The following is a 54,199-nucleotide window of genomic DNA, read 5'->3' as shown; positions in this document are numbered from 1 at the left end:
CACTTCATCTGAAAAATTTAGATTTTTATCTTTAATTTTTAATGTATTTAATATAGACTTACACATAGGCGCATTACCTTTCTTTTTTATTTTGTTTGGTAGCTAATAATTATAGAGGTAATTGCGCCATTTTTGTATTCAAACATAAAAATTGGACTGATGATTTTTAGTCATCAGTCCAATTTATTATAGAGCCACTATTCTTTTCTTATGCATCTCTTAAGCGAATATCTTCTAAAAGTGTTTCAAATTCTTTAGGTAATTCTGCTTGACGTTCAATGTATTCATGAGTAACAGGGTGTTCAAATCCTATAACACCTGCATGTAATGCTTGTCCACCAATATCAAGTGTTTTTCGTGGACCATACTTTGGATCTCCAACAAGAGGGTAACCAATATATTTCATATGTACACGAATTTGGTGTGTACGCCCCGTCTCTAATTGACATTCAATTAATGTGTAATCATTAAAATGTTCTAAAACATTAAAGTGTGTAACCGCTTCTTTACCGTTATCAACGACATCCATTGATTGTCGATCTTTCTCGTTACGTCCGATAGGCGCATCAATCGTGCCATAATCATGTGGAATATTTCCATGTACTAAAGCGGTATATTTTCTTTTAACGGATTTATCCATTAATTGTTCCACTAACCCTCTATGAGCAATATCATTTTTGGCAACCATTAATAACCCTGAAGTATCTTTATCAATACGATGAACTATACCTGGGCGAATTTTACCATTAATTCCAGATAAATCTTTAATTTGGTACATTAAGCCATTAACTAATGTACCAGAATAATGACCTGGGGATGGATGTACTACCATACCTTTGGGTTTATAAACTATCGCTACATCTTCATCTTCATAATAAATATCTAAATTTAGGTTCTCTGGCTGAATATCGGCTTCGACAACTTCCTTCTCTGTAACAATAATAAGATCATTTAATTTAACTTTATAATTAGACTTAATCACTTTTTCGTTAACTGTAACTAAATCTTCTTTAATCAAATCTTGAATTTGACTTCTAGACCATTCATTATTGAATTCAGGTAATAATTTATCAATACGCTGTCCAACAAGCTCTTGGTTTTCAATTTTAAATTCATGTGTTTTCAAATTATAGTCTCCTATTCTTTTGAATTCGAATCTTTAAGTAAGGCAATGATTATGAACAATACACCTATTGTTAAACTTGAATCCGCAACATTAAATATTGGGAAATCATATCCAAAAATATTAGTATCAGCAAAATCAACTACTTCACCATTAACTAATCGATCAATAAAGTTACCTAATGCACCTGCAAATAGTAAACTTATTGCAACTTGCATAAATAGATTATACTTTGCTTCTTTAATATAAAATAGTACAAGTACGATGAGAATAACTATCGTAATAATATAAAAGAATCCCATTTTACCACTAAGAATTCCCCATGCCGCACCATTGTTTCTATGTGATGTTATGTTTAAAAAATTAGGAATAACTTCATATGAATCACCAATATTCATTGTTGTAGCAATAATCCGTTTTGTGACTTGGTCAATAATTAATATAGCGATTGCTACTATTAAAGATATGGTTATATAATATTTCTTTTTCATTCACGTGCCTCCATTCACACACTACACTTTGACAACACTCTACATTATAGCTTACTCCTCTATATAAAAAAAGCTACAGTTACAAATAGATGATGATATTAGTAACTGTAGTTCATTATGCGTTTTCACTTTGATTTTTCTTAGGATGAATATAATTAAATTCATCTAGTTGGTATTCGTAAACTGTGCGCTTAGTAACTTCATATGGTTTACGATAATTCATATCAAAAACGGTTAACGAGCCATCATGATTAACTTTGTCTACATATGCAACATGACCATGTTGACCTTTTGGATATTGAAGGATTGAACCAACACTTGGATTATCATTAACTTTATATCCTTCTTTGCTTGCTTCATTAGCCCAATATTTGGCATCTCCCCATCTATTACTAATCATATTGCCATCTTGTCTAATTCTATCAAACACATAATACGTACATTGGCCTTTAGCATATAAGTTTAATTTCATTGGGTTCTTTTCCCAAAAATGAATTGTCGGTTGCGTCATATCTTGATTATCAATTCCATCATATATCGCTCCACCAGTGAAAAGTACACTTCCTAAAACCATTATAAGTATAAATTTTTTCATTAAATCACACTACTTCTATAAAATTAAATCTAAAATAAAGCCCGTCTGGACCTTTAACATCAATATGCTTTGTTTCGGGATAATAATAATCAATTAAAGCAAGACCATATGTTACGTTATTCATCACACGTTTAGTACTTGATAACCATTGATTAACAGCTAAATGATGATAGTATTGATTTGAAGACATATAGAGTGAAAACTGATCTAAATACGCAGATGGTTCAAGTCCAAAATATCTTAAATAATAAGATTCAACCTCTGACATACGTATCGTTTTAAGTGATAAATTTCCTATTTTAGTGCCTTTAGGAATCTCTTGCCAAGTTTGTTCTGATACATTTGTTAGTAAACGTGGAACATTGATTGCTTCAATATCTAACTTTACATTTTCATTATCGTAGCCCCAGTAATCCATATCATGGTCGACATAAAACTTGTATGCATTCCCCTCTGGATCTTCAAAAAAGAGGGACGTACAAACACTTTGTTCTCCACCATTTACCGGAATTTCAAAGTCTGTCATTTGTACAAGTAAATCGGCTAAATCTGTAATATTAGGAAGCATTATACCTACATAAAATAATCCTGCTTCAGATAAAAGTGGTTCCCTACCATTCATAACTTCATTTAATGTTAAAAAATGATTTGACTGACCTATCTCGTACTGAACAGAATGATTTGTTTCTGTAATAACTTTAAATCCCAATATAGTTTCATAAAATGGTCTTAAGTCTGCTAAATTTCTAACATTTATAGTTATACCATTTACAAAATGTGAATGTTTTGAATGAAACATTATGGCCTCCTAATATTGCATTACTAAATATAACTTACTTCTTTTAATGGATGAAAAATACAATTCAATGAAAATAATACCTACTATTTTATCTTAAAATATATAAAATTTTATCAGTCTTTGTATGTATATTGCAATTTATTAACTTCTAAAGTAGTGCTTTAAAGCAGTGTCTTAGAAATTGGGTTCATTATTACACTTAAGTCGAGATGCTTGCTTAAAATTTTCACAACTATGTTTTATTATTTATTTTAGAACGCCTTACACAAGTGCAGTTGCACTTAATTTTAATAACGCTATACATCTTAATTCAAACAAAAAAAAGAAAAGACAATTTCTATAATATATTCATAGAAATTGCCTTTCTCTCACTAATTATGAAGTTATTAATCGTGGATTATATTCAGCTTAAAATTAATACTAATTTTTCGTCATTTAGGCTTTAATCAAATGATAAATTTTTGATCCAACATATGCACCTATAACTGCTCCTGCAGTCATCGCGATTGTACTAAACAATTGATCACTTTGTGTTGTCGCTTCTTTATCTTTATCTTTATCTGCAAGATTATTCATATGATTAACAAATAATTCCATTACAGATTTATGGATATTAGCCTGTGTAAACTTATAAACAGACCAAGGTAACGTTGGTTCATACTCTTGTAGTGCAATAATAGCTTCATTTGAATCCAAGATGCGTCTAAATTCAAATCTAGCATTACCACCATTATTAGATAATGCTAAATTACCACCTATGATTTTATAAACAATCATATCTTTTGAAGAATCTTGCATGTCACGTTCCATTTTTAAAATAAATTGATTAGTAAATGGCAAACTAATATTAAATTCATTTTCATTTATAGTTCCATTAATTAAATGTAACGTAATATTATTTATAAACTTCGCATATGTTTTTGAGACATCTTCCATTGAATAATTTTCTGGGATTCTAAAGCGTGATATTGCTCTAAAATCTTTAATTTGTTCTTTACTATTAGAACTAGATGATTTTTTTGATTTGTTTTGATTTTCATTCATTTCATTTTCTTCATCTAGCGCTTGTTGCACACTTTCTTCATACGTCATCTCTCCAATAGAAATATCAGGATGCGTGCGCTCTGGTTGCGGAATCATATCATGAACTAAACTATTCATAAGTGGGTAGACCATTTGTTTAGGTACTTGTGAAATGAGTTGTACCCAATATTTACTTACCCAAATAGGTATAATTGGTAAATCAACGATTGGTAAACGCTTATTTAGCACTACTGCTGTACGTTGTATTAATTCTTTATAATTCATAATTTCAGGTCCTGTAATATCAAAAGCCTCATTATGTTGTGGTGTTCGCTCTACTAGTAATGTCAGTTTATTAATTACATCATTAATTGAAACTGGTGCTATCATATTGTATGCCCAACTAGGTAATACCATACCAGGCAATCGTTCAACTAAACGTTTTAAAATAGGATAAGAACTTCCCTTAGCCCCAATAATTAATCCAGCTCTTAATGTACTTACAGGTATACCATAAGAACCTAGAATTTTTTCACATTCCAAACGACTACGTAAATGAGCAGATAGTTTATCTTCATTTGGAATTAAACCACTCATAAATACAATATGTTTAACGCCTTGTTTCTTTGCAGCTCTCGCAAAATTATCTGCTAATAAAGCATCCATATCTTCAAAGTTTGCTTGCGTTAACTTGGCGTTTGGCATCATAGAATGGACAAGGTAAATTGCAGTATCTACCCCTTCCATTACTTCTGTTATCTCATCTAAATCAAATAAATCAGCAGCTTTCCAAGTAACATTCTCTTCATTTTCTTTGTTACTAGTATTTCTTGAAATTGCTATAATATCATGATGCATTTTTAATTGATCTTTTAATTGTCCACCAATATAACCAGATGCACCTGTTAATAAGATTTTACTAATGATTTCACCCCTAATTATTAAATAGTCGAATAATCTTGATTTAATAAATATATCTATTTAAATATCCTTTTATTAAAAAGTGAAACATTACATATCGTCATTATTTTTACTTATAAATTATAAATGTAAATACAAAAAGGGAATCGGACTGAATTCTTCTCAAATTCGTTGTCCAACTCCCAACTTGCTTTGCTTGTAGAATTTCTTTGTAGGGGCCTGCCCTCAAGGATGACTAGAACTGAGAAAATTTTGATTTAAGCGTCTTGTCTGTTCAGTCAGCTACAATAAATTGCAAAATAGGATTATTATATTATTTATGTCCTATGTGTTTTCAATAATATATTTATTAAACTAAAGTTTTAACTACTTCTTGGCATCGTGGACATAAGTGTTCTAATTCACCTACTGAACCTAATTCTTCAGTATAGTTCCAACATCTTTCACATTTTTCACCCACTGCATGATCAATTCTAATATCACCATGTTGATAAGCCTCTGCATTGTCTACAGAATCTGAAACTTCAACTTGTGAAACAATGAATAATTGTTGTAAATCTTCAAATTGTTGTAAGAACTCTGCAGCTTTAAAGTTGTCGTTATTACCAATTACAACTTTAGCTTCAAGAGACTTACCAATAATTTTATTATTACGTGCAACTTCTAACGCACGGTTTACATCATCACGTAATGCCATGAATTGATTCCATTTGTCAAGCAATGCTTGATCAACTTCAACTACCTTAGGCATGTCAGCTAAATGAACACTTTCTTCTTTTACATGTGGTGTGTGTGTCCAAACTTCTTCAGCTGTGTGAACTAAAATAGGTGCTAATAATTTAGTCATATCAACTAAGATTTGGTATAGAACAGTTTGCATACTACGACGTTTATGCGCATTTTTCTCTTCAATATAAAGAATATCTTTACCGTAATCTAAGTAGAAATTACTCAATTCAACATTAATAAAGTTTTGTACTTCTTGATAAATATTTAAATAATCAAAGTTATCATAATGTTCAATTGTGCTAGCAGTAAACTCACGTAAACGATTTAGTAAATAACGATCGACTTCAAGTAATTCTGCTTCAGGAATTGCATCAGTATCAGGATTATAATCGTTAATATTACCAAGCATAAATCTTAAAGTATTTCTAATTTTACGATATACATCAGAAGTTTGTTTTAAGATTTCATCCGAAATACGAACGTCTGCTAAATAATCAGTACTGCTTACCCATAAACGTGCAATGTCAGCACCTTTTTGTTTTACAACTTGGTCAGGAACAATAACATTACCTAGTGATTTACTCATTTTCTTACCTTCACCGTCCATTACAAAGCCGTGTGATAATAAGAATTTATAAGGCGCTTGACCACTAGTTGCTACAGCAGTTGTAATTGAAGAATTAAACCAACCACGATATTGGTCACTGCCTTCAAAGTATAGATCAGCTGGGAAACTTAATTCTGGACGATTTTCTAATACACCACGATGTGATGAACCAGAGTCAAACCAAACATCCATAATGTCCATTTCTTTTGTAAAGGTACCATTTGGACTACCAGGGTGTGTAAAGCCTTCAGGTAATAAGTCTTTTGCTTCTCTTTCAAACCAAATATTTGAACCATACTCTTCAAACAAATCAGCTACGTGGTTAACTGTTTCTTTCGTCATAATGATATCGCCATTCTCGGCATAGAATACAGGTAATGGAACTCCCCAAACACGTTGACGAGAAATAACCCATTCTCCACGATCACGGATCATATTGTAAATACGTGTTTTACCCCAATCCACTTTGAAATCTGTTTCTTCAATAGCATCTAAAATATCTTGTCTTACTTTATTAATAGAGGCAAACCATTGTGGTGTAGCACGGAAGATAACTGGTTTCTTAGTACGCCAATCATGAGGGTAACTATGTGTAATAAAGTTTAGTTTTAATAAAGCGTCTTTTTCAGTTAATAAATCAGTAACTGCTTTGTTAGCTTTATCATAAAACATACCTTCAAATTGTCCACCTTCTTCAGTAAACACACCTTTATCATCTAAAGGACTAATAACTGGTAAATCATATTTTTGACCAACGATATAATCATCTTCACCATGACCAGGAGCGGTATGAACACAACCTGTACCAGCATCAGTTGTAACATGATTACCATTAATTACAAGTGAGATTCTATCTAAGAAAGGATGTTGTGCTTCAACATACTCTAACTCTTTACCTGTAAATTCTTTTTCTAATTGAATGGCATCTTTATCCCATTTTAAAGATTCTGCTACATCTTCAGATAATGCTTGTGCGATAATATATTTCTTGCCATTCACATTATATTGACCATATTTTAAATCAGGATGAACTGTAATCGCTACGTTAGATGGAATAGTCCATGGAGTAGTTGTCCAAATAATGAATTGAGCATCCTCATCTACTACACCTTTAGTATCTTTCACGTCAAATGCTACATGGATAGATGCTGAACGCTTATCATGATATTCAATTTCAGCTTCAGCTAAAGATGATTCACTTGACGGTGACCAATAAACTGGTTTCTTACCTTTATAAATTAATCCTTTATCCGCCATCTCACCAAACAAACGAATTTGAGCAGCTTCATATTCAGGTTTAAGCGTGATATAAGGATCATTAAAGTCTCCTCGTACACCAAGACGTTTGAAATCTTTCTTTTGTAATTCGATTTGTTCTAACGCAAATTCCTTACATTTTTCTCTAAATTCAGCAATTGACATTTTTTTGCGATCTACGCCCTTTTTAGTCAAAGCTTGTTCAATTGGTAAGCCATGTGTATCCCAACCTGGAACGTATGGTGCGTAAAAACCTTGCATCGTTTTATAACGTACAATAATATCCTTAATAATTTTGTTTAACGCATGCCCCATATGCAAATTACCATTAGCATACGGTGGTCCATCATGTAAGATGTAAGATTGGTTACCTTTATTTTTTTCTAATGCTTTTTGGTATTGATTGTTAGCTTCCCATTGTTCTTGGATTTGCGGTTCTTTATTTGGCAATCCACCACGCATAGGAAAGTCAGTCTTTGGCATTAATAAAGTATCTTTATAGTTCATAATTGATTTCACTCCTTAAATGTAAAAAGAACTCTAAGTTCAATTAAAAAGGGACGGAATTACCGCGGTACCACCCTTGTTAACTCAACTTAGAGTTCTCTCATATATAATATAACTTTGTAAAAATCAGTGATATAAGAGATAGACTTTTATTAGGCTTTCACCAACCCTAATTCGCTGTAAAAAGTTTATTATCTCCTACTTGTCTGACTTATTTTATAACAATTATTTATTTGATGTTGATTCGCTTTGACTCACGCTTGATTGTGAAGTAACGTTCTCACTTGTACTAGTTGCGCCACTTGTACTTAGTGAATCTGTTGTACTGTTATTATTTTCGCTTGCAAGCACACTTTCAGATTGTTGAGATTGAGCGCTAAGTTGCTCTTCAGGTGTAATATCTTCGCTATTTAAATGTTGGAAATTTTCTTGTGTAACTTTTTCTGCATCGATATCATAGTTTAATAAATAATCCCAATCATCATTTTTAAGTAAATCTAATTGAGCTTCGACTAGCATGCGGAAACGTGATCTGAATATTTTAGATTGACGTTTCATATCTTCAGTTTGGAATGATAAATGACGTGCTTTTTCGATAGCGTCATTAACAATTAAATCTGCTTGTGCTTGAGCTTTACTGATAACAGCTTCAGCTTCTTTATTAGCAGCCAATTTAGTCTCTTCTCCAGCTTGTTGAGCTTGAACAAGGGCATCACTTACTGATTGATGAACTTGTTGATAAGATTTAATATTAGTATCTCTCTCTTCAATTACTTTTTCAAGTTGTTTTTTTTCTTCTTTTAAACGTTCAATTTCATTACTTAATTGATTTAAATAATCACTTACTTCAGCTGGTTCTAAACCATTTTTCACTTTTGTAAATTCTTTATTTTTAATTTCACTAGGTGTAAAAGGCATCCTACATCCTCCTTAAATCAACATTAAATTGACTTATATTTATTACTTAAATAGCGTTCGATAATTTATGTGTATTTTGTCTTTTTTAGTCCTACCACCTATATCAATGATTTGAGCTCTTCCAAATCCTTGAATAGATAATAAATCATTAGTTTGAACTTGAAAATCTGGTGAATCAATAATTGTGTGATTAACTTTCACACGCTTCTTTTCAATTAGTTGTTTCGCTATTGTTCGAGATTTATGAATCATTTCCTTTAAAACGACGTCTAATCTCAATGCACTTACAGTACTACCTTGAATTTTCCAATTCTCTACTGATTGTATCATATCTTTAAATGGAATAGAATTAAGTTTAACTGTAGCACCTTTTATCTTTGTTAATTCCAACATAATATATGATTCTAATTGCTTTGTCAAAACAAATTGAATACTGTCACCGACAATAATATCACCAACTTGTTCCCTTTCTATTCCTAATGACATAAGTGTTCCTAGGACATGTTGATGTTGTATATTAACAAACTTCTCTGGATAGTTGATTTGAATTAATACTTCTTCAAAGTCAGCTTCCCCAGGTTCAAAATAATTAGGTGCAATGATACCTCGTTTTCTCTCTGCGTTATCTCCACCAAAAAAAGTCACTTCCATATCTTCATAACTGCCTGTTATGACTTCAAGTATATATTGTCCTCTCGGATCGAGAAAGTTTGTCAGAATTGGCGCATACTGCTGTTCAACTTGATCACACTTATCTATTAATTGATCTATTAACCCTTGCTCTTCGTCTCTAAAATGCTGATAAATATCGATTATCTTACACCTCTCTGATTCTAAATTAAATGATAAAAGAGGTTGAAACAACCTCATGTATTGTCTCAGCCTCTTAAAAGCCATATATTATTACATTAAATGAACTATTACCATATTAAAGATACTTCTTAACCCAGCTTGGAATAATACAAGTACAAACAAAGCTACAAGTGAAGAAATATCAATCATTCCTATTGGTGGAATAATCTTTCTAAATGGTTCTAAAAATGGTTCATATAATTTACCTAGTATTTCACCGAACTTAGATTCTCTAATATTAGGTACCCAAGATGTAAAGAAATAAATAATCATTCCAAAGTAATATATTTGAACTAGAAAAATTATAAAATTAAAAATGGTAGCTAGTAAACCTACATCCATATAACGTTCTCCTTATTCGTAGTGTTGCGATTCCATTTGTTCAATATGATCTGTAATACTTCCCGCAACTTCTACATTATCAGGTGTACAAAGGAATATGTCAGTACCTACACGTTGAATATCTCCACCAATTGCATAAACTGTTCCACTTAAAAAATCAATAATGCGTTTAGCTGAAATTTTATCAATACGTTGTAAATTCACTAAAGTAGCACGGCGGTTTTTTAATTCATCCGCGATATCTTGTGTATCTGAAAATACTCGTGGTTCGAATAAGCACATTTTTGAACTTTCATAACCACTATAACTTTGAGACGTTTGATTCATTGTAACAACATTTTTGCCGTTTGACTTTGATGACGGTTGATTCATACGCACATTCCTTTCTTCTGAGTTATAATTTCTTGTTGATTTCTTTTGTGGTACTGTTTTCAATTTACTTTGATTACTATATAAACGTTCTGATTGTTGCGGTTGATTCTGTTGAACATTGTTTGTTTCATTTTCTTCATTCTGAACTACACGACGTTGTCGCTCTTCAGGGCTTTCAACTTCTTCTTCATCATCCATTAGAAAAAAATTATTAAATAAATCTTTAATAGCCACGGGGCTCACTCCTATTCTCCTACAAGTTTAGTCCCAATTCTTATAAATGAAGCACCTTCTTCTACAGCAATTGCATAATCATTACTCATTCCCATAGATAAATAGTCACACGGTGCATAATCTAAATTAAGTTTTTTGATTTCATCTCGTTTTACTCGTAATTGTTTAAATAACTGTCGAATATATGTGGTGTCTTCTGTATAAGGTGCCATTGTCATTAATCCGACAATTTTTATTTTATCATATTGTTCAATTTGTTCTATAAAGTGATTAACTTCATTCAAAGCAATACCATGTTTAGATTCTTCTCCTGAGACATTGACTTGTATGAAGCAGGCAATCTCATGATCCGCTCTTTTATTAATTTCCTTAGCTAAACTAAGTCTATCTAGTGCATGTAGGTAATCAATTTCGTTTATGACTTCTTTTACTTTTCTAGATTGTAAAGAACCTATAAAGTGCATAGTAACATCGTTAGGCAACGCAGATTTCTTCTCTAAAAAGCCTTCTAATCTATTTTCACCAAAATGTCTAAGTCCAGCATCATAAGCTTCTTTAGCACGGTCTATTGTAACATATTTTGTTACTGCAATCACGTTTGGCAAGGTAGACGCTTCACTATTTTTAAAGTGTGATTGTATTTCACTTTCTATATTTCTTAAATTTTGTTTTACATCCATATTCTACTCAACCTCTTCACCATTTGTTAAGTTTAATTGTCATTAATAAATACATATATATTTAAATATTTATTATTTATATAACTAATCTAATCAGATTATTTTTGGCCTATAAAAGCCAACATTCTACCTGTTTGACCTTTTTCAACTCGATATGAAAAGAAAAGTGATAAATCCTCTGATGTAGCATAATCAGTTATATATATATTGTCGAATGGTACACCATAATGATTAAGTAATAGTGCATTAGCACGTTTTAAATCAATACCATGTCGATTCTCTCCACGAGTTTCAATATAATCTTTTACATTAATCGGTAATGTGTCAAACTTCGCTTTAATATCATCATTAATTTCATATGTAGTTGATGTAGATGGTCCAATTACAATCTTTAGATCATTATAATCAAAATCAATTTGCTTTAACATTTCACTAACAATTTGACCATATGTACCTCGCCAGCCAGCATGTGCTAATCCTACATAGTGATGTTTTTCACTATAGAAATAAACTGGTACACAATCAGCGTAACACATCGTTAATAACGTATCAGGTTCATATGTATAAATCCCATCAATACCATACATATCATCTGTTAATGTATCGATGTTAGTTCCACGATGACTTTGCGAAATTTCCATTACTCGATTTTCATGAGTTTGAATTGGAAATACCCATTGTGCTCTTTCAAACCCAATCGCGTCCGCCAACATTTCTTGGTGTTTAGTAATATTTTCAGGATTATCATCCACATATCTTGCCATATTGAATGATGATTCTGGATATAGACTATAGCCACCTTCTCTTGTAGTGAATCCTAATTTGACATACTTCAAGTCTTGAGATTCATATTTCAAGTGATGGGGATACTTTACAAATTTCTCTGACACGAGATCAAACCACCTTAATTAAAAGTTTTATTTTTGTCGATTTCTAAAAAGCTTACTCTAAAATTGAATATAGATATATTATATAACAATCTTCACTTTGCTTGAAAGTAAATAAAAAGGGAGCGAACATGAATCCACAAGTGAATTCGCCGTTCTACTCCCAATTAGGAATGATTAAGACGATATATACACTTAACCATACAACGAAATATAGACAAAACTTATTTTCAATTAACGTCTAGTTCTTCTAGAACGTCTTTCTTCTCTATTTCTGATAAAGCTAGGAATATCGTCATCTTTAGTAGTATGATTTCTTTCTGATACACTTTCAGAAGAACGAGAGCTTGATGAGCTTTGTGAGAATGATTCTTCTCTTGGCGTACTTGCTTGTGTTGAAGTGCTTGAAGTTGCACTTGTTCCGAAACCAGTACTTGAAGCTTTACGTCCTTGTGAAGTTGGTTTATCTTCAAAACCAGTAGCAATTACAGTTACTACAATTTCATCTTGTAGTTCAGGATTGATAACTGTACCAAAGATCATATTTACATCTTCATCTGCAGCATCTTGCACGATGTCAGCCGCTTCTTGAGCTTCAAATAATGATAGTGATTCCCCACCAGTGATGTTCATTAACACACCTTGAGCACCAACGATTGAAGTTTCAAGTAATGGTGATGAAATTGCTTTTTTAGCTGCTTCAACTGCTCTGTTCTCTCCAGAAGAGACACCAATACCCATTAAAGCAGAACCTTGGTTAGACATAATTGTTTTAACGTCAGCAAAGTCTAAGTTTACTTCACCTGATACAGCGATTAAGTCAGAGATACCTTGAACACCTTGACGTAATACATTATCTGCTTCTTTAAATGCTTCCATCATTGGAGTTGATTTATCAACTATATCTAATAAGCGATCGTTAGGGATAACAATTAGTGTATCAACTGCTGCTTTCATAGATTCAACACCAGCTGCTGCTTGAGTTGAACGTTTACGTCCTTCAAAACCGAATGGACGTGTTACTACACCAACAGTCAATGCTCCCATTTCTTTAGCAATCTTAGCTACTACTGGTGCAGCACCTGTACCAGTACCGCCACCCATACCAGCAGTTACGAATACCATATCTGCACCTTGGATTGCATCTTCAATTTGTTCACGTGACTCTTCAGCTGCTTTTTTACCAATTTCTGGATTTGCACCAGCACCAAGTCCGCGTGTTAATTTCTCACCAATTTGGATCTTAGATTCTGCTTTAGATAAGTTTAAAGCTTGTCCGTCTGTATTAATTGCAATAAATTCTACATTGTTCATGCCATGGTCAATCATACGGTTAACAGCGTTGTTACCACCGCCACCTACACCGATGACTTTTAATGTCGCTAAATGATTAAATCCTTGTTCAAATTCTAACATTTATATATCCTCCTAGTCTTTTTGGCCCATCATTCAAATAAAGATTTCATAAGTTTTTTAAATTTGCCCTCTTCTTTTTGAGGTTGCTCTTGATCATCATAATGTTCTGTCGTATCGCGATGACTTTCATTGCTATCATACTTATCATAGTCGTCTACTTTATCTGTTCTTTCATGTGGTTCGTTGTAGTCTTCTTCATAAGTATCTTCATGTTTATTTGACTTACGTTTAAACCAGTCAAATCCACCTGATTTAGAAGTATGTTCTCTCTCGTTATCTTCAATAACTTCTTCTTCAAACTCATCATTATCTTGATAACTCATTGTAACATAATCGAGCAACTCATCAAAAGTGATGCTACTAGATATAGTAGAAATAGCTGATGTGAATTCTGGCTTTCTGATACCCATTTGTGACGGTGTATGAACTCCAATCTTTTCATTTACCATCGTATTAAGTAATTCTTTAACTCCTAATAAGTTTGAAGAACCGCCAGTTACAATGAAACCACCGTTCACTCTAGTTAACCCTAAGTCAACTAATACATCAAACACCTCATCAAAGATATCTTGCATTGTTCTCTCAATTACAGCACTTAAATCTTTTTGAGTATATTCAACTAATTCATCACTGTCTACTTGATCTACACTAAATACATCTTGATCTGATGCAGAATTAGCATAAGCATGACCATATTGATGTTTAATCTTTTCAGCCGTTTCATATGTAGTATTTAGTTCTTCAGCAATATCATCTGTAATATCGCGACCCGCTAATTCAATTGAATCAGCGTCTACTAATTCTCCACGCTCATAAAAGGCAATTTGAGTTAAATCTTCACCAATATCTATTACACATGCGCCTAATTCTTTTTCAGTAGCTGTAAGAATTGATCCGTAATTATAAGCATCTGAATAAACATCTAAAACATCTACGCCACATGATTCTACACATTTAATCATGTTGATTAAGATAGATTTATGAATTGCAATAACTCCTGCTTCAACTCTTAATGAGTGTCTAGCAATCAATTCTTTAGGGTCTGATACTTCATTATCCCCATCCACAATAAAACGAATAGGGAATACATCAATTACATCAGTATCCGCTACATCATTTTTTTGACGAATACCTTCTAGCACTTCTTCAATGTGTGTGCCGTTTATTTCAGTATCTTCATAAAAATCAATTTCATTTGCTTCATCATATACTTCAGTACCTATGATAGGTAATTTTAAGAAAACTTCTTTAATGTCTACACCTGATGCGATAGAAGCTTTTTTAATTGTATCTTTAACTGCTTGTTTAGCAACGTCGAAATCATCAATTAATCCGTTCTTGATACCGCTAGTGTAGGTTTGTCCTGTACCTATCACATTTATTCCATTGTGAAATTTTTCGCCTACTATTGTTTTTACACTTGATGAACCAATATCTATGCTTACATAGTAATGTTCCTCCATAGATAGGCACCTCCTGACAAATTACTATTAAAATACACTATGTTTAGTTTACAATACGTCGTAAGGCTTGTGAACTATAAACACATATTAATATCGAAATTTTTTAATTATTTGAATCTGATTGTTCGTTAATTTTATTTAAAGCGCTTTGTAACTCATCTTTTGCATCAGTTTCTTGTTGTGATTTTTGACGAACATTTTGATCGGATTTTGAATCTCCGCTACTATTTTCATTATACGGTATAAATGATGCACCTACAGATAAATCTATATAACCTTGGGTTTTCAAGTTACCAGAGTCGTCTTTTGATAAAGATTGTGACATTTGAGGATAATATTTAATTTTATTAGCAATCGTTTTTATGTTGCCAACTACTTGCATATCATCTTGCATATATAAAAGAATTCGATTTTGGCTATTTTGCTTAGGTGCGTACTTAATTTCTGAAATCATATCTCTAATTTCTGGAGACATCTTAGATAAAGATTTAATCATGTTGCTTTTTTCTTCACCTTTAAATCCTTCTAAAATAGGTCCACTTCCGGCAATATTACCATCAAAGCTTTTCAATTCTTGATTTCCTTCTATAATTGGCACATATTTATTCTTTTCTTTAACAACACCTACAACTTGATTTTCAGTTATTTGCACTTTTAACGTATTCGGTAATTGCTTTTTAATTTTTACGTCTTTTATTAAATCATTCTTCTTCAGATTATGAACACCTTTACGTTTACTATAGGTATACATTCTTGAATTATCTTTCACATCCAAAGCTTTTTCAACTTGTCTGTTACTCACATTGTTATTTCCACTAATTTTAATATTAGAAATTCTACTTAGTGGTGTAAACATGTAGAGTAAAAATAAAATTATTAATAATACTAAAAATGTAATGATAATGTACTGAATTCTTTTTTGACGCTTCCTTCGCTGAATTCTTAATTGTTCTTTTCTCTCTTGTGGTGATAAATGATCAAATTGTGTACTCTTGGCATGTTTTTTTCTTTTACGATTGTCATTGAACTCTTTAACTCTATCTTTAATAGATAGCTTATATGTTTTTTCACTAGAATTAGTGGAGAGTCTGTGACTATCATTCATTTTGGTACTTTCAACGCTTTGAGCATTTTCATCAGATGTTTCGTTAAATTGTTCAATTGCTTCATTTTGTTCCAATTGTTCGGATTCATTGGATTGATTATTAAAGTTATCTTCATCTATTAATTGATTTTGATCTTGTTGTTTAGAAGTCTCATTAGGCTTATTAATTTTATACAATTGAGCGTCAACTGTGGAAACTTTATTCTTATCCTTATGATTAGCATCTTGATTTGAAAGGTGTTCTTCATTGTTTAATTCTCGATTTCTTTTTTCAATAAGACTTTGAATCGAGCTCACCTTATTATCTTTACGTCGTTTATCTTTCACTTGATTTCACAACCTTTAATAAGATGGTAAGTGGGCACGGAAACTTTCTATAAATCTTTCTCCACGTTCTTCAAATGTTTTATATTGATCCCAACTTGCACATGCAGGTGATAGTAAGACAACGTCATTCGGTTCGACTACATCTTGTACCTTTTTAACAGCGTCTTCAATATCTGTAGCTTTCAGCACTAACTTACCTTGACTATTGCCAAGCTTAGCAAATTTTTCTTGAGTTTGACCAAAAACAACCATGACACGTACATTCTTCATATAAGGTATTAATTCATCGAAATCATTACCACGATCTAAACCACCACATAACCAAACGATTGGTTGCTTGAATGAATTTAATGCAAATTGTGTAGCAAGTGTGTTTGTAGCTTTAGAATCATTGTAATACTTGTTAGTGCGATTTGTACCTATATATTGTAATCTGTGATCTATACCAGAAAATGTCGTTAAACTATCTATAATTGCTTTTATTGGTACACCAGCTAAGATTGAAGCTAACACTGCAGCTAGAATATTTTCTAAATTATGTTCCCCAGGTAATACTAAATCATCTATATTAATAATTCTTATTCCTTTGTAAACAATAAACCCATCTTTAATATATATACCGTCTACTTCTTGTTGAGTAGAGAAATATAATGTTTTAGCTTTCAAATTTTCAGACTCAATTAAATGTCTTTGATGATAATTACATATTAGGTAATCATTTTCTGTTTGATTTTTGTAAATCTGTTTCTTGGCGTTTTGATAGTTTTCAAGCGTTTCGTGATAATCTAGATGAGCAGAATATATATTTGTGATAATCGCAATATGCGGACGATATTGCTCTACACCTAATAATTGGAATGAAGATAATTCAGTTATTAGATATTCATTAGGTGATGTTTCTTGTGCTACTTTAGATGCTACATAGCCTATATTTCCAGAGAGTCTACCAGTCAATCTACTTTTCTTAAACATATCGCCAATTAAAGAAGTCGTAGTTGTTTTACCATTAGTTCCAGTTACAGCTATAATCGGTGCTTCTGATATTAAATAACTTAATTCTACTTCAGTTAATATTTTCAAATGTCGCTGATATGCTTCTTGAATTATAGAAACTGTATAAGGAATACCAGGATTTTTTACTATAATTGGCTCATTATCTAATAGTGATAAAGGATGTCCACCATCAACTATTTTAACTCCTAGCGCCTCTAAATCCTTGGCATGAGGATCTTGTGACAAGTCTTTACCATCATTTACAGTCACATTGGCACCTAATTTGATTAATAACTTAGCTGCTTCATATCCGCTTTTGGCTAGTCCTACTACAAGAACATCTTTATTTTCTAATCCTGTATAATTGAGCATGCTAATGCACTCCTATCCATAATCCGATTAATCCTGAAATTAAACCTGCTGTCCAGAACACTGTCACTACTTTCCATTCTCCCCAACCACTTAATTCAAAGTGATGATGAATCGGGCTCATCTTAAAGATACGTTTTTTTGTAAGTTTATATGAAGCAACTTGTAACATAACTGAAGCAGTTTCAATTACAAATACTAGCCCAATTAGTAACAATGATAATTCTTGATTTAACATAATTGAAATTGTTGCGAAAATTCCACCTAAAGCTAAGCTACCAGTGTCTCCCATAAATACCTTTGCGGGATTGAGGTTATACGGTAGAAATCCTAATAATGCAAAAATCATTATAATACAAAATGCTCCAATTGCTGGTGAATCTAAAACAAAGCTCATAATGGCATACATTGTAAAACCAATGATTGATAATCCTGTTGCTAAGCCATCTAAACCATCTGTTAAATTCACAGCATTTGAGAACCCAACTTGCCAAAAAACAATAAAAATCACATATGCAAAAGATAATGGAATACTAATATTTGTAAAAGGTATGTTTAGATTAGTTGAAAATTCTACAAGATGGAGAACATCACTTAGTAAAAAGAATACTACTGCAATTGCAATTTGTGCTAAAAATTTCTGCTTACTTGTTAAACCTTGGTTGTTTTTCTTAACTACGATGATGTAATCATCAATAAAACCTATTAAACCAAAACCAATTGTCACAAATAATAATAAAATGATTGGATTTGAATTATCTACAAAGAAAATTGCAATAATTGAGGTAATGATAATACTAATTAGAAAAGTCAAACCACCCATTGTCGGTGTGCCTGTTTTTTTCATATGGCTTTGTGGACCTTCTTCACGAATGCTTTGTCCAAATTTCATTCGCTTAAGCGTTGGAATTAAAATAGGTACTAAGATAAAAGTAATTAATAGTGCGATAATCGCAAGTATAAAAAACATAATTGTCTCCTTTATATATTTAATTTTTAGTTTTGTCTTCTGAGTTTATTAATTGATAATATCTCGTTCATTTTATCAATATTTTAAAGTAAATTCATTTAAAATTTGTATGAGATCGTATGACGCCCTTTGAAGTAACACGAGCTGAGAAGGGAATGATAATAACCACCCCCTCACTTATATTTGCTACTAAAGTTCTATTTTGTAACCTATGCTCAATATGCTTGTCACAACTTTTAGACGTTCATTCAATTCTCATAACTTATCATCTACTTTTTCAAGTCAAATTATAATCAATCGTTAGAATCTTGACTATTGTTTGTCTGTTGTTCTTGTTCAGAAGAGGTCGAAGTATCATTCTTATTGTTTTTTCCCTTATCCTCTGAAGAACTAGCTTTATCTTTATTAGAAGAGTCATTTGATGTTGTCTCATTGTCATTTGTATTCGTCGATGTATCGTCAGGATCTTCTGGAGATAATTCAATTTCAACCTTACTATTGTCTTTTAATGTGGTTCCATTGTTAACCGATTGTTTTGTTACATATCCACTACCTTTAGTTGTAACGTTAATGCCGGTTAATTCTTGAAAGGCAAGTACATCATCTTTTGTCCAACCTTTCATATTTGGCATTGTAATATCACCATCAGTTAACAAGAGCACCTTACTATTAGGCAATAATTTTTTATTGGCTTTAATTGATTGAGATTTGACGTTATCTCCATTACCAATAACGGTTGCTTGTAAATCTTCAGATTTCAAACTTTCTTTTGCTTTTTCAGTAGATTGTCCAGTTACATTTGGTACTTTTGAATATTGTGCAGATTTAGTTTCATCTTTTTTAGAACCTACATTTAAATATTTAAGTGTATTTTCCATAATTGGTTTGAAAGCCTTACTTACACCCATTTCATAAGCTTCTTGATCATTCTTTTGAGCTAAGCTCATACCGGCATAAACAATAACTTTGGGATTTTTCTTAGGCGCATCACCAATGAAACTTACAAAGTATGGATTTTCACCCTTAACATATCCGCCGTTTTTTTCATCCGCCACTTGGGCAGTACCTGTCTTACCTTCAATATCATAACCATCTACTCTATAATTCATCGCATGACTCTTCTTACTATTAACTACTTTATCTAATTCTGTTTCCACTTTACTTGCGGTAGAAGCAGTAATTGGTTTGCCAGCAATTTCTTTTTTGCCTTGATAGAATGTCTTTTTGGAAATTGGATTTTTAATACTATCCACAAACCATGGTTTAAGCATATTCCCTTTATTAAAGAAAGCAGATTGCGCCTGAATCATTTGTACCGGCGTAACAGTTGTAGATTGCCCGAATGCTGACGTTTTTTGTTGTAATTCATTCGACCAAGCAATATTACCCTCTGCTTCACCATCAAACAGACCACCAGTTGGTTTGTTAAAACCAAATCTTTCGTACCATGATTTCATTTTGTCAGCACCTACTAAGTCTTGTAAGTGCATCATCAGCGTATTTGAAGAATAAGTAAAGCCTAATGACATTGGAATTTCGCCCCAACCAGTTTTATTCCAGTCGGAAATTCTAGAACCCATGATATCACGATGTCCAGACTCATATTTTTTCTTAGGATCAAACTTACCTTCCTGTATAGCTGCCGCTAAACCAAATGATTTAAAAGTAGAACCTGGTTCATACGTATTTTGATATAAATCATTCGCCCATTTTTTTCCGAAATCTTCACCTGTCTCAGGATTAAACGTAGGACGTTGACTGAATGCTAAGATTTCACCTGTTTTAGCATCCATGACAACAGCAAATAAATCTTTTGGTTGATATCTCTTAACCATATCATCCAATGCTTCCTCAACGAATACTTGTATATTTGAATCAATTGTTAAATGAACATCATCACCACGTTTAGGTGATTTTTCATTTTTAGTATTTGGAGCAATATATCCCCATATATCTTGTATATAAGATAATGCACCTTTAGTTCCACTTAAATAACTATCAAAGATTTTTTCAACACCAAGTGCACCTTTTAATTCGCCTGTATCTGGATTTTTTTGTGCCATTCCTATTAAGTGAGACGCAAAATTACCATTTGGATAAAAACGTTCAGTTTCTGGATATAATGTAATACCTGGTAAGTCCATTTTTTCCAGTTTCTGTTTATCTTGATAAGTTAAATTAGTTCCTTTTTGACCAAATTCCACTTGGAATGCTTTTTTCTGATTAAGTCGTTTTTCAATTTCTTCCGGTTTCATGTCTATAATTTTAGAAAGTTCTTTAGCTGTCTTCTTTTTATCCTCTACATAGCGAGGTTTTTCTCCACTTTTACCTGCGCTCTTATCGACTACCGCTACAACTTTATATCTTTCGACATCTTCGGCAAGAATTTTACCGTTTCTATCATAAATCTTGCCTCGTTCAGCTTGTTCATTGTTTTGAACTAAATATTTTTCATTCGCTCGCATTACTAAATCTTGTCCATCAGAATGCCCTGTGATCATAATATATGAATATCTTAAAACCAATATAAAAAAGAGCAGTCCGAATATACCAACAAGGAGGACTGCTCCTAATTTATTTTTTCTAATTTTAATTTTTCGCTTCGCCATTTGTACGCACTACCTTTACATTGTCGTTATTTAGGCTCATACCTTGTGCTTTAGCCTTGTCGTAAATGCGTTGGTAAGAAGAACTTTTTTTAATTTCAGATTGAATTGCGCTATTTTCACTTGATTGTTGTTCAATTTTGGAGTCTAAATCTGCAATCTTTCTATTCGTATCATACGCATCCATTTTTAAAGATAGCATATAAATAGCAATAACTGCAATTGCAGTAACAAGTGTTATGTATAAGTATTTCTCAAATCTTGTGAGTTGAACTACAACCTTCTTAGTAACTGTTCTTGTTTGTGGTTCCGATTGAGGTTGTTGTTTCGGTATACTATTGTGCTGGACGTCTTCATATGGTTCATATATTTCTTCTACAGCCATCGTCAATTACTCCTTATTTTAAAATTTCTGCAACACGTAATTTAGCACTGCGCGCTCTGTTATTTTCATCCAAATCTGTATCCGTTGCCGTAATTGGTTTGCGATTTACTCTCTTGAGTTTAGGTGTGTAAGCTTCAGGAATAATTGGTAACCCTCTAGGCACATCAGGACCCTTTTCATACTCTTGAAACATTTGTTTGCATAATCTGTCTTCTAAAGAGTGGAAAGTGATTACTGAAATTCTGCCTCCAACTTTTACAAGCTCGATTGCCTGCTCAATTGAATCTTCGAATGCAGATAATTCGTCATTAACGGCAATACGTATAGCTTGAAATACACGCTTTGCAGGATGACCACCTTTTCTTCGAGCTTTAGCAGGAATGCCTTCTTTAATGATGTCAACTAGCTCTAATGTAGTTTCAATAGGCTGATGTTCACGATGTGCTTCAATTCGTCTCGCTATTTGTTTAGAAAATTTCTCTTCACCATAGCGATAAAAAATCTTAACAAGTGCTTCATATGGCCATTGATTGACTACTTCGTATGCGCTAAGTTGCTGCGTTTGATCCATTCTCATATCAAGTTTAGCATCATGATGATAACTAAATCCTCGCTCTGGAACATCCAACTGTGGACTAGAAACGCCTAAGTCATAATAAATTCCGTCTACCTTTTCAATGTTTAAGTTTTTTAAAATGTCAGTTAATTCTCTAAAGTTACTATGTACGAACGTGACTTTATGTAGATGATCTTTCAATACCTCTTTAGCATTATCTAATGCTGTAGTGTCTTGATCAATCGCAATTAATCTACCGTCATCGTTTAATTGATTTAATAAATAGAGTGCATGACCCGCGCCACCAAGCGTACAGTCTACATAAATACCATCTTCTTTGATGTCTAAATAATCAATTGTTTCGTTAAGCATGACGCTAATATGATGAAACACGACTTATTCCTCCATTAAAAATCAAAATCTATTAAATCTTCAGCAATATCTTCGAAACTCTCTTCAGATTCATCATAAAAATCATTCCAAGTTTCTCTATCCCAAATTTCAATTCGATTTGAAACACCTATTACTGTACATTCTTTAATTAAACTAGCGTACTTCCTCAAATTTTGAGGAATGTTAATACGCCCTTGCTTATCCAATTCCACTTCGATGGCACCTGAGAAGAACATACGCATAAACTTACGTGCGTCTTTCTTTGTCATAGGTAAGGTTTTCATTTTTTCTTCTATTTGTTGCCACTCTTCAAGTGTGTAACCGAATAAACATTTATCAAGGCCTCGCGTGATAATAAAACGTTCGTTTAAGTCATATCTAAACTTAGATGGAATTATCATACGTCCTTTAGCATCAAGTTGATGTTCGTATTCTCCCATGAACATTATTATCACCTCACCTTATTTATAATTTACCACATATCCCCACTATCCTCCACTAATTCTGTAAAATATCTTAAAATTCTTTTTTTCATACAAAAAAACCTATTTTATCATTTCGATAAAATAGGTTTAAAGCTTGATTTATTAAGGTTTAATGATGATTTGATCAAATGTGTATTCAAGTGGTGGGAAAGTGGAGGGACTAAACACATCAATCCCAAAATCATTCATAATTTGTAGTGGATTCCAGATTCTTTCTTGTAATCCGTGGTGAGGATGTAATACTAAATCCAATTCTCTAAATTGTCTCATACTAATATCATTCTCACGTTCAATATTTAACAAATAGCGTTTCAGTAAATAATCAAATTGTTTATTATGAATTTCTTCATTTTTAGTTACTAAATTGAAATTATCTTGATTTTCCTTAACTTCATTTAATAATTGTTGATACACATTTTCATGTTTTGCTTTCAATTCTTCTACTTGTTGTATAAACATATCGGAAGCTTTTTCACGTACAAATTCATTTTTGTCATCATCGATACCATCTTGAATAACTTTTTCAACATTAAGGCTATATTGTTTAAGTAGTTTTTGTGTTCTTTCCATCATATATGTCATCTTCATACGTGGAATAACTATTGGCATTTCTACATTAAGTAATTTGAATACATTATTTAGTTCTGCCCAATATTTAATTTCACTTGGACCACCTATGAATGCTACTGTATTAAATAGCCATTCTTCCATGACTGGTCTCGTAACGACGTTGTTTGAGAAACGCTCCGGCTCTGTCTCTATTAATTCAATTAATTCATCTTCAGAGTAGGTAATATCAGATTTACTTAATTTAAAATGATTATCTTCTTTTGATATTAATTGACGCATACCATCCTCATGAAGGAACAAATGTACATTAGTATCTGTCTGTATCATTTGTGTTAATCCCGATGCAATGGTTTGCTCTTGTGTTTGTCTGAATACTTGATTAATTTTAGAATGATTATTTACTATTTCTTTGAGTAATGGTTTTTCAAGTTGTCTAAGCTTATCGTTCTGTGCATCGATGAGTAGCACACCGTGTTCTTTAAAGACCGTATGCAATAAAGCCTTAAATATATCAGTCCAAGTATCAAACTCATTAATAATATCCACGCATAATCTATATAAAGGTTTAGAATGTTTAGTTTCTTTTAATTCTTCGAAGAAAAGATTTAATGCATTAAGCATAGCTTCCTTATCAGGAGTATATCTTGAAATATTTGTTTCTGGAGGCGTCATTGTATGGTACTTCACTTTCTTTAATTGCGCCTCTTTCACATTATAAACATACGTATGATTCACTTCATCAAAATCATGATCCTCTCCAGCAATCCAAAACACAGGAATAACCGTTTCACCGTATTCTTTAGTTAGTTGACTACTTAACGTTACTATCGAAAGAATTTTATGGAAAGTGTATAAAGGTCCCCCAAACAATCCTGATTGTTGACCTCCAATAACTACTTTAGCTCCTTGTTCAAGCGCCTCAATATGCTCTAGCTGAGAAGTAGTTAATTTCAAATCCGCCATATAGTCTTTAATGATTTGTGCTAATTGTTTTTCTCTACCATTATTAGCACGTTTCATTCTAGTCGTGAAACTAGCTGTCTCAACTGGGTTATATTGATAAAATTCTAATAAACTTTTATCACTTTCTTTTAATTTTGAAATAAATGAATCTTTTTCTTTAAAATGAGTTACTCGACAATCCATATCTATACTCCTTCAACATAGCTATTACTCATATAGTATAAAGATTATAGCATTATATGACAATTTAACGGCTTAAAAATTTATAATTTTTGAAGTGAAATTTACCCTTTCGTCCTGAAAATACAATTGAATGAAATTTACATATTATTTAAGTTATAATATAACAAAAGAAATAAGGGGGATAACGCAAATGAGTGAAGTAAAACATCTTGAAATTAATTATAAAACAGACGAATTGTTTGAGGCTTTTAGAGAATTCGGTAACAAAGATTTATACATGGTTGAAGAACTACAAGGCCAAATGATCGATGCCAGTTCTGAATCACCATTCTATGGCATCTTTCACGGTGAAAACCTTGTTGCCCGAATGGCTTTACTAAAAAAGGGTGACGTTGAGGAAATTTACTTTCCAGAATTCGATGATTATTTACTACTTTGGAAATTAGAAGTTTTAAATAACTATAAAAATAAAGGGTACGGTCAGTCACTCATTGATTATGCAAAATCTTATCATATGCCTATCAAAGCCATTGCACGTCAAAATTCTAAAGATTTTTTAATGAATCAAGATTTTGAGGATGTACACGCTAAAAATCCTGAAGGTCATGATGTACTCGTATGGTCTCCTAAATAATTAATTATAATATGGAAAAACTACGGAGTGATAAAAGTTCTATCAGAATCTTTACCACTCCAACTTTTTTGCATAAAATGTTTTTACTCATTTTCAATTAAATCAACTAATTCACTCAATGATTTAATTTCGTAATCTGGATTTATATCAGAATTATTCTTTTTATTTCTTACATTAAACCAGCATGTAGCTATTCCCGCATTTTTTCCACCTAATACATCTGAAGTTAATGAATCACCAACAATAATGGTAGATTTTCGTTTGTCCTTACCAATTTTTTCAAACACATAATCAAAAAACTCAATCATTGGCTTTTGATAACCCGTTTCCTCTGATATAAATACATCATCAAATGTGTCTTTAAATTGTAATTGTGCGATACGTCTTTTTTGAGTATCTGTAACACCATTAGTAACAATATAAAGCTCATTGTTTTGAGCTAATCGATCTATCGTTTCTAGAGTAGAATCAAAATGCTTAATGGGTGCTTTAGCTAATTCATCCCTAAAAGTAACATCTGCTTGTTTACCATCCACTTCAATCCCATAATGATTAAAATATTCAATGAATCTGTGTGAAAGAACTTCTTCTTTAGTTAGTTTATTCTTTTGAAAAGCCTCCCAATGTGCCTGATTAATTTGTTTAAAAAATTGAAAGTCTTCTGCTGTTGGGTAATGATGATAATGTTTGGCCATATTGTGAAAAGCTTTATCTTCAGCATCATAAAAATCAACTAATGTATCATCGAAGTCTAATAATATTGTATTATATTTCATATTTTCATCCTTAACGTTTATTTTCTAAAATCTATTTTAACAGAAATATATTTATAAATTAAAAAAGACCAGAGCGCTTGCCCTGGTCCATGATAATTAAAATTTCAAATTAGAAGCCGAAAATTTTACCTAAAACACTGATTCCGTTTTCTACGATACCTACGATGCTTGTACCCATTTCAGCCCAGTCTTTATCTTGTCCTGCTTGTACTGCTGCTGCAATTGCTTCTGCTAATTTTTGCATATTTATCTCTCCATTTCTCTATAATTTTTTAAGATTTAAACTAAGTTTTAAAATAAACGTTAAATTAGAAACCAAAGATTTTACTTAATTCAGTTACACCGTTTGAAACGATATCTAAAATACTTGTACCTAATTTAGTCCAGTCTTGGTTTTGACCTGCTTCAATTGCACTTTTTACTGCGTTTGCGATTTTTTCCATGATTACTATCTCCTTTATAATGTTTATTTATATTTTCAATAAATGTTATCTGTCGAACTTAGAATCCGAATAATTTACCTAAAATGCCAACACCGTTTTCTACGATACCTACAATGCTTGTACCTAATTTAGCCCAATCTTGGTTTTGGCCTGCTTGAACTGCATCTGAAATTGCTTGTACTAATTTTGACATTTAAATCGCTCCATTTCTTTTTATTTAAAGTATTTAAATCTTAATGTATAAAATTCAATAGATACATTAAGCTATTTCTTAAAACCAAAAACGATTAATTGGTAAGTTTTTGTTTACCTATCGTTTTGTTACTTATACTATATAGTGATTTATGCTATTTGCGTTCTATCTTTCTTAACTTATAAATTAGACATCAAAACTGTAGACCTTTGATTACATAAAACACACTTAGGCATTCAAATATGTTGTGCAAAATCTGACAATTCCGCAAACGTTTACAAGACCTTTACATTAGCTTTATATTTCTTTAAAATTCACCTTGTTTTATAAACGCTTTAACCTACTAAGAGACCATTGCAAGTCAAGGATTCTCATTACAACCATTTATCTAAACAGACAAGTGAATATACTCTAGTCCTTTTCAACTATTTAATTAATCGTAATGTTAGTCATTGCAACTTTATTCATTTCTGTATTTCACTATTTATCATGATACTTTTATTTTGTAATTGGATTGAGTATATGAATAATAGATGAGAATAATTTCAACACTTAGGATCTATTTATTACTTTATTCCTTCATAGATGTTTATAGTTTGTTCATAGTTGCTTATAATGCTTCCTATTGGTTCTATACATTTGATTACTTCTGCGTCCATATGGCTTGACGATATTCATTCAATTGCTCGACTTTATGTCTTATTGCACTTGCACATAGTCGATATAAGTTACAAATACACATAATTAGTGAAAAATATAAACTTTTTTTATATTAAAGCTATTGCTAAATAAGGTTTCTTTAGCTATAATAATTCTTGTGTTAAAAATTTATGTCCTGGTAGCTCAGCTGGATAGAGCAATGGCCTTCTAAGCCATCGGTCGGGGGTTCGAATCCCTCCCAGGACGTCATTAACTAAAAATTACATATATTTTTAGGTTGAGAACGCTGTTATGACGGCGTTCTTTTTATTTTGTCTTGTAACTAAGCTAAACTGCACCAAAAATAGAAAAACCCGCCATGTTATGACGAGTTTCTAAGATAATATTATTATGTTGTTAGTTTAAAAATTTTTGACACGTATTTGACACGTGATCAACAACTTTTTTACCTAAAAAATTTAGTTTTTAAATGTAAGTATTAAATTAATTATTGAAATGACCAAAGTGACTATTGCAAAATAAAACGTTAAAGACGTTAGTTTTTCACTTCTCAATTTAAAAACTCCATTCAATATTAATATTCTATTAACCAATATTATATGTATTGGAATAAACACTCAGGAGTTAATTAAATGCTTAAGTGTCTATATATCAAAGTTCAAATTCAATCGTTTCTATAATATGATTATCTCGATTTCTATAATTTAGAATAGCCCTACCATTCACTTCATCAATAATGAGTTCGGCAAACGTTTCTTCAATACCACTGCGAGATTGTGATATACTGCCTGGATTTATGACATGTACACCATCTAAATGCTCATATTTTGCAACATGAGTATGACCATAAAATGCAAATTGACATCCCTGAGATTTAGCTTTTTGTGCTAAATGCATACGAGTTTGATTTACTGAATACAAATGTCCATGAGTATATAGAGCCTTTAAACCTTTAATTTCCACTTCTTCTTCATTAGGAAATTCAGGATAAAAGTCACAATTCCCTTTTACTCTTCTATATAGGCTTAGTTCAGTATCATTATATTCAAATTCTGAATCCCCTAAATGTAATAAAACATCAGCATCCTTATGCGCTTCATATAAGTGATATAAAATACCAGATTCTGTATGATTGTCACTGACGATAAGCCACTTTGTCATTACTTTTCACTCTCCAAATAAGCATTCAATTTTTTAATTGCATTACCTCTATGACTGATTTTACTCTTTTCTGTTGCAGTAAGTTGAGCCATAGTTTTACCTTTTTCAGGCACATAGAAAATAGGATCATAACCAAAACCATGCTCGCCCTGTCTTTCAGTAGTAATCACTCCAGAAACAGTACCTTTGAAAGTTTGAGTAGTTTCATTAGGTGCACTCATACTAATGACGCAAACAAATTGTGCATCTCGATTTTCGATACTATCTAAATTCTTTAATAATTTATCAATATTAGCATCATCACTCTTATCTAATCCTGCATATCTAGCTGAATAAACGCCAGGTTCGCCATTTAGAGCAAATACCTCTAATCCACTATCATCTGCTATCACACGTTTATTCAATACTTTTGCAGCTTCTTCAGACTTTAATCGTGCATTCTCTTCAAAAGTTGTTCCCATTTCCTCTACATCAAAGTCTTTTATTAGTTCTGATATACCTATCACATTGTCATTGGGAAAAATTGATTTAAAATCATTAATTTTACCTTTATTATTTGTAGCAATTACGATGTCTGTCATTCATATTCCTCCTTGATTATTCATCTACACTGATGCGTTCAACTTCAACATCTAATTTTAACCATTGTAGAATGATATTTTTAATATGTACTGTATCTCCAGTAGCAAAGAATCTATGCTCTGGATGTTGTGTATAGCTCGCATGTTCATTACTAAAAGTTAATAAAGCACTAACTTCACGTGCTGTTTCTAATCCAGAGGAAATAACTTTTTTCTCTCCTCCAAAATAATCATTTATAGGCTTATATAACAATGGATAGTGTGTGCATCCTAAAATTATCGTATCTGCATCAGTATTTCTCCACTGCTTTAACGTTTGATGAATGACAATACTTGTAATTGTAGGGTCATCGTAGCGCATTTGTTCAACTAGTGGAACAAACCCAGGGCAAGCTACACCATAAACATGTACGTTTGGGTTAATGCGCTTAATATGATGTCTATACGCCTCAGATTTAATTGTTCCTTCAGTCCCTAAAATTAAAACATTTTGATTTTTAGTAGTCATAATGGCTGTTCTTGACCCTGGCTCAATAACTCCAATAACTGGAATAGGCAGCAATTGTTGCAAATGTTCTAATGCTACAGCGGTAGCTGTATTACAAGCTATTACAAGCATTTTAATATCAAATTGCATTAATTTATTAGCAAGTTGAGTAGTAAATTGTTTAACTTCATCACCAGGTCTTGGACCATAAGGACATCTTGCAATATCCCCTAGATAGTAAATTGTTTCGTTGGGTAATTGACGCATGATTTCTTTAGCAACTGTCAAACCACCTACACCTGAATCTATAACACCAATTGGTTTGTTCATCTTCATTCATCCTTATAACACATAATACATTTATTTTATCATATACATGCTAAGAGTTTGACTAATCCGATTAAGCATTCATATACATATCTTAAAAAGCTTTATAAAGAAAAAAGTAGTTAATCAATTCAATTAAGAATCATTAACTACTTTTCAAATTATAATTAAATGTATATATTAATCTACTTTGTGGTCTGAACCGAAGAATGATTTAAACATATGGAATGTTGTTTCTCTATTCATAGCTGCGATAGAAGTTGTCAAAGGAATACCTTTCGGACAAGCATTTACACAGTTTTGAGAATTACCACATTCTTGCAAACCGCCAGCACTCATTAAAGCGTCTAATCGTTCGTCTTTAGTCATTGCACCAGTTGGATGTAAGTCGAATAAACGAACTTGAGAAATTGCCTGAGCACCAACGAATTTATTATTTTGAGTAACATTAGGACAAACTTCTAAACAAACACCACACGTCATACATTTAGATAACTCATAAGCTGTTTGACGTTTTTTCTCAGGCATACGTGGTCCTGGTCCTAAATCATACGTACCATCAATAGGAATCCAAGCTTTCATACGTTTTAAGTTATCAAACATTCTAGTACGATCCACTTGTAAGTCACGAATAACAGGGAAAGTACTCATTGGTTCAAGACGTATAGGTTGTTCTAATTGATCAACAATTGCTGAGCATGATTGTCTAGCACGTCCATTGATGACCATTGAACAAGCACCACAAACTTCTTCTAAACAGTTCATATCCCATGTAACAGGTGTTGTTTTTTCACCTTTATTATTTACTGGATTACGTCTGATTTCCATTAAACATGCGATTACGTTCATATTTTCTTTATAAGGAATTTCAAACGTTTCTTCATACGGTTTAGAATCTTGATTATCTTGTCGTTTGATAATCAACTTGATTGATTTTTGTTTTGGTTCTTTTTGCTCTTTTTCATTTGTATTATTATCGTTTTGGCGAAGTTCTTCGGGAGTGTCTTTTACTGATTGATTGTCAGCCATTATTTTTTACCTCCTTTAGACTTACTTGTATAGTCACGTTTACGTGGTGGAATTAAACTTACATCAACTGGTTCATAAGTGAATTTAGGCGCTTCTTCTCTACCTTGATATTCAGCTAATGTTGTTTTTAACCATTCATCATCATTACGGTCAGGGAATTCTGGTTTGTAATGTGCGCCACGAGATTCGTTACGATTGTAAGCCCCAATTGTAATTACACGTGCTAAAACTAACATATTCCACAATTGACGAGTGAAGAATACAGCTTGGTTACTCCAAGTTTGTGTATCTTCCATATCAATATTTTCATAACGTTTCATTAATTCAACGATTTTTTTATCTGTTTCTAATAATTTATCGTTTTCACGAACAACTGTTACGTTCGCTGTCATAATTTCACCAAGTTCACGGTGAAGTTTATATGCATTTTCAGTTCCACGCATATTTAATAATTTATCAAAGCGTTCTTGCTCTTCATCGACACGTTTTTGATAAATGCTGTCATCTAATTCAGTATATGTTGTTTCTACATTCTCAACATATTTTATTGCATTAGGACCAGCTACAGTACCACCGTAGATTGCAGATAATAATGAGTTGGCACCTAAGCGGTTACCACCATGTTGAGAGAAATCACATTCCCCAGCTGCAAATAATCCTTTAATATTAGTCATTTGATCATAGTCTACGTATAAGCCACCCATTGAATAGTGAACGGCAGGGAAAATTTTCATTGGAACTTTACGTGGGTCATCACCCGTAAATTTCTCGTAAATTTCAATAATACCACCAAGTTTAACATCTAATTCATGTGGATCTTTATGAGATAAATCAAGGTAAACCATGTTTTCCCCGTTTATACCTAATTTCTGATTGATACAAACATCAAAGATTTCACGCGTTGCAATATCACGAGGTACTAAGTTACCATAATCAGGATATTTCTCTTCTAAGAAGTACCAAGGTTTACCGTCTTTGTATGTCCAAATACGACCACCTTCACCACGTGCTGATTCACTCATTAGGCGTAATTTATCATCACCAGGAATAGCTGTTGGGTGAATTTGAATAAATTCACCATTTGCATATTTAGCACCTTGTTGGTATGCAATTGATGCCGCTGAACCTGTATTAATCATTGAGTTTGTTGTTTTACCGAAAATGATACCAGGTCCACCAGTTGCCATAATAACGGCATCTGAACCAAATGATTTAATTTCAGAAGTTGTCATATTTTGAGCTACGATGCCTCTTGCAGCATTGTCCTCATCTTTGACAATTCCTAGGAATTCCCAACCTTCATACTTAGTTACTAATCCATCTACTTCAAATGAACGTACTTGTTCATCAAGCGCGTACAATAATTGTTGACCAGTAGTTGCACCTGCAAAAGCAGTTCTGTGATAAAGCGTACCACCGAAACGTCTAAAGTCTAATAGCCCTTCTTTTGTTCTACTAAACATAACGCCCATACGGTCCAATAAATGAATGATTGATGGAGCAGCTTCAGCCATAGCTTTAACAGGTGGTTGGTTTGCTAAGAAGTCCCCACCATAAACTGTATCATCAAAGTGAATCCAAGGAGAATCCCCTTCACCTTTGGTATTTACCGCACCGTTAATACCACCTTGGGCACAAACAGAGTGCGAACGTTTAACAGGTACAATTGAGAATAAATCTACATGCGCACCTTGTTCTGCAGCTTTAATTGTTGACATCAGACCAGCAAGTCCTCCACCGACAACAATAATTTTTTTCTCTGCCATAGAAAAGTCACTCCCCTAAAATATATCGATAGCTTAACGTAATTGCTTAAGCTCATTTGATAAGTACGTGATATAAATACTTATCTAAAATTCAACGTACTATATATGATTACAAATTGTGTTTTATACAAATGCGAAAATTGCAGATACTCCAATGTATCCTAGAACTAAGAATACGATTAAAGAGATCCAAGTAAATACACGTTGTGATTGTTTAGATTGTAAGAATCCCCATGTTACAAAGAATGACCATAAACCATTTGAGAAATGGAAAATAACACATAATACACAAACGATATATACGATAACCCAAATTGGATTTTCAAGTGTTTTGTGCATCAATTCAAAATCAACTGCTTTACCAAAGAAGTATTTTTGAATTGTAGTTTGCCATAAATGCATGAAGATAAATACGAATGTCACAATACCTGAAAATCTTTGTAATGCAAACATCCAGTTTCTAAATAAAGAATAATGACCGATATTTTCTTTAGCTGTAAATGAAATGTGAATACCATACAAACCGTGATATAAAATTGGAATATAAATTAATAAAAATTCAACTGCTAATAAAAATGGAATTGATTCCATAAAGCCAGCCGCCTTATTAAAAGCCTCTGCCCCTTGTGTTGCTTGATGGTTCACAATTAAATGAACAACTAAAAATGCACCAATTGGAATAATACCTAGTAATGAGTGAACACGTCTAAGGTAGAATTCATTTTTAGACTTTGCCAAAAGGAGTCCCCCCTGTAAAACTATTGATTTAAATAGTTTATTTATAAGAAAGTCTTTACAATCAAGAAACATCATAATGATTTACTATTTTTTTAGTACTTGTCCATTGTTAAATTATTGTGACAATAATCAATAAATATCGGTTCAATTAAGAACTATGTAAACAAGTAGCACTTAAAAAAGTAAATAAATCATATTTGTTTTAATGAGGAATGCTAGTATTACATTAATCATTAATAAATACACTTTAATGATAATGTTTCTCAATTAGAAAACGCTTCCATACTTTCTTAAAAAAACAAACTTTTTGTTAACTGTATTGTAACATTTTTTATATGTTTTTGGGCTATGAGAATAATTCTCATAGCCCTTTTTTTAATTAATCATTTGATAATGCTTGCTGCAAGTTTAGTGCAACCTTTTCAGGAAGTCCTGCTTTCTTCAAATCCTCTACACTCGCTTCCTTCATTTTCTTAATCGATCCAAATGTTCTTAACAAACTTGTCTTGCGTTTACTTCCAATTCCATCAACAGTGTCCAATACTGATTGTAATCCTGTTTTTTGACGTGTTTGACGATGGAATGTAATTGCGAAACGGTGTACTTCATCTTGAATTCGATGTAATAAATAGAATGCTTGACTATTCTTCTTCAATGGTACAACTTCTGCATTTGTTCCATAAAGTAACTCTGACGTTTGGTGTTTATCATTTTTTCTTAATCCAGCGACCGGAATATCCAGTCCTAGTTCATTCTCTAGAACATCTAATACACCTGACATATGTCCTTTCCCACCATCAACTATAATCAAATCAGGTAACGGTAAGCCTTCATTTAGAACACGTGTGTATCTACGACGAACAACTTCTCTCATTGATTTGTAGTCATCAGGTCCATCAACTGTTTTAATTTTATATTTTCTATAACCTTTTTTATCTGATTTTCCATCAACAAAGGTTACCATAGCAGACACAGGGTCTACACCTTGTATGTTTGAGTTATCAAATGCTTCAATACGAATAGGTGTTTGTATACCCATTCGTTCACCGAGCTCCTCTATTGCCTTTATCGTACGTGATTCATCTCTAGCAATTAGCTCGAATTTATTTTCAAGAGCGACTTCCGCATTATGGTTTGCTAAATCTACCATTTCTTTTTTTGTGCCACGAGCTGGCTGTACAATTTTAGTATCTACTACAGATTGAATCATATCTTTATCTAAATTTTTAGGAACATGTACTTCTTTGGGTAATATATGCTGATTTAAACTATAGAATTGACCTATAAATGTATAAAATTCTTCTTCTTCAGATTGCTGTTGTAAAGGAATCATTGTAGCATCTCTTTGTATCAAATTACCTTGACGAATAAAGAAGACTTGAATGCACATCCATCCTTTAGAGACACTATAACCAAACACATCTCGAATCGTATTATCAGATGACATAATTTTTTGTTTTTTAGTTAAATTATGAATATGTTGTATTAAATCACGATATTCTTTTGCACGTTCAAAATCTAATTTTTCACTAGCATCCATCATACGATCTTCTAAATTTTTAAGTATAGTTTTATCTTCACCATTTAAAAAATCACTTATTTCACGAGTCATTTGTGCATAAACTTGTTGATCAACATCATATACACATGGTCCCATACACTGTCCAATGTGATAATAAAGACATAATTTATCAGGCATTTTATCACATTTTCTAAAAGGATAAATACGGTCTAATAACTTTTTTGTCTCTTGAGCTGAATAAGCATTAGGGTATGGTCCAAAATATTTTCCAGTACCTTTTTTAACTGTACGCGTAACAATTAACTTTGGATGCTTTTCTTTAGTAATTTTTATAAATGGATAACTTTTATCATCTTTTAATAGAATATTGTAGCGAGGCTGATACTGTTTAATTAAATTTAATTCTAAAAGCAAGGATTCAGTTTCACTTGAAGTTACTATAAATTCAAAATTTCGGATTTCTCCTACCAACCGAGTAGTTTTTGCATCATGTGCACCTGTGAAGTATGAACGTAATCTATTTCTTAAACGCTTGGCTTTGCCGACATAAATCACTAGATCATTACGATCTTTCATTAAGTAACAACCCGGTTCAAATGGAACTACACTTAATTTATTTTTAATTTTCTCTTTGTAGTCTAACAACATTTATCCTCCTTCCCATAAAATTAACTACATATAAAAAAGACGGAGCTATTACATTCTATGTAATGCCCCAGTCTCATATACGTTCAAATTATTCTTAAAGATGTTTATCTAATACTTCAGCTAAGTTTTCTTTAGGTTGGAAACCTACTACTTTATCAACTGGTTCACCGTCTTTAAATACGATTAAAGTTGGGATACTCATTACTTCAAATTTAGCTGCTGTTGATGGATTTTCATCAACATCTAATTTTAAAATATCAGCTTTTCCATCATAATCTCCAGCTAATTCTTCTAAAACTGGTGCGATCATTTTACAAGGTCCACACCAAGTTGCCCAGAAATCAACTAATTTAACGCCTGATTGAATATTTTCATCAAAGTTTGAATCCGTTACTTTTACGATTGCCATAAATGCCAATCCTCCTTAAATTTTGAATGATGAGCAAATTATAACAGACTTTAGTAGTACGTGCATTGGAGTTGCTCACTTATTAACTGTCTGTCAATAATTATCGAATCTCACTCATTTCCTTTTATTTTCACTGGCTTAATTGTACGTTATTTTCTAAAAAAATCAACAACACTGCTTACACTTTATTATGCCTTATTTAAGTTCAGCTACTGTCACACCAAAACCACCTTCACTTGGCATACCACCACGATATGATTTAACACTTTTATGTTTTTTCAAGTGATTCTGTACGGCTTTTTGGAGTGCACCGGTACCTTTACCATGAATAATATAAACTTGCTCATAATTACTCAAGACAGCTTGGTCAATATATTGATCTAATTCGCCAACCGCTTCCTCATAACGATAACCTCGTAAATCTAATTCAGTTTTAATTGTTTGACGATTTTGTCGAGTTACCATCTTAGTTGGTTTCTCTTTTTTCTTTTTAGTTTTTTCAAGGTCTTCAATAGGTAATTTCATTTTAATAATACCCATTTGAACAACTGCTTCTTCTTCATTTACAAGTTCTAATACTTCGCCCTTTTGACCATATGATAATACTTTGACCTCGTCACCTTCATGTATTTCATCATATTTTTGTTTTTGTACATCTTGTTTTATTGATCTCTCTTCATATTGATCATCTAATTGTTTCTTTTTATCAATAAGTTCGTGTTCTTTGACATCTGCACCTTTTTGATCACGTAATGTTCTTAACTCTTTTAAGATTGAATCCGCTTCTTTAGTAGCAGATTTAACACGTTGATTTGCTTTTTCTTTAGCTTCATCCATCAATCTTTTCTCATAATTTTTATACTGCTCGTATTGTTGCTCTAAATCGTCATGTGTTATTTCGGCTTCTTTTAAAAGTCTATCTAACTCTATTCGTTGTTCATCAACACGTTTTGAATTCTTTTCAAGAGATTCAATCATTGAATTAATTTCTTGTTCATCTGTCCCAATCATGGTCTTAGCTTTATTAATAATACCTAAGCTAAGTCCTAATTTGCGGGAGATATCAAATGCATTAGAACGACCAGGTACACCCATCAACAATTTATACGTGGGACTTAACGTATTAACATCAAATTCAACACTAGCGTTCATGACACCTTTACGATTATAGCTATATGCTTTCAATTCTGGATAATGTGTTGTAGCCATTACTAATGAACCTATTTCACGAACGTGATCTAAGATACTCATCGCCAACGCTGCACCTTCACTTGGATCAGTACCTGCACCTAATTCATCAAATAAAACTAAACTATTTTTATCTGTCTCTTGCAAAATTTCCACAATATTCTTCATATGTGAAGAAAAAGTGGATAGTGATTGTTCAATTGATTGCTCATCACCTATATCACAATAAACATTTTCAAAGACACTTAACTGACTACCATCTAATGTCGGAATTAGCAATCCTGATTGTGCCATAATAATAATTAATCCAAGTGTCTTTAATGTAACCGTTTTACCACCCGTATTTGGACCTGTAATTATGACAGTTTCAATATCATCAACAAATTCAATTGTATTAGCTACAACCGTATCTTTATTTAATAGTGGATGATATGCATTAGGTAAATAAACGGTTCTATCTTTGTAAAACGTAGGTTTCGTTCCTTTAATTGAGCGTGCATATCGTGCTTTAGCTGTTAAAAAGTCAATTTGTCCCATGACTGATTCAGCAATTAAGCAACCATCTGCTTCGGCAGCAACCATACCTGTTAATTCTGTTAGAATTCGCTCACGTTCTACTGCCTCATCATTTCGTAAACGACTGATTTGATTATTCATTTCTACAATCGATGATGGTTCTATATAAAGCGTTTGTCCAGAGGCAGATTGATCGTGAACAATCCCTTTGAAATCTTGGCGATATTCAGCTTTAACCGGTATAACATTACGATCATTGCGTACCGTTATAATAGCATCAGATAATTTTTTCTGATTGGATTGGCTTTTAACGATACGGTCTAAATTTTGTCTTATGCGTTGGTTTGTACTTGAAATTTTACTTCGTATACCTTGCAATTCATAACTTGCGCTATCATATAAATCGTGTGTATCACATTTTTCATTTATCTCTTGGAAAAGATCCGATAAAATTGGTAATTGGTTCATTTTATCATTCAAAATTGGATACTTAACAACTTGTTCATCTTCTTCTAATAATTGATTATAAAATGTCTTAAATTGATTTTGAACTTGAATTAAACGTTTAACTAAATTTAGCTCTGTAACATTTAATACGCCACCTATATTTGCACGATGAATCAATGGTGAAATTTTGGCTAAACCACTTAAACTTGGCAAACGATGTTTATTATAAATTTGTGAAATTTCATCTGTCTCATTCATTTGAAATTCTACTGTTTCAAAGTCAGTGGCTGGAGACATCTTAGACACTTTTTCACGCCCTAAGTCACTTATTGTTTCCGAAGCTACAAATGACTTGATTTTATCAAATTCTAAGACGTCTAATGTTTTTTGTCTCATACAATCCCTCTATTTCTTCAACTTTTTATTATTTCCAACAAAATCCTTAAATGCTTGACGAGACATTGTGTTAATTACTCGATCTTTATTTACAAACCCTTTTTGAGCAGTGGCTACACCATATTTCATAAAGTCTAAATGATCAATATGATGAGCATCTGTATTAATTGTTAATTTTACATTAGGATATTTTTTAACTGTTTCAGCATTTAAGTCTATTCGCTTAGGATTTGCGTTAATTTCCATTATTGTATTTGTTTCTTCTGCTAACTTCATTAATCGATCGATATTCGGTTTGTACCCTTCTCTACGACCGATAATACGTCCTGTTGGATGAGCGATGTGTCGTACATATGGATTTCGACATGCATTTTCCAAACGTTTCATAATCTCTTCTTCTGATTGATTAAAGCTTTGGTGAATCGCAGCTATAACATAGTCAAGTTGTGATAACACATCATCATCATAATCTAACGAGCCATCAGGAAGAATATCCATCTCTGTGCCTGAAAAGATATCTATTTCTGCATATTCTTCATTTAGCTTCTTAATTTCTTCATTTTGACGTAATAAACGTTCAACTTGTAACCCATTTGCGACTTTAAGGCTTTGTGAATGGTCAGTAATCACCATGAATTGATAGCCTTTTTTTATATTTGCTTCAATCATATCTCTAATAGAAAAAGCACCATCACTATATGTGGTATGCATATGAATATCTCCGTTAATATCATCCAAAGTAATAATTTCACTTAAATCTTTATCAAATTCGCTACCGTCTTCACGTAAGGCAGGTGCAATCCATTCACTACCGAAATGTTGATAAATCTCTTCCTCACTCTGTAACTGAAGTAAAGTGCCATCTTGCTGTTCAATTCCATATTCACTTATTTTTTCATTTTGCGCTTTAGCCATTTGTCTTATACGAATGTTATGATCTTTAGAACCTGTAAAATGTTGTAATGTGTGATAGAACGCAACTGGCTCAATAAGGCGAAAATCTACGCCAATAGTCTCATCATCGTACGTCAACTCTAATGAAACTTTCGTTTGGCCAACAGCAACATCTTTAACTTTATTAGGTATATTTAAAAGTTGTTGTTGTACTTCGTCTGGATGCTCCGTACTAATAATATAATCCAAATCTTTACTCATTTCTTTATAACGACGGAAGCTTCCTGCTTCTGAGTATCTCTCAATACTATCAATTGTTTCTAAATAATCGATTATGATACGATTTAAACCTCGCATAGTGTCTATTGGATAGCTATCTTTTTTTGCTCCTAAAGCTTTAACTGCTTCAAGTATATTTTGTTCAGTTTTTTTAGCAAAACCACTTAGTTCGCTCACTTTTCCACTTTCACAAGCCAATTGTAAACTTTCTTTATCTGTAATATTAAGTTCTTTATATAATTTAGCTATTTTTTTACTACCTAATCCTTGAATCTTCATTAATGGAATCAAGCCTTCTGGAACAAGTTGTTGTAATTCTTTTAAATAACTTGATTCACCTGTTTTACGATATTCATCAATGACTTCCCCTACACCTTTACCAATACCTTTTAATTCAGTAACATCTTTAATATCATCAAGTGGTCGTTCATCAATTTCTAAGCTTTGAGCTGCTTTTCTATACGCAGATACTTTAAACGTATTTTCCCCATTTAATTCCATATATATAGCAATTTTTTCTAATAATTGAATTACATCTTTTTTTGTCATTCTAATCACTCCATAAAAAGAAGACCAGGACATTTAACAAAGAAGCCTTGTCCTGACCTTATATCAGTTTTGTTTTATAAATTTAAAATATAAGACGAGAAAAATGGTGTATGAAACAAGATAAGTTTGCCTATGTACGCATGTTGTAAATTGTGTTGTAACCACTCAATTGGATACAATGCTAACACATAGATTGATAACTGTATCGCAACAACTGCCATCACTACACTTATTAAACTACCAAATAGTCTACTGATTTGGTTAATCATTCGATACGTCACTATATTATCAAAAGTAATTATTATAAGATATAAAATCAACTTACAAAGTGAGGCAATTAGTAAAAATGCAATAATTGTATCAAAGCGTTGCTGCAAATCATTAAAATGAAATGCATACTTCATATCATATGCAATTGTCTTTGGAAAAGGTATAAATACAATTAACTGCGAACTAATTCGATAATAAAATTGATGTGCTATAACTAATGAGACTATCGTTGAAAATAAATGTAAACTATTCAACCATCCCCCTCTTCTATACCCTATAATAAGACCATACACAATAATAATAGCTATCGTAAAATCAATAATCATCTATTCTTCTCGTTGTTTTAATTGTTGAATTTCTTGCAATAGTTTGCGGTTTTCTTCTTCTAATTTAACCTTTTCATGCATAATATTAACCGCTGTTAGGATTGATTTTCTTGTAGTATCTAATCCTGTTGATTTACGTCCCATTTCTTTTAACTTTTCATCAACTAAATGTGCTACGTAACGAATATGCTCGGGGCTGTCTTCACCAATGATAGTATAATTCTGATCGTTAATCGTGACATTGATTCGATTTCTAAATTCTCCCATAGCAATAACTCCTGACATTATTTATTCTTTAAGCCTATCAATGGTTACATGTAAATAACCACCTCATCTTGTACTTCAATTTAGTATGCACTTTACGCAATTTATGTAGTAGAATATCACAACTTATTATACATTAGGATATGTTGTTTGGTAAGTAGCTAACGCGTAATCATTTTAATTAATGTAAATTTGAACTATATAACTATTCTGATGAACGTCCTCAATATGTTATGCTTATCTATGTTTTATTATATTTTGAAAAGTGAGGATCAACTAGCCTATGGCAAATGTCGTTCATAAATTATCAGAATCAGAAATCCAACATCTCTTACAACAAATTACATTTGAAACATCTCAATTACCTCCAGGAATGAAAGCGAGAACTAAATACAAACAATCTGTGATAAATATTTATAATTCAGGCAAAGTTATGTTTCAAGGAAAAAATGCGGAAGCTGTTGCCCAACAATTACTTCCAGATCATACCACTACTTCCAAGAATTCATCATCTTCTAACCAATCTTCAGGTGAAACATTAGCTTATAATCATTATAATTGTATAGGAAGTGATGAAGCAGGAAGTGGTGACTACTTCGGCCCTCTAACTGTTTGTGCTGCTTATGTTTCTAAGGAGAATGTTAAAATTTTAAAAACACTTGGTGTGGATGATTCAAAAAAATTAAATGATCAAAAAATAATCGAACTTGCTGAACAATTGATTACATTTATTCCTCATTCACTTTTAACGCTTGATAATCCAAAATATAACGATAGACAGGCTATTGGTTGGTCCCAAGTTAAAATGAAAGCTGTACTACATAATGAAGCTATCAAAAACGTCACCCAAAAAATTAATTGCAATGAGTTAAATTATATCGTTATTGATCAATTTGCAGTACGTGGTGTTTATCAACGCTATGCTTTAAGTTCACTACCCTACCCAGAAAAAACTAAATTTGAAACGAAAGGTGAATCTAAATCATTAGCAATCGCAGCTGCTAGTATTATTTCAAGATACGCCTTTGTTAAACATATGGATCATATATCACATAAAATGAAACAAGTTATCCCTAAAGGTGCTAGCAATAAAGTAGATTTGATAGCTGCTCAAATTATTGATAAACATGGAATAGAAACGTTAGATATGATCTCAAAAAAACATTTTAAAAATCGAGAAAAAACCCAAAATTTAGTGACTAAAAAATATAAATAAATTTATAAAGAGACGAATTCCATTAATACAGAATTCGTCTCTTTTACTTCATTATCTAATTGTAGCACCTTGAGCTTGTAATGCTTCCAAAATCTTATCATGAATTTTAGATACGCGTTCATCAGTTAAAGTGTCTTCTGTGTCTAAATAATTTAATCGGATTGCTACTGATTTTTTGCCTTTTTCTAAATGTTCACCTTCATAAACATCAAATACTAATGTACTTTGTAAGATGTCTTCACCATTATTATGAATAATTTGTTTCAATTCAGAAGAAGGTACATCATGATTAACTTCTAATGCAATATCTCTTGTCACACCAGGGAATTTAGGAATTTGTTTATAATTAATATATCCAACCGCTACTTGCATCATTGCATCATAATTTAATTCAAACACATACGTGCGTTTTAAATCATTATCTGCTGCAACTTGTGGGTGTAATTCACCAATGAAACCAATGTCTTGTCCTTCTAAAGATACAATCGCTGTACGTCCTGGATGTAAACCTTCAATTTTTCCAGCTTTATAACTAAATTCTAAATTTAATTTTTCCGCAACTCGGTCTACAACACCTTTAGCGATAAAGAAGTCAATTTCTTCCTTTTTACCTTGCCAAGCATTAACAACATATTCTCCAGTTAAAATACCACTTAAATATTCAACTTCATCTGGAAGTTCGCCTTCACCATTGCCAAAGAATACACGACCAACTTCATATAATCTAACATCTTTATTTTTACGAGCTACATTATATGCAGTTGCTTCAATTAAATGTGGTAATAAGCTCTGACGTAAAGTAGCATGTGCTTCGCTCATAGGCATTAATAAACTGATTGTTGAACGTTCTTGAAGTGCGAAGTCTTTAGCATGATCTTTAGAAACTAATGAATATGTGATTGCTTGGTTCAATCCAGCACCTTCTAGCGTTTCTTTAACGGTACGTGTTTTATGTTGACGATCCGTTAATTCCCCACTTGTTACTTCGCCAAATACTGGTAATGTTGAAGGGATTTCATCGTAACCATAAATACGTGCGACTTCTTCAATTAAGTCTTCTTTAATAGTAATATCTTTACGACGTGAAGGCACATTGACCGTTAATGTTTCGCCTTTTAATGTTGTTTCGAAACCTAATTGTCTAAAGATAGCTTGAATTTCGTCATTAGACAAATTAAAACCAATTATTTTATTTACCTTTTCAGCTGTAATATCGATTGGTGTCACAAATGATCCTAAATCTCCTGAAGATACTCTATCTTGTAGTACTTCACCAGAAGCTAACTCTTGTAATAAGTAACATGCTCTGTCAACCGCTTCGTCAACAAATTCTGTTGCGATACCTTTTTCAAAACGACTAGAGGCTTCACTACGTAAGTTTAAACGACGTGAAGTGTGACGAATTGATACTGGGTCGAATATTGCACCTTCTATTACTACGTTGGTAGTTTGTTCAGTTACTTCTGAAAAGTCGCCACCCATTACGCCAGCTAATGCAATAGGTTTTTTACCATTAGAAATAACGATATCAGTATCTACTAGCTTGCGCTCATTATTGTCTAATGTAGTCATTGTCTCTTCATCTTTCGCTTGTCGTACAACAATGTCTTTAGAGCCGATATGATCTTGATCAAACATGTGTAACGGTTGACCATATTCTAATAAAACATAGTTTGAAATATCTACAACATTATTAATTGGTCGTATACCTGCTTTTATTAAACGTGCTTGCATCCAAATTGGAGATGGTTCTATACTTACGTTTTTAACAACACGCGCACTATAATAAGGGACTTTTTCAGGATTATTGATTGTTACTGATAATTCATTTGTTGCAGATTCTGAAATTTCATTACTTTTAGTAGTTGGTTTCGTCATTTCAGTTTGATACAACGCAGCTACTTCATAAGCTGTACCTACCATACTTAATGCATCGGCACGGTTAGGTGTTAAATCAAATTCCATCACTTGATCATTTAAATATAGTGCTGTTAATGCATCCGTTCCTGGCTCAACTTCTGTCGGAAAGACAAAAATACCATTTTCATATGCTTTAGGTACCACATTACTTGAAATACCAATTTCTTGTAATGAACAAATCATACCTTCTGAACGCTCACCACGTAATTTAGCACGTTTAATTTTAATGCCTCCTGGTAAGCGACCACCAACTTTCGCAACAATGACGTGTTGACCAGCATCTACATTGGGTGCACCGCAAACGATTTGAACAGGTTCTTCCTCACCAATGTCTACTTGGCAAATATTTAATTTATCTGCATCAGGATGCTTTTCTTTTGATTGAATATAGCCGACCACTAGATTTTTAATATCTTTTGTATAATCTATCATGTCATCTACTTCAATACCTGTACGGGTAATACGTTCTGCTAAATCTTCAACATTAACCCCTGCATCTACGTAATCTTTTAACCATTCATTAGAAATCAACATTATGCTTCACCTCTATCTTCAACAGCTTTAAATTGTTCAAGGAATCGAACATCATTTGTATAGAAATGACGAATATCTTCAATACCATATTTCAACATCGCGATACGGTCAGGACCCATACCAAATGCGAAACCAGAATACTCATTTGAATCGAATCCAGCCATTTCAAGTACATTCGGGTGTACCATACCCGCACCTAAAATTTCAATCCATCCTGTATGTTTACATACGTTACAGCCTTTACCTTTACATTTGAAACATGATACGTCCACTTCTACAGAAGGTTCAGTGAACGGGAAATAACTAGGACGTAATCGAATTTCACGGTCTGCACCGAATAATTTTTTCGCCACTAATTCTAATGTTCCTTTTAAATCACTCATTTTAATGTTTTTATCAACAACTAGTCCTTCAATTTGTGTGAACTGGTGACTATGTGTCGCATCATCTGAATCACGGCGATAAACTTTACCAGGACAAATAATTTTAACTGGTCCTTGTCCATTGCGTTTTTCCATTGTGCGTGCTTGTACTGGAGATGTGTGTGTACGCATTAAGATTTCATCAGTAATATAAAAACTATCTTGCATATCACGTGCCGGATGGGATTTAGGTAAATTTAAAGCTTCAAAGTTATAATAATCTTGTTCTACTTCATAGCCATCAACAATTTCGTAACCTAGACCTAAGAATAAATCTTCAATTTCTTCAACTGTTCGTGTTAAAGGATGTTTAGAACCTATACTAATTTGTCGACTTGGCAATGTTACATCGATTGTTTCTTCTGCTAATTGTTGATTTAATTTTTCATTTATTAACAATTCTTGCTTCTCATCTAATTCTTTTTGAATTGTTTGACGTAATTCATTTACTTTTTGACCATATGCTGGCTTTTCTTCATTAGGTAAATCTTTCATATTTTTCATTAATCCACTTACTGAGCCTTTTTTACCTAAGTATTTAACTTTAACATCTTGTAATTCGCGTTCATTTTGAGCTTCATTAATATCAACAAGTGCTTGTTGTTTTAATTCTGCCATTGAATCGTTTTGAGTCATTGACTTACACCTCTCACATTATATTCACTATTTATTGTTAACATTTTTTCATAAAAAAAGACTTCCATCCCAAAACTGGGACGAAAGTCTTTCCGTGGTACCACCCAAATTTATGCATATGCATACACTTGTAATCGTTGGTAACGAAGACGTACTCCGACCTAAATTTCTTTAAGTAACCAAAAAGATGAAAGAAACTAATACATGTTGGAGTAAATTGCAGTCACGTTTACTCTCCCTGTACAACACTTTATATCAGTTAAGGTCTTTTTATCGGTTATATTTTCAATTTTTATAACTTAAGTTATTAATTTACATTGATTATTGTGTACATCTAAGTATAGCCGATTTTATTTCTCAAGGTCAACCTTTCAAATGATAAAGTAAAATACTTCCAGCAATAGCTACATTTAAGCTTTCCGCCTTGCCGTAAATTGGTATTGTTAAATTTTGTGATGTTTCATTTAATAATGCATTGTTCACACCTTCACCTTCATTACCTAGTAATAAGGCAAATATATCTTGAGATGCTACCTCCTTATATGGTTGCGCATTCTCAAGCGCAGTACCATAAACTGGTCCATTAAAATCAGCGATAAATGTTTTCAAATCTGCGTTAATAACCGGAATATGAAATACACTACCTTGACTTGCTCGTAAAACCTTGTCTTGATATGGATCGGCTGTACCTTTTTCCATTACAATCAAATCTATTCCCGCTGCATCAGAAGTACGAATTAATGTGCCTAGATTACCCGGATCTTGAATGCGATCGATTAATAATACTTGTTTGGCTTGCGTAACATCATATTTAGGCTTTTCAATTACAGCAAAAAAACCTTGAGGTGTTATCGTACCTGATAATGATTCTGCAACTTTCATATTAATTTCAAATGTCTCTTCAGCATAATCCTTAAGCGCTTCATCTGTTCTATTTGGTTCAATTACAAATAGTTGCTTAATGACAATGCCGCTTTGGTAAGCTTCTTCGATTAAATGAATACCTTCAATCAATGCTTGTCCAGTTTTATCACGATCTCGCTTTTTCTTTAATTTATTCGCATTTTTTATCTTACTGTTTTGTGCTGACGTAATTTGTTCCATATAGTTCTCCATTTTATAGTAGCTATTATTGATGGTGTTTACTAATTTATATTAACATAACTAAATCGATCATAATGGAAACTTAAACATTATATGTATAACCATTTTTATCGTCGATTATTATAAAATTTGATTATTGATAAAAAAGAAGCATCGAACAAAATTAAATTGTCCATGCTTCACTAAAATCATTAAGTCGATTATTTAGAAACGACTTCTTCACCGTTGTATGAACCACAGTTTTTACATACGCGGTGAGATAATTTGTATTCCCCACAACTTGGGCATTCAGTCATACCAGGTACTGAAATTTTGAAGTGAGTACGACGTTTGTTTTTTCTAGTTTTAGACGTTCTTCTTTTTGGTACTGCCATGATATATCCTCCTTAATATTAAACACATATCTTAAGTGTTAGGTCATTAAATCATTATACAATAATTTAAAACAACCTGCTATTACTCTTTATCGTATAATTGTTGTAATTTTTGAAGCCTAGGATCAACTTGTTGCGTTTGGGAATCATCATTGTCTTTTTCTTTTTCAAGTTCAATCATTTGATCTTCGTCAATAACTTCCCAACCATTACCTTCTGTAAGCATCTGATCGCTATTCTCAGAGAAAGCTCTCATCGGTTTCTCAATGATTACCAATTCTTCAGCAATGTCTCGAATATTAATCATACCATCAGTAGCTAGATGATAGTGTTCATCCTCTTCTACTTCTTCATCGGTATAACTGTCATAACCTTCCAAATCAAATATTTCAGATGTTCTTACATCTAAAGGAACTTCTACAGGTACAAGCGTACGTGCACAAGGCATTGTATATGTTCCAGTTAAATGAATATCTGCAATAACTTCATTGGCTTTAACGGTTAATTCACCTTCAACATTGATGTCTGATAAATCAATCAAGCCTAAAGGTTCTATTAAATGTTCAAAATTTGCCGTTTGATTGAATTCAAATGGCTTACCTTGATATTTTCTTAATTGCGTTATTGACCATTTCATATGGCTTCACCTCTAACAAACACAAAATTTATTTTAACTTTACAAGTATAAGTTGTCAAGATTTTTTCTTAACATACTTTTATCTGTTACAATACTAATAATGAATATCGAAAGGATGAATTGCAAATGAAAAGTGTTGGACTAATCACAGAATATAATCCATTTCATAATGGCCACTTATATCACGCTCAACAATCTAAGTTACAGTCCGACGCGGAGATAAGTATTGCAATTATGAGTGGCAATTTCGTCATGCGTGGCGAGCCAGCAATTTATAATAAATTCTTGAGAACAAAGATGGCTTTGTCAGGCGTTGATTTAGTTGTTGAACTTCCAGCGATTGCTAGTCTGTCATCGAGTGATTATTTTGCAACTTTTGCAATTAAAGTAGCTCACTATTTAGATATTGATACTATTGCATTTGGCAGTGAAATCAATGACATTTCACGTCTTGAAAACGTAGCATCTAATATTAACTCGCTTGAACAATCGTCATATTTTCAAGACTTAATTAAACAAGGGAACAGTTACGCCAAAATTGTACATGACCTAATTGATGATCAACAAGTGTTACGCTCTCCTAACAATATATTAGGTGTAGCATACATAAAAGCCATTAGCAATATAGCTCCAACTATAAGAAGAATCGCTATTCAACGTCAATCTACCGCACATCACGATCAAGAGATTAAACATGACAGTTTCGCAAGTGGCTCAGCTATTAGACACGCTTTATTAAATAAAGAAAACACCTGGAAAGATGTCGTACCAACAGATATAAAGCATTTATATGAAACGCCACACCTTTTGAAGAAGCAAACGTTTAATTTTATTAAATATAATATTTTAAGTCGCTCCTCTGAAGAATTATCACACATTTATACCATGTCTGAGGGCTTTGAACATCGTCTCAAATCAAACATTCAAAATGCGCAAGATTTCGACACGTTTATGTCTTTAATTAAAACTAAACGTTTCACATACACGCATATACAGCGCGTTCTGATGCAAATATTACTAAACATTAACAAAAGTGATTTTGATGATGAAATTTGGGGAGTGCGAATTCTAGGCATGAATCAAAGAGGGCAACAGTATTTAAAGTACTTAAAAAAACAATTCCCTAATCGCTATTTTGTTACAAATATTAACAAGGAAACTGCCTCTTTATTTAAAAATGAAATTAAAGCAACTCATATTTATAATTTAATATCTGGTCAAAGAGCTAATGATTTTAATACACCTGTAATAATTAATAAAAAGAACTAGGACTGAGAAATGCTTAATTTAAAGCTCTTTCTCAGTCCTAGTCGGCTAATGCGGAATAAATGTAGACCTATACAAATTAAATTTGCCTCGTACAGTTTTGAATGGAATTATTTTAACCTCATCTATTACTTTTTAAATTTTTCTTTTAATGCTTTCTCAACATTTGGAGGTACAAAATCTGATATATCAGCTTTATATTGCGCCACTTCTTTTACGACGCTCGAACTAATAAAAGAATAGTTTGTACTAGTCATCATATACATCGTTTCTACATTATTATTTAGTTTTTTATTCATTGATGTTAGTCTCAATTCATACTCAAAATCACTGACTGCTCTCAACCCTCTAATGATTGTTTGAGCACCAATTTTGTCACAAAAATCTACTAACAAACCGTTATAATTATGTACTTCAACATTTGATAAATGTTTTACAGATTCTTCAATTAATGTCATTCGCTCGTCAATATTAAACGTTCCAGTTTTATTACTATTCTTTAACACACAAATATGTAATTCATCAAAGCGCCCTGCACTTCTTTCGATGATATCGATGTGTCCATATGTAATAGGATCAAAACTACCAGGAATGACCGCCTTCGTTTTAGCCATTTTGTTCTCCTTTTTCTAGTAACAAAGTATCAGTAAGACCATAGTGATATTGTTTAATCACTTTAAATCCATTTGTGTTGATTTGCTCATGATTGCTAAACTCACAAATGATGATACCATTTTCTTTCAATAAATTAAACTCTGCAATTTGCTCTAAAGCTTTATCAATCAAACCTTTATTATATGGAGGGTCAAGAAAAATATAGTCAAATTGAATCTCTCTCTTTTTTAAAGCTTTCAATGCACGATCAGCATTATTTTTATAAACTTCAGATTGATCACGTAGGTCTAATTGATTTAAATTAGCTTGTATCACTTTAACAGCTTTAAAATTTTGATCTACAAATATGACTTTTTCCATACCACGAGATAATGCTTCAATACCTAATGCGCCACTTCCAGCGAATAAGTCTAAACCTAAACCATGTACTTCTTGTAAGCTATTAAATATACCTTCTTTCACTTTATCCATAGTTGGACGTGTATTACGACCTTCTAAACTTTCTAAGGCTTTACTTTTATGTTTTCCAGCAATAACTCTCATCTTGACTTACACTTCCATTTCTCTAGGTTATTTATTATAATTTGTTGTAAAAAGGAGAAGGATTATATTATGAAACAGTCATTTATCGTATTGGGAGAAGGATTAACAGACCTATTTGAATTTGATACCTTAATAGAATACAACCATCTCCGGATAAATAAAATTGTATACTTTCATACACCACAATCTTCAAAACAACTTTCATCAGTTGCAATGATTATGAATCCAACTTCAGGTAATCATTTCCAAGCTATGTACATCATGCTTGATGCGCTTAAATATCCATATCCTGACAGTAATAAAAAATTTGAACTCATTAATAATCAAGCAAATCAATATAATGTACCTATATTCGGTATAGATGTACAACCATCAGAAGCGTTCCACACGTTAGACCAATACTTTAAGTATTTGATAAGTGTATTACGACTACAAAATTGGATTCCACCCATGCAATAAAATTATAGAATTTCATGTTTTTCTTTTTCATAAGTTTTTTTCAAATATTTATAAGGTGATCCGTCTATATCCACAACGTATTTTAGTTTCATTAATTTATGAACAATTGCATCTGCGTCATTTTCATTAACATACAATACAACATATTTACGTTGCTTATTCGTATAAATAATATGTCCATACTTTCTAATTTGACGCTCATGCTTAATATGTTTTAAATAAACAATTAAACTCACTCTTGGAATTAATTCCATACTATACACACTCCATTTATTATGCATAATAACTATACCACGACTATTTATATTATAAAATCCTTTAATCCCATGAACTGTATCCCTGTGCATCAAACAGCTATTTACTTTTTCGTTGGTGTGAAGTTTGGTACGCTTAATTCAATAATAACAAGGAGGCAATATAAATGACGATCAAAAAACGATGGGTTCTTAATTTGAGCTTAGCGAGCGTTAGTTTTTTGGGTAGTTTATTTATTATAAATAAAGGTAATAAGGTAAATAAAACTAAAGAAATCCCTAAATTCTTTAATGGTAAGGCACCATACATTTTTGCACATAGAGGCGGCATGACAGTCAGACCTGAGCAAACCCAATTGGCATTCGATAATGCCGTCGCTTACAACTTAGATGGTTTTGAAACTGATGTTCGACTTACTAAAGATGAAAAACTAATTGTCTTTCACGATGCTACTGTAGATCGTACTACAAATGGTTCAGGTAAGGTAAGTGATCATAGAATTTCAGAATTAAAGCGTTTAGATGCTGGTTATCACTTTAAAGATATTAATGGCCAATTTCCATATCGTGGTCATGATGAAGCAAAAATATTAACTTTTGATGAGCTTTTAAAAATGTATCCTAATATGTATATTAATGTTGATTTAAAAGATGCACCAGATAGTTATGAAGGAACAGTTCGCCAACAAAAATGTATGAAGATATTATTAATAATCAGGCACAAAATCGCGTATTAGTAACTAGCTTTTACAAAGAACAAAATGATCGCTTTAGAGAAATAAGTAAAGGACAAGTTGCTATTGGAGCAAGTCAAAAAGAAGTTGCAGAAGGATTTATCAAATTTAATTTAGGATTAGGAAATAAGTATCAACCCGTTGCTGATACATTTCAAATGCCTACCCAATTTAAAGGTATTCCATTGACTTCTAAACGTTTTATACAATGGTTAAACTTATTAAATATAGTGCCTGGATTTTACGGAATTAATAGCATTGACCTAATGACCGATTTATATCATAAAGGTGTTCATACATTAGTAACAGATCGCCCAGATTTAGGTAAACAATTCAAATTAAGTCTCAACATTGAGAAATAAACGCACTATAAAGTAAAAGGAGAAAGAAATCAAATGCAATATGATTTCTTTCTCCTTATTTTATGACAAACTACAATTACAAGTACCACCTGTCGCACATCCATCATGACCTGTTTTAAAGAATGGATTTCCCGCTTCAATTTTGACATTTTCCGAAACTGAAAATGCTATTTTACTTACTACTTCATCAATTAGATTTTGTAGAGCTACCTCTTTAGATTTGTAATCCATGACGACTGGTAACATTTCATAAGCTCTTTTACGTCTTCTTGTTTCTAACATAACCTTTTGATAATCAGGATGATATTTGCCAAAACGCATAACTTCATCATAAACAACTTTAGATTTCAAAAAAGCCTGATACATAAGATGTGCTTCATCATCATTGTTTAGTATCTCTTGTGCTGCGCGAAAATCATGATAAAGTTCAGATTGAACAATCATATCCGATAGTCCTTCTATATCATCAAGAATTGACATTGTTTCTTCTGTATACAATGTATGGTTCCCCCTTCCATTAATAGATTATTTTTCTAGAAAAATAAGTGAATAATAATCTTTCATAACTTCTCCACCCATTTCCTCATATTTAGTATTCAACATTCTAGAACGGTGCATATCAGAATTCATCCAACTGTGAATTAGTGTCGGTACATCATCAAAATCATATCCGACATTTTGGCTTGTAGAAATGAATGAAATGTTTTCGTTGCTTAATTGGCTTTTCAAAGCATCCTCAGTAAATTCAACATCATTAGAACCTGTTGCCTCATATAAGTTTACTGATGCAATGTGAGCTATATCTGAATTGACTTTTAGTGGTTTAATATTTTTTAACTTTCTCATCTCATTCGTAATTTCATATAGCGTCATTAATTGATTAGGATTTTGTTCATAAGGAAGATTATCTTTCTTAGCTTTATCAAAATCTTCTTCATTATAGTCATCATCAGATTCATTAGCTAAAGGATATGGCTTAAGAAATGCTAGTGCCTCTTTATCAAGAAAGCGAATCCCCATAATTTGATTCGATTGCTGATCCACGTAAACTTGTGCATAAACATTTCCATATTTAATCAATGTTTGTGTTTTTATATCTTCATCAGATAATTCGAAATTATAACTTTGACCATTCACTTTAATAGAAGGATCCGGGTTAATACTTGTATTTTCAAAAATATGTGATGCACTCTCATTAATTTTTAAAGGGGAAACATTAGCTTTACTTCCCGTTACATAAACTGATTTTATTTTATTCTCTTTAGTTGAAACAATGTAATATTGTTCATCTTTTTTAAATACGTAATTCATATAGTGCCCTTTAAATGGATATGTACGACTTGCTTGACCGAATTTATCAGTTAAATCATCTATATCTTTACTAATCCAAGTACCTACGCCCTCTTTTGGTGATGGATTTTCACTAGTGTTACGTGTCTTAGGCGTTTGTTCTGAATGATTAGTTGAAACAGTTTTATTTGGATTTTCTAATACATCAA

52 protein-coding genes, 1 tRNA gene and 1 pseudogene (1 of these 54 running past the window's edge) are annotated in these 54,199 nt (G+C 32.3%); 6 read left to right on the top strand and 48 right to left on the bottom strand.

From position 1 onward, the window contains the following. Nucleotides 1-208: 208 nt before the first annotated feature. The 22 genes from BB045_RS09820 to bshC form a co-directional block, all read right to left on the bottom strand. Complete coding sequence (locus BB045_RS09820) at nt 209-1,126, bottom strand: RluA family pseudouridine synthase (RefSeq protein ID WP_070582065.1); 918 nt, start codon at nt 1,124-1,126, stop codon at nt 209-211. An 11-nt stretch (nt 1,127-1,137) separates the two neighbouring features. Next, nucleotides 1,138-1,614 carry a signal peptidase II gene (gene lspA / locus BB045_RS09815; RefSeq protein WP_070582064.1) on the bottom strand — a complete coding sequence of 159 codons (477 nt, stop codon included), beginning with the start codon at nt 1,612-1,614 and terminating at the stop codon, nt 1,138-1,140. A gap of 115 nt (nt 1,615-1,729) precedes the next feature. Beyond that, nucleotides 1,730-2,209: a CHAP domain-containing protein gene (locus BB045_RS09810; RefSeq protein WP_070440664.1), complete on the bottom strand. Its 480-nt coding sequence runs from the start codon at nt 2,207-2,209 to the stop codon at nt 1,730-1,732. A 4-nt stretch (nt 2,210-2,213) separates the two neighbouring features. Next, the gene (locus BB045_RS09805) at nt 2,214-3,008 is read right to left on the bottom strand and encodes a VOC family protein (protein WP_075140722.1); all 795 of its coding nucleotides are present in this window, start codon (nt 3,006-3,008) and stop codon (nt 2,214-2,216) included. A 435-nt stretch (nt 3,009-3,443) separates the two neighbouring features. Further along, complete coding sequence (locus BB045_RS09800) at nt 3,444-4,955, bottom strand: NmrA family NAD(P)-binding protein (protein WP_075140721.1); 1,512 nt, start codon at nt 4,953-4,955, stop codon at nt 3,444-3,446. A gap of 346 nt (nt 4,956-5,301) precedes the next feature. Next, nucleotides 5,302-8,052 carry an isoleucine--tRNA ligase gene (ileS, locus tag BB045_RS09795; RefSeq protein ID WP_070582061.1) on the bottom strand — a complete coding sequence of 917 codons (2,751 nt, stop codon included), beginning with the start codon at nt 8,050-8,052 and terminating at the stop codon, nt 5,302-5,304. Between the two features lie 225 nt (nt 8,053-8,277). Continuing rightward, entirely contained in the window at nt 8,278-8,970 is a 693-nt protein-coding gene (locus BB045_RS09790) for a DivIVA domain-containing protein (protein WP_070582060.1), read from the bottom strand. Nucleotides 8,971-9,012: 42 nt separating this feature from the next. After that, nucleotides 9,013-9,840: a YlmH family RNA-binding protein gene (locus tag BB045_RS09785; RefSeq protein ID WP_070582059.1), complete on the bottom strand. Its 828-nt coding sequence runs from the start codon at nt 9,838-9,840 to the stop codon at nt 9,013-9,015. Between the two features lie 33 nt (nt 9,841-9,873). Continuing rightward, entirely contained in the window at nt 9,874-10,164 is a 291-nt protein-coding gene (locus BB045_RS09780) for a YggT family protein (protein WP_070582058.1), read from the bottom strand. Nucleotides 10,165-10,176: 12 nt separating this feature from the next. After that, nucleotides 10,177-10,770 carry a cell division protein SepF gene (locus tag BB045_RS09775; RefSeq protein WP_070582057.1) on the bottom strand — a complete coding sequence of 198 codons (594 nt, stop codon included), beginning with the start codon at nt 10,768-10,770 and terminating at the stop codon, nt 10,177-10,179. Between the two features lie 11 nt (nt 10,771-10,781). After that, nucleotides 10,782-11,450: a YggS family pyridoxal phosphate-dependent enzyme gene (locus tag BB045_RS09770; RefSeq protein WP_070582056.1), complete on the bottom strand. Its 669-nt coding sequence runs from the start codon at nt 11,448-11,450 to the stop codon at nt 10,782-10,784. Nucleotides 11,451-11,548: 98 nt separating this feature from the next. Further along, nucleotides 11,549-12,340: a peptidoglycan editing factor PgeF gene (gene pgeF / locus BB045_RS09765; protein ID WP_070582055.1), complete on the bottom strand. Its 792-nt coding sequence runs from the start codon at nt 12,338-12,340 to the stop codon at nt 11,549-11,551. Nucleotides 12,341-12,571: 231 nt separating this feature from the next. Then, on the bottom strand, nt 12,572-13,753 hold the full coding sequence (gene ftsZ, locus BB045_RS09760; protein ID WP_070440641.1) for a cell division protein FtsZ: 1,182 nt from the start codon (nt 13,751-13,753) through the stop codon (nt 12,572-12,574). Between the two features lie 29 nt (nt 13,754-13,782). Next, nucleotides 13,783-15,216, bottom strand: coding sequence for a cell division protein FtsA (gene ftsA / locus BB045_RS09755; RefSeq protein WP_075140720.1), 1,434 nt, complete (start codon nt 15,214-15,216; stop codon nt 13,783-13,785). Nucleotides 15,217-15,319: 103 nt separating this feature from the next. Next, nucleotides 15,320-16,648 carry a cell division protein FtsQ/DivIB gene (locus tag BB045_RS09750; protein ID WP_070582053.1) on the bottom strand — a complete coding sequence of 443 codons (1,329 nt, stop codon included), beginning with the start codon at nt 16,646-16,648 and terminating at the stop codon, nt 15,320-15,322. Between the two features lie 15 nt (nt 16,649-16,663). Continuing rightward, nucleotides 16,664-18,013 (bottom strand): UDP-N-acetylmuramoyl-L-alanine--D-glutamate ligase, encoded by a 1,350-nt coding sequence (gene murD, locus BB045_RS09745; protein WP_070678604.1) that lies wholly within the window; start codon nt 18,011-18,013, stop codon nt 16,664-16,666. Between the two features lies 1 nt (nt 18,014). After that, on the bottom strand, nt 18,015-18,980 hold the full coding sequence (mraY, locus tag BB045_RS09740) for a phospho-N-acetylmuramoyl-pentapeptide-transferase (protein ID WP_070582051.1): 966 nt from the start codon (nt 18,978-18,980) through the stop codon (nt 18,015-18,017). A 293-nt stretch (nt 18,981-19,273) separates the two neighbouring features. Next, a complete protein-coding gene (locus BB045_RS09735) occupies nt 19,274-21,589 on the bottom strand; it encodes a penicillin-binding protein (protein ID WP_070678601.1) in 2,316 nt (771 codons plus the stop codon). Continuing rightward, entirely contained in the window at nt 21,570-21,971 is a 402-nt protein-coding gene (ftsL, locus tag BB045_RS09730) for a cell division protein FtsL (protein ID WP_070582049.1), read from the bottom strand. The genes BB045_RS09735 and ftsL overlap by 20 nt, the downstream gene beginning before the upstream one ends. Before the next feature lie 13 nt (nt 21,972-21,984). Next, entirely contained in the window at nt 21,985-22,920 is a 936-nt protein-coding gene (gene rsmH, locus BB045_RS09725; protein ID WP_033080059.1) for a 16S rRNA (cytosine(1402)-N(4))-methyltransferase RsmH, read from the bottom strand. Between the two features lie 14 nt (nt 22,921-22,934). Beyond that, complete coding sequence (gene mraZ, locus BB045_RS09720; protein ID WP_070582048.1) at nt 22,935-23,366, bottom strand: division/cell wall cluster transcriptional repressor MraZ; 432 nt, start codon at nt 23,364-23,366, stop codon at nt 22,935-22,937. Between the two features lie 141 nt (nt 23,367-23,507). Continuing rightward, a complete protein-coding gene (gene bshC / locus BB045_RS09715) occupies nt 23,508-25,121 on the bottom strand; it encodes a bacillithiol biosynthesis cysteine-adding enzyme BshC (protein ID WP_070582047.1) in 1,614 nt (537 codons plus the stop codon). Nucleotides 25,122-25,311: 190 nt separating this feature from the next. Between bshC and BB045_RS09710 the strand changes: the two genes are divergently transcribed. Then, nucleotides 25,312-25,755 (top strand): N-acetyltransferase, encoded by a 444-nt coding sequence (locus tag BB045_RS09710; protein WP_070440621.1) that lies wholly within the window; start codon nt 25,312-25,314, stop codon nt 25,753-25,755. Nucleotides 25,756-25,838: 83 nt separating this feature from the next. Here BB045_RS09710 and BB045_RS09705 read toward each other — a convergent pair whose 3' ends face one another. The 4 genes from BB045_RS09705 to BB045_RS09690 all read right to left on the bottom strand — a co-directional run bounded on the left by BB045_RS09705 (nt 25,839) and on the right by BB045_RS09690 (nt 27,167). Further along, entirely contained in the window at nt 25,839-26,531 is a 693-nt protein-coding gene (locus tag BB045_RS09705) for a YjjG family noncanonical pyrimidine nucleotidase (protein ID WP_070582046.1), read from the bottom strand. Between the two features lie 109 nt (nt 26,532-26,640). Then, on the bottom strand, nt 26,641-26,775 hold the full coding sequence (locus tag BB045_RS09700; RefSeq protein WP_070582045.1) for a phenol-soluble modulin PSM-beta-1: 135 nt from the start codon (nt 26,773-26,775) through the stop codon (nt 26,641-26,643). 64 nt (nt 26,776-26,839) lie between these two features. Then, a complete protein-coding gene (locus tag BB045_RS09695; protein ID WP_011276027.1) occupies nt 26,840-26,974 on the bottom strand; it encodes a phenol-soluble modulin PSM-beta-2 in 135 nt (44 codons plus the stop codon). A 58-nt stretch (nt 26,975-27,032) separates the two neighbouring features. After that, nucleotides 27,033-27,167: a phenol-soluble modulin PSM-beta-3 gene (locus BB045_RS09690; RefSeq protein ID WP_011276028.1), complete on the bottom strand. Its 135-nt coding sequence runs from the start codon at nt 27,165-27,167 to the stop codon at nt 27,033-27,035. Between the two features lie 832 nt (nt 27,168-27,999). On the opposite strand from BB045_RS09690, the gene BB045_RS09685 reads away from it, so the two are divergent. Then, nucleotides 28,000-28,073: transfer RNA gene (locus tag BB045_RS09685), tRNA-Arg, on the top strand. A gap of 405 nt (nt 28,074-28,478) precedes the next feature. Here the strand turns inward: BB045_RS09685 and BB045_RS09680 are convergent. The 12 genes from BB045_RS09680 to zapA form a co-directional block, all read right to left on the bottom strand. After that, nucleotides 28,479-28,988, bottom strand: a complete 510-nt coding sequence (locus tag BB045_RS09680) for a YfcE family phosphodiesterase (RefSeq protein WP_070440215.1) — start codon at nt 28,986-28,988, stop codon at nt 28,479-28,481. Next, nucleotides 28,988-29,569: an XTP/dITP diphosphatase gene (locus BB045_RS09675; protein ID WP_075140719.1), complete on the bottom strand. Its 582-nt coding sequence runs from the start codon at nt 29,567-29,569 to the stop codon at nt 28,988-28,990. Before BB045_RS09675 ends, BB045_RS09680 begins: the two co-directional genes overlap by 1 nt. A 16-nt stretch (nt 29,570-29,585) precedes the next feature. Further along, nucleotides 29,586-30,386 carry a glutamate racemase gene (racE, locus tag BB045_RS09670; protein ID WP_037549449.1) on the bottom strand — a complete coding sequence of 267 codons (801 nt, stop codon included), beginning with the start codon at nt 30,384-30,386 and terminating at the stop codon, nt 29,586-29,588. 177 nt (nt 30,387-30,563) lie between these two features. Beyond that, a complete protein-coding gene (gene sdhB / locus BB045_RS09665; RefSeq protein WP_070440219.1) occupies nt 30,564-31,412 on the bottom strand; it encodes a succinate dehydrogenase iron-sulfur subunit in 849 nt (282 codons plus the stop codon). Then, nucleotides 31,412-33,178 carry a succinate dehydrogenase flavoprotein subunit gene (gene sdhA, locus BB045_RS09660; RefSeq protein WP_053016987.1) on the bottom strand — a complete coding sequence of 589 codons (1,767 nt, stop codon included), beginning with the start codon at nt 33,176-33,178 and terminating at the stop codon, nt 31,412-31,414. Before sdhA ends, sdhB begins: the two co-directional genes overlap by 1 nt. A 123-nt stretch (nt 33,179-33,301) precedes the next feature. Further along, nucleotides 33,302-33,916 carry a succinate dehydrogenase cytochrome b558 subunit gene (locus BB045_RS09655; protein WP_075140718.1) on the bottom strand — a complete coding sequence of 205 codons (615 nt, stop codon included), beginning with the start codon at nt 33,914-33,916 and terminating at the stop codon, nt 33,302-33,304. Nucleotides 33,917-34,295: 379 nt separating this feature from the next. After that, a complete protein-coding gene (gene uvrC, locus BB045_RS09650) occupies nt 34,296-36,083 on the bottom strand; it encodes an excinuclease ABC subunit UvrC (RefSeq protein ID WP_075140723.1) in 1,788 nt (595 codons plus the stop codon). A gap of 97 nt (nt 36,084-36,180) precedes the next feature. Further along, nucleotides 36,181-36,495: a thioredoxin gene (trxA, locus tag BB045_RS09645; RefSeq protein WP_011276093.1), complete on the bottom strand. Its 315-nt coding sequence runs from the start codon at nt 36,493-36,495 to the stop codon at nt 36,181-36,183. Between the two features lie 195 nt (nt 36,496-36,690). Continuing rightward, nucleotides 36,691-39,042: an endonuclease MutS2 gene (locus BB045_RS09640; RefSeq protein WP_070581270.1), complete on the bottom strand. Its 2,352-nt coding sequence runs from the start codon at nt 39,040-39,042 to the stop codon at nt 36,691-36,693. Between the two features lie 9 nt (nt 39,043-39,051). After that, complete coding sequence (gene polX / locus BB045_RS09635) at nt 39,052-40,764, bottom strand: DNA polymerase/3'-5' exonuclease PolX (RefSeq protein WP_070581271.1); 1,713 nt, start codon at nt 40,762-40,764, stop codon at nt 39,052-39,054. Nucleotides 40,765-40,838: 74 nt separating this feature from the next. Next, nucleotides 40,839-41,360 carry a CvpA family protein gene (locus BB045_RS09630; RefSeq protein WP_070440227.1) on the bottom strand — a complete coding sequence of 174 codons (522 nt, stop codon included), beginning with the start codon at nt 41,358-41,360 and terminating at the stop codon, nt 40,839-40,841. Further along, nucleotides 41,361-41,627: a cell division protein ZapA gene (zapA, locus tag BB045_RS09625; protein WP_011276097.1), complete on the bottom strand. Its 267-nt coding sequence runs from the start codon at nt 41,625-41,627 to the stop codon at nt 41,361-41,363. It lies immediately after the preceding gene. 280 nt (nt 41,628-41,907) lie between these two features. Between zapA and rnhC the strand changes: the two genes are divergently transcribed. Beyond that, complete coding sequence (rnhC, locus tag BB045_RS09620) at nt 41,908-42,840, top strand: ribonuclease HIII (RefSeq protein WP_075140717.1); 933 nt, start codon at nt 41,908-41,910, stop codon at nt 42,838-42,840. A 51-nt stretch (nt 42,841-42,891) separates the two neighbouring features. Here rnhC and pheT read toward each other — a convergent pair whose 3' ends face one another. From pheT to BB045_RS09590, 5 genes are all read right to left on the bottom strand, one after another. Continuing rightward, the gene (pheT, locus tag BB045_RS09615; RefSeq protein WP_075140716.1) at nt 42,892-45,294 is read right to left on the bottom strand and encodes a phenylalanine--tRNA ligase subunit beta; all 2,403 of its coding nucleotides are present in this window, start codon (nt 45,292-45,294) and stop codon (nt 42,892-42,894) included. Beyond that, a complete protein-coding gene (gene pheS / locus BB045_RS09610; RefSeq protein WP_070581274.1) occupies nt 45,294-46,352 on the bottom strand; it encodes a phenylalanine--tRNA ligase subunit alpha in 1,059 nt (352 codons plus the stop codon). The genes pheT and pheS overlap by 1 nt, the downstream gene beginning before the upstream one ends. 363 nt (nt 46,353-46,715) lie before the next feature. After that, nucleotides 46,716-47,456, bottom strand: coding sequence for a TrmH family RNA methyltransferase (locus BB045_RS09605; RefSeq protein ID WP_070581275.1), 741 nt, complete (start codon nt 47,454-47,456; stop codon nt 46,716-46,718). 200 nt (nt 47,457-47,656) lie between these two features. Further along, entirely contained in the window at nt 47,657-47,830 is a 174-nt protein-coding gene (gene rpmF, locus BB045_RS09600) for a 50S ribosomal protein L32 (protein ID WP_002435373.1), read from the bottom strand. 82 nt (nt 47,831-47,912) lie between these two features. Next, nucleotides 47,913-48,467: a YceD family protein gene (locus BB045_RS09590; RefSeq protein ID WP_070581276.1), complete on the bottom strand. Its 555-nt coding sequence runs from the start codon at nt 48,465-48,467 to the stop codon at nt 47,913-47,915. 126 nt (nt 48,468-48,593) lie between these two features. On the opposite strand from BB045_RS09590, the gene BB045_RS09585 reads away from it, so the two are divergent. Beyond that, nucleotides 48,594-49,736, top strand: coding sequence for a nucleotidyltransferase (locus BB045_RS09585; RefSeq protein WP_070581277.1), 1,143 nt, complete (start codon nt 48,594-48,596; stop codon nt 49,734-49,736). A gap of 125 nt (nt 49,737-49,861) precedes the next feature. On the opposite strand, the gene coaD is transcribed toward BB045_RS09585, so the two are convergent. Both coaD and rsmD read right to left on the bottom strand, forming a co-directional pair. Next, nucleotides 49,862-50,347 (bottom strand): pantetheine-phosphate adenylyltransferase, encoded by a 486-nt coding sequence (gene coaD, locus BB045_RS09580; protein WP_070440237.1) that lies wholly within the window; start codon nt 50,345-50,347, stop codon nt 49,862-49,864. Next, nucleotides 50,340-50,891, bottom strand: coding sequence for a 16S rRNA (guanine(966)-N(2))-methyltransferase RsmD (gene rsmD, locus BB045_RS09575; RefSeq protein WP_070440239.1), 552 nt, complete (start codon nt 50,889-50,891; stop codon nt 50,340-50,342). Before rsmD ends, coaD begins: the two co-directional genes overlap by 8 nt. A 69-nt stretch (nt 50,892-50,960) precedes the next feature. Between rsmD and BB045_RS09570 the strand changes: the two genes are divergently transcribed. Then, on the top strand, nt 50,961-51,350 hold the full coding sequence (locus BB045_RS09570; RefSeq protein ID WP_075140715.1) for a DUF7147 family protein: 390 nt from the start codon (nt 50,961-50,963) through the stop codon (nt 51,348-51,350). Between the two features lie 2 nt (nt 51,351-51,352). Here BB045_RS09570 and BB045_RS09565 read toward each other — a convergent pair whose 3' ends face one another. After that, nucleotides 51,353-51,604 carry a DUF2129 domain-containing protein gene (locus BB045_RS09565; protein ID WP_037536213.1) on the bottom strand — a complete coding sequence of 84 codons (252 nt, stop codon included), beginning with the start codon at nt 51,602-51,604 and terminating at the stop codon, nt 51,353-51,355. A gap of 167 nt (nt 51,605-51,771) precedes the next feature. On the opposite strand from BB045_RS09565, the pseudogene BB045_RS09560 reads away from it, so the two are divergent. Beyond that, nucleotides 51,772-52,700: pseudogene (locus BB045_RS09560) on the top strand (lysophosphatidylglycerol phospholipase D). A 60-nt stretch (nt 52,701-52,760) separates the two neighbouring features. Here the strand turns inward: BB045_RS09560 and BB045_RS09555 are convergent. Further along, nucleotides 52,761-53,198, bottom strand: coding sequence for a YlbF/YmcA family competence regulator (locus BB045_RS09555; protein ID WP_070581280.1), 438 nt, complete (start codon nt 53,196-53,198; stop codon nt 52,761-52,763). A 27-nt stretch (nt 53,199-53,225) separates the two neighbouring features. Further along, nucleotides 53,226-54,199, bottom strand: partial view of a CAP-associated domain-containing protein gene (locus BB045_RS09550; protein ID WP_075140714.1) — the 3' portion only. Its footprint extends 85 nt past the window's final position; 974 of the gene's 1,059 nt are visible here — the last part of the coding sequence; its start codon lies beyond the right edge, outside the window — the gene reads right to left on this strand; the stop codon is at nt 53,226-53,228.

It is taken from the genome of Staphylococcus sp. MB377 (assembly GCF_001922505.1).
GTDB lineage: Bacteria > Bacillota > Bacilli > Staphylococcales > Staphylococcaceae > Staphylococcus > Staphylococcus haemolyticus.
This window is presented reverse-complemented; position numbering and strand designations above follow the sequence as displayed.

What these genes read in the sequence shown, in the direction of transcription:
- lspA (WP_070582064.1), bottom strand. Translation starts at nt 1,614, where the DNA reads ATGAAAAAGAAATATTATATAACCATATCTTTAATAGTAGCAATCGCT.
- BB045_RS09810 (WP_070440664.1), bottom strand. Translation starts at nt 2,209, where the DNA reads ATGAAAAAATTTATACTTATAATGGTTTTAGGAAGTGTACTTTTCACT.
- BB045_RS09805 (WP_075140722.1), bottom strand. Translation starts at nt 3,008, where the DNA reads ATGTTTCATTCAAAACATTCACATTTTGTAAATGGTATAACTATAAAT.
- ileS (WP_070582061.1), bottom strand. Translation starts at nt 8,052, where the DNA reads ATGAACTATAAAGATACTTTATTAATGCCAAAGACTGACTTTCCTATG.
- BB045_RS09790 (WP_070582060.1), bottom strand. Translation starts at nt 8,970, where the DNA reads ATGCCTTTTACACCTAGTGAAATTAAAAATAAAGAATTTACAAAAGTG.
- BB045_RS09785 (WP_070582059.1), bottom strand. Translation starts at nt 9,840, where the DNA reads ATGAGGTTGTTTCAACCTCTTTTATCATTTAATTTAGAATCAGAGAGG.
- BB045_RS09780 (WP_070582058.1), bottom strand. Translation starts at nt 10,164, where the DNA reads ATGGATGTAGGTTTACTAGCTACCATTTTTAATTTTATAATTTTTCTA.
- BB045_RS09770 (WP_070582056.1), bottom strand. Translation starts at nt 11,450, where the DNA reads ATGGATGTAAAACAAAATTTAAGAAATATAGAAAGTGAAATACAATCA.
- ftsZ (WP_070440641.1), bottom strand. Translation starts at nt 13,753, where the DNA reads ATGTTAGAATTTGAACAAGGATTTAATCATTTAGCGACATTAAAAGTC.
- ftsA (WP_075140720.1), bottom strand. Translation starts at nt 15,216, where the DNA reads ATGGAGGAACATTACTATGTAAGCATAGATATTGGTTCATCAAGTGTA.
- murD (WP_070678604.1), bottom strand. Translation starts at nt 18,013, where the DNA reads ATGCTCAATTATACAGGATTAGAAAATAAAGATGTTCTTGTAGTAGGA.
- mraY (WP_070582051.1), bottom strand. Translation starts at nt 18,980, where the DNA reads ATGTTTTTTATACTTGCGATTATCGCACTATTAATTACTTTTATCTTA.
- BB045_RS09735 (WP_070678601.1), bottom strand. Translation starts at nt 21,589, where the DNA reads ATGGCGAAGCGAAAAATTAAAATTAGAAAAAATAAATTAGGAGCAGTC.
- ftsL (WP_070582049.1), bottom strand. Translation starts at nt 21,971, where the DNA reads ATGGCTGTAGAAGAAATATATGAACCATATGAAGACGTCCAGCACAAT.
- mraZ (WP_070582048.1), bottom strand. Translation starts at nt 23,366, where the DNA reads ATGTTCATGGGAGAATACGAACATCAACTTGATGCTAAAGGACGTATG.
- bshC (WP_070582047.1), bottom strand. Translation starts at nt 25,121, where the DNA reads ATGGATTGTCGAGTAACTCATTTTAAAGAAAAAGATTCATTTATTTCA.
- BB045_RS09710 (WP_070440621.1), top strand. Translation starts at nt 25,312, where the DNA reads ATGAGTGAAGTAAAACATCTTGAAATTAATTATAAAACAGACGAATTG.
- BB045_RS09705 (WP_070582046.1), bottom strand. Translation starts at nt 26,531, where the DNA reads ATGAAATATAATACAATATTATTAGACTTCGATGATACATTAGTTGAT.
- BB045_RS09700 (WP_070582045.1), bottom strand. Translation starts at nt 26,775, where the DNA reads ATGCAAAAATTAGCAGAAGCAATTGCAGCAGCAGTACAAGCAGGACAA.
- BB045_RS09695 (WP_011276027.1), bottom strand. Translation starts at nt 26,974, where the DNA reads ATGGAAAAAATCGCAAACGCAGTAAAAAGTGCAATTGAAGCAGGTCAA.
- BB045_RS09690 (WP_011276028.1), bottom strand. Translation starts at nt 27,167, where the DNA reads ATGTCAAAATTAGTACAAGCAATTTCAGATGCAGTTCAAGCAGGCCAA.
- BB045_RS09680 (WP_070440215.1), bottom strand. Translation starts at nt 28,988, where the DNA reads ATGACAAAGTGGCTTATCGTCAGTGACAATCATACAGAATCTGGTATT.
- BB045_RS09675 (WP_075140719.1), bottom strand. Translation starts at nt 29,569, where the DNA reads ATGACAGACATCGTAATTGCTACAAATAATAAAGGTAAAATTAATGAT.
- racE (WP_037549449.1), bottom strand. Translation starts at nt 30,386, where the DNA reads ATGAACAAACCAATTGGTGTTATAGATTCAGGTGTAGGTGGTTTGACA.
- sdhB (WP_070440219.1), bottom strand. Translation starts at nt 31,412, where the DNA reads ATGGCTGACAATCAATCAGTAAAAGACACTCCCGAAGAACTTCGCCAA.
- sdhA (WP_053016987.1), bottom strand. Translation starts at nt 33,178, where the DNA reads ATGGCAGAGAAAAAAATTATTGTTGTCGGTGGAGGACTTGCTGGTCTG.
- trxA (WP_011276093.1), bottom strand. Translation starts at nt 36,495, where the DNA reads ATGGCAATCGTAAAAGTAACGGATTCAAACTTTGATGAAAATATTCAA.
- BB045_RS09640 (WP_070581270.1), bottom strand. Translation starts at nt 39,042, where the DNA reads ATGAGACAAAAAACATTAGACGTCTTAGAATTTGATAAAATCAAGTCA.
- polX (WP_070581271.1), bottom strand. Translation starts at nt 40,764, where the DNA reads ATGACAAAAAAAGATGTAATTCAATTATTAGAAAAAATTGCTATATAT.
- BB045_RS09630 (WP_070440227.1), bottom strand. Translation starts at nt 41,360, where the DNA reads ATGATTATTGATTTTACGATAGCTATTATTATTGTGTATGGTCTTATT.
- zapA (WP_011276097.1), bottom strand. Translation starts at nt 41,627, where the DNA reads ATGGGAGAATTTAGAAATCGAATCAATGTCACGATTAACGATCAGAAT.
- rnhC (WP_075140717.1), top strand. Translation starts at nt 41,908, where the DNA reads ATGGCAAATGTCGTTCATAAATTATCAGAATCAGAAATCCAACATCTC.
- pheT (WP_075140716.1), bottom strand. Translation starts at nt 45,294, where the DNA reads ATGTTGATTTCTAATGAATGGTTAAAAGATTACGTAGATGCAGGGGTT.
- pheS (WP_070581274.1), bottom strand. Translation starts at nt 46,352, where the DNA reads ATGACTCAAAACGATTCAATGGCAGAATTAAAACAACAAGCACTTGTT.
- BB045_RS09605 (WP_070581275.1), bottom strand. Translation starts at nt 47,456, where the DNA reads ATGGAACAAATTACGTCAGCACAAAACAGTAAGATAAAAAATGCGAAT.
- rpmF (WP_002435373.1), bottom strand. Translation starts at nt 47,830, where the DNA reads ATGGCAGTACCAAAAAGAAGAACGTCTAAAACTAGAAAAAACAAACGT.
- BB045_RS09590 (WP_070581276.1), bottom strand. Translation starts at nt 48,467, where the DNA reads ATGAAATGGTCAATAACGCAATTAAGAAAATATCAAGGTAAGCCATTT.
- BB045_RS09585 (WP_070581277.1), top strand. Translation starts at nt 48,594, where the DNA reads ATGAAAAGTGTTGGACTAATCACAGAATATAATCCATTTCATAATGGC.
- coaD (WP_070440237.1), bottom strand. Translation starts at nt 50,347, where the DNA reads ATGGCTAAAACGAAGGCGGTCATTCCTGGTAGTTTTGATCCTATTACA.
- rsmD (WP_070440239.1), bottom strand. Translation starts at nt 50,891, where the DNA reads ATGAGAGTTATTGCTGGAAAACATAAAAGTAAAGCCTTAGAAAGTTTA.
- BB045_RS09570 (WP_075140715.1), top strand. Translation starts at nt 50,961, where the DNA reads ATGAAACAGTCATTTATCGTATTGGGAGAAGGATTAACAGACCTATTT.
- BB045_RS09565 (WP_037536213.1), bottom strand. Translation starts at nt 51,604, where the DNA reads ATGGAATTAATTCCAAGAGTGAGTTTAATTGTTTATTTAAAACATATT.